General features: G+C 43.3%; 45 protein-coding genes and 1 rRNA gene (1 of these 46 only partly in view). 28 read left to right on the top strand and 18 right to left on the bottom strand.

Features of this window, described 5'->3' with window-relative positions; translation table 11 throughout:
• Window positions 1-226 precede the first annotated feature (226 nt).
• Window positions 227-342, top strand: a 5S ribosomal RNA gene (gene rrf, locus H571_RS0108585).
• Window positions 343-692: 350 nt separating this feature from the next.
• Here the strand turns inward: rrf and paaE are convergent.
• The 13 genes from paaE to paaF all read right to left on the bottom strand — a co-directional run bounded on the left by paaE (window position 693) and on the right by paaF (window position 13311).
• The gene (gene paaE, locus H571_RS0108580) at window positions 693-1769 is read right to left on the bottom strand and encodes a 1,2-phenylacetyl-CoA epoxidase subunit PaaE (protein ID WP_027848942.1); all 1077 of its coding nucleotides are present in this window, start codon (window positions 1767-1769) and stop codon (window positions 693-695) included.
• Between the two features lie 16 nt (window positions 1770-1785).
• Window positions 1786-2364, bottom strand: a complete 579-nt coding sequence (gene paaD / locus H571_RS0108575) for a 1,2-phenylacetyl-CoA epoxidase subunit PaaD (RefSeq protein ID WP_036217960.1) — start codon at window positions 2362-2364, stop codon at window positions 1786-1788.
• The gene (gene paaC / locus H571_RS0108570; RefSeq protein WP_036217959.1) at window positions 2348-3124 is read right to left on the bottom strand and encodes a 1,2-phenylacetyl-CoA epoxidase subunit PaaC; all 777 of its coding nucleotides are present in this window, start codon (window positions 3122-3124) and stop codon (window positions 2348-2350) included. Before paaC ends, paaD begins: the two co-directional genes overlap by 17 nt.
• A gap of 10 nt (window positions 3125-3134) precedes the next feature.
• Complete coding sequence (gene paaB, locus H571_RS0108565) at window positions 3135-3419, bottom strand: 1,2-phenylacetyl-CoA epoxidase subunit PaaB (RefSeq protein WP_036217957.1); 285 nt, start codon at window positions 3417-3419, stop codon at window positions 3135-3137.
• A 17-nt stretch (window positions 3420-3436) separates the two neighbouring features.
• Window positions 3437-4432, bottom strand: a complete 996-nt coding sequence (gene paaA, locus H571_RS0108560; protein WP_027848938.1) for a 1,2-phenylacetyl-CoA epoxidase subunit PaaA — start codon at window positions 4430-4432, stop codon at window positions 3437-3439.
• A 263-nt stretch (window positions 4433-4695) separates the two neighbouring features.
• Window positions 4696-5742 (bottom strand): 2Fe-2S iron-sulfur cluster-binding protein, encoded by a 1047-nt coding sequence (locus H571_RS0108555; RefSeq protein WP_027848937.1) that lies wholly within the window; start codon window positions 5740-5742, stop codon window positions 4696-4698.
• A 102-nt stretch (window positions 5743-5844) separates the two neighbouring features.
• Window positions 5845-6870 (bottom strand): hypothetical protein, encoded by a 1026-nt coding sequence (locus H571_RS0108550; RefSeq protein WP_027848936.1) that lies wholly within the window; start codon window positions 6868-6870, stop codon window positions 5845-5847.
• A gap of 195 nt (window positions 6871-7065) precedes the next feature.
• The gene (gene paaK, locus H571_RS0108545; RefSeq protein WP_027848935.1) at window positions 7066-8376 is read right to left on the bottom strand and encodes a phenylacetate--CoA ligase PaaK; all 1311 of its coding nucleotides are present in this window, start codon (window positions 8374-8376) and stop codon (window positions 7066-7068) included.
• A 79-nt stretch (window positions 8377-8455) separates the two neighbouring features.
• Window positions 8456-9691 (bottom strand): 3-oxoadipyl-CoA thiolase, encoded by a 1236-nt coding sequence (gene pcaF, locus H571_RS0108540; RefSeq protein WP_027848934.1) that lies wholly within the window; start codon window positions 9689-9691, stop codon window positions 8456-8458.
• 2 nt (window positions 9692-9693) lie between these two features.
• Entirely contained in the window at window positions 9694-10134 is a 441-nt protein-coding gene (gene paaI / locus H571_RS0108535) for a hydroxyphenylacetyl-CoA thioesterase PaaI (protein ID WP_027848933.1), read from the bottom strand.
• A gap of 41 nt (window positions 10135-10175) precedes the next feature.
• On the bottom strand, window positions 10176-11696 hold the full coding sequence (paaH, locus tag H571_RS0108530; protein ID WP_027848932.1) for a 3-hydroxyacyl-CoA dehydrogenase PaaH: 1521 nt from the start codon (window positions 11694-11696) through the stop codon (window positions 10176-10178).
• An 18-nt stretch (window positions 11697-11714) separates the two neighbouring features.
• A complete protein-coding gene (paaG, locus tag H571_RS0108525; RefSeq protein ID WP_027848931.1) occupies window positions 11715-12506 on the bottom strand; it encodes a 2-(1,2-epoxy-1,2-dihydrophenyl)acetyl-CoA isomerase PaaG in 792 nt (263 codons plus the stop codon).
• A 31-nt stretch (window positions 12507-12537) separates the two neighbouring features.
• A complete protein-coding gene (gene paaF / locus H571_RS0108520) occupies window positions 12538-13311 on the bottom strand; it encodes a 2,3-dehydroadipyl-CoA hydratase PaaF (protein WP_027848930.1) in 774 nt (257 codons plus the stop codon).
• Window positions 13312-13745: 434 nt separating this feature from the next.
• Here paaF and paaN point away from each other — a divergent pair, with 434 nt between their 5' ends.
• From paaN to H571_RS0108505, 3 genes are all read left to right on the top strand, one after another.
• Window positions 13746-15416, top strand: coding sequence for a phenylacetic acid degradation protein PaaN (gene paaN / locus H571_RS0108515; protein WP_027848929.1), 1671 nt, complete (start codon window positions 13746-13748; stop codon window positions 15414-15416).
• A 136-nt stretch (window positions 15417-15552) separates the two neighbouring features.
• Complete coding sequence (paaY, locus tag H571_RS0108510) at window positions 15553-16143, top strand: phenylacetic acid degradation protein PaaY (protein ID WP_027848928.1); 591 nt, start codon at window positions 15553-15555, stop codon at window positions 16141-16143.
• Between the two features lie 13 nt (window positions 16144-16156).
• Window positions 16157-16942, top strand: a complete 786-nt coding sequence (locus H571_RS0108505; protein ID WP_027848927.1) for an enoyl-CoA hydratase-related protein — start codon at window positions 16157-16159, stop codon at window positions 16940-16942.
• A 3-nt stretch (window positions 16943-16945) separates the two neighbouring features.
• Here the strand turns inward: H571_RS0108505 and H571_RS0108500 are convergent, their stop codons facing one another.
• Both H571_RS0108500 and H571_RS0108495 read right to left on the bottom strand, forming a co-directional pair.
• The gene (locus H571_RS0108500; RefSeq protein WP_027848926.1) at window positions 16946-17689 is read right to left on the bottom strand and encodes a UDP-2,3-diacylglucosamine diphosphatase; all 744 of its coding nucleotides are present in this window, start codon (window positions 17687-17689) and stop codon (window positions 16946-16948) included.
• Window positions 17690-17695: 6 nt separating this feature from the next.
• On the bottom strand, window positions 17696-18214 hold the full coding sequence (locus H571_RS0108495; protein WP_027848925.1) for a peptidylprolyl isomerase: 519 nt from the start codon (window positions 18212-18214) through the stop codon (window positions 17696-17698).
• 1145 nt (window positions 18215-19359) lie between these two features.
• Between H571_RS0108495 and ltrA the strand changes: the two genes are divergently transcribed.
• From ltrA to cysS, 3 genes are all read left to right on the top strand, one after another.
• A complete protein-coding gene (ltrA, locus tag H571_RS14750; RefSeq protein ID WP_051168248.1) occupies window positions 19360-21135 on the top strand; it encodes a group II intron reverse transcriptase/maturase in 1776 nt (591 codons plus the stop codon).
• Between the two features lie 128 nt (window positions 21136-21263).
• A complete protein-coding gene (locus H571_RS0108480) occupies window positions 21264-22949 on the top strand; it encodes a glutamine--tRNA ligase/YqeY domain fusion protein (protein WP_027848924.1) in 1686 nt (561 codons plus the stop codon).
• Between the two features lies 1 nt (window position 22950).
• Window positions 22951-24372, top strand: coding sequence for a cysteine--tRNA ligase (cysS, locus tag H571_RS0108475; RefSeq protein WP_027848923.1), 1422 nt, complete (start codon window positions 22951-22953; stop codon window positions 24370-24372).
• A gap of 67 nt (window positions 24373-24439) precedes the next feature.
• Here the strand turns inward: cysS and H571_RS0108470 are convergent, their stop codons facing one another.
• Window positions 24440-26167 carry a sigma-54-dependent Fis family transcriptional regulator gene (locus H571_RS0108470; protein ID WP_027848922.1) on the bottom strand — a complete coding sequence of 576 codons (1728 nt, stop codon included), beginning with the start codon at window positions 26165-26167 and terminating at the stop codon, window positions 24440-24442.
• A gap of 371 nt (window positions 26168-26538) precedes the next feature.
• Here H571_RS0108470 and H571_RS14745 point away from each other — a divergent pair, with 371 nt between their 5' ends.
• The 20 genes from H571_RS14745 to H571_RS0108370 all read left to right on the top strand — a co-directional run bounded on the left by H571_RS14745 (window position 26539) and on the right by H571_RS0108370 (window position 43484).
• Window positions 26539-26850 (top strand): phenol hydroxylase subunit, encoded by a 312-nt coding sequence (locus H571_RS14745; protein WP_084482769.1) that lies wholly within the window; start codon window positions 26539-26541, stop codon window positions 26848-26850.
• 28 nt (window positions 26851-26878) lie between these two features.
• Window positions 26879-27868 (top strand): aromatic/alkene monooxygenase hydroxylase subunit beta, encoded by a 990-nt coding sequence (locus H571_RS0108460; RefSeq protein WP_027848921.1) that lies wholly within the window; start codon window positions 26879-26881, stop codon window positions 27866-27868.
• Between the two features lie 9 nt (window positions 27869-27877).
• Window positions 27878-28147 carry an MmoB/DmpM family protein gene (locus H571_RS0108455; protein ID WP_245562336.1) on the top strand — a complete coding sequence of 90 codons (270 nt, stop codon included), beginning with the start codon at window positions 27878-27880 and terminating at the stop codon, window positions 28145-28147.
• A 30-nt stretch (window positions 28148-28177) separates the two neighbouring features.
• Window positions 28178-29686 carry an aromatic/alkene/methane monooxygenase hydroxylase/oxygenase subunit alpha gene (locus tag H571_RS0108450; protein WP_027848919.1) on the top strand — a complete coding sequence of 503 codons (1509 nt, stop codon included), beginning with the start codon at window positions 28178-28180 and terminating at the stop codon, window positions 29684-29686.
• A gap of 79 nt (window positions 29687-29765) precedes the next feature.
• A complete protein-coding gene (locus H571_RS0108445) occupies window positions 29766-30128 on the top strand; it encodes a phenol hydroxylase subunit P4 (RefSeq protein ID WP_027848918.1) in 363 nt (120 codons plus the stop codon).
• A 10-nt stretch (window positions 30129-30138) separates the two neighbouring features.
• A complete protein-coding gene (locus H571_RS0108440; RefSeq protein WP_027848917.1) occupies window positions 30139-31200 on the top strand; it encodes an NADH:ubiquinone reductase (Na(+)-transporting) subunit F in 1062 nt (353 codons plus the stop codon).
• 17 nt (window positions 31201-31217) lie between these two features.
• A complete protein-coding gene (locus tag H571_RS0108435; RefSeq protein ID WP_027848916.1) occupies window positions 31218-31544 on the top strand; it encodes a 2Fe-2S iron-sulfur cluster-binding protein in 327 nt (108 codons plus the stop codon).
• Between the two features lie 21 nt (window positions 31545-31565).
• Window positions 31566-32486: a catechol 2,3-dioxygenase gene (locus tag H571_RS0108430; RefSeq protein ID WP_027848915.1), complete on the top strand. Its 921-nt coding sequence runs from the start codon at window positions 31566-31568 to the stop codon at window positions 32484-32486.
• Between the two features lie 78 nt (window positions 32487-32564).
• The gene (locus H571_RS0108425; protein ID WP_027848914.1) at window positions 32565-34025 is read left to right on the top strand and encodes a 2-hydroxymuconic semialdehyde dehydrogenase; all 1461 of its coding nucleotides are present in this window, start codon (window positions 32565-32567) and stop codon (window positions 34023-34025) included.
• Window positions 34026-34057: 32 nt separating this feature from the next.
• Window positions 34058-34843 (top strand): 2-oxopent-4-enoate hydratase, encoded by a 786-nt coding sequence (dmpE, locus tag H571_RS0108420; RefSeq protein ID WP_027848913.1) that lies wholly within the window; start codon window positions 34058-34060, stop codon window positions 34841-34843.
• Between the two features lie 47 nt (window positions 34844-34890).
• Window positions 34891-35802 carry an acetaldehyde dehydrogenase (acetylating) gene (locus H571_RS0108415; protein WP_027848912.1) on the top strand — a complete coding sequence of 304 codons (912 nt, stop codon included), beginning with the start codon at window positions 34891-34893 and terminating at the stop codon, window positions 35800-35802.
• 10 nt (window positions 35803-35812) lie between these two features.
• Window positions 35813-36841, top strand: coding sequence for a 4-hydroxy-2-oxovalerate aldolase (gene dmpG, locus H571_RS0108410; RefSeq protein ID WP_027848911.1), 1029 nt, complete (start codon window positions 35813-35815; stop codon window positions 36839-36841).
• Window positions 36841-37641, top strand: a complete 801-nt coding sequence (gene dmpH, locus H571_RS0108405; protein ID WP_027848910.1) for a 2-oxo-3-hexenedioate decarboxylase — start codon at window positions 36841-36843, stop codon at window positions 37639-37641. Before dmpG ends, dmpH begins: the two co-directional genes overlap by 1 nt.
• A gap of 82 nt (window positions 37642-37723) precedes the next feature.
• Window positions 37724-38545 (top strand): SphA family protein, encoded by an 822-nt coding sequence (locus tag H571_RS0108400; protein ID WP_027848909.1) that lies wholly within the window; start codon window positions 37724-37726, stop codon window positions 38543-38545.
• A gap of 72 nt (window positions 38546-38617) precedes the next feature.
• Complete coding sequence (locus H571_RS0108395; RefSeq protein WP_027848908.1) at window positions 38618-38809, top strand: 2-hydroxymuconate tautomerase; 192 nt, start codon at window positions 38618-38620, stop codon at window positions 38807-38809.
• An 82-nt stretch (window positions 38810-38891) separates the two neighbouring features.
• Window positions 38892-40427, top strand: coding sequence for a methyl-accepting chemotaxis protein (locus H571_RS0108390; RefSeq protein ID WP_027848907.1), 1536 nt, complete (start codon window positions 38892-38894; stop codon window positions 40425-40427).
• Window positions 40428-40601: 174 nt separating this feature from the next.
• Complete coding sequence (locus tag H571_RS0108385) at window positions 40602-41177, top strand: antibiotic biosynthesis monooxygenase (RefSeq protein WP_027848906.1); 576 nt, start codon at window positions 40602-40604, stop codon at window positions 41175-41177.
• Window positions 41177-42556 (top strand): amidase, encoded by a 1380-nt coding sequence (locus H571_RS0108380; protein WP_027848905.1) that lies wholly within the window; start codon window positions 41177-41179, stop codon window positions 42554-42556. Before H571_RS0108385 ends, H571_RS0108380 begins: the two co-directional genes overlap by 1 nt.
• A 16-nt stretch (window positions 42557-42572) precedes the next feature.
• On the top strand, window positions 42573-42995 hold the full coding sequence (locus tag H571_RS0108375; RefSeq protein WP_027848904.1) for a GlcG/HbpS family heme-binding protein: 423 nt from the start codon (window positions 42573-42575) through the stop codon (window positions 42993-42995).
• A 93-nt stretch (window positions 42996-43088) separates the two neighbouring features.
• Window positions 43089-43484, top strand: coding sequence for a tautomerase family protein (locus tag H571_RS0108370; protein WP_027848903.1), 396 nt, complete (start codon window positions 43089-43091; stop codon window positions 43482-43484).
• Between the two features lie 98 nt (window positions 43485-43582).
• Here H571_RS0108370 and trmA read toward each other — a convergent pair whose 3' ends face one another.
• Window positions 43583-44698 (bottom strand): tRNA (uridine(54)-C5)-methyltransferase TrmA, encoded by a 1116-nt coding sequence (gene trmA, locus H571_RS0108365; RefSeq protein ID WP_027848902.1) that lies wholly within the window; start codon window positions 44696-44698, stop codon window positions 43583-43585.
• Between the two features lie 26 nt (window positions 44699-44724).
• The gene (murI, locus tag H571_RS0108360; protein ID WP_036217955.1) at window positions 44725-45594 is read right to left on the bottom strand and encodes a glutamate racemase; all 870 of its coding nucleotides are present in this window, start codon (window positions 45592-45594) and stop codon (window positions 44725-44727) included.
• Window positions 45595-45690: 96 nt separating this feature from the next.
• Between murI and H571_RS0108355 the strand changes: the two genes are divergently transcribed.
• Window positions 45691-46707: the 5' portion of a hypothetical protein gene (locus H571_RS0108355; protein ID WP_027848900.1), read on the top strand. Its footprint extends 342 nt past the window's final position; the window shows 1017 of its 1359 coding nt (coding positions 1-1017); its start codon is at window positions 45691-45693; the stop codon falls past the right edge of the window.

The following is a 46707-nucleotide window of genomic DNA, read 5'->3' as shown; positions in this document are numbered from 1 at the left end:
CCAAGTGGTTTTATGTGCGGTAACACAGCAACGAAAAAAACCGGATACGACGGTTAATGCACAGAATCAAGGCTGCTTAAACTAAGCAATCAATAGACACCCAGACAAAACACTTTTAAAACACTTGATCTTAAAAAGATCAAAACGAATGTTTGCCCCTTTTTGGATAAAAGCCCAGTAACAACGCAAATAAGCGTTAAAGAAAAGCTTTTAACCGCCAGTTAAGCCTGACGACCATAGCAAGTGGGAACCACCTGATACCTTGCCGAACTCAGAAGTGAAACCGCTCAGCGCCGATGATAGTGTGGGGTCTCCCCATGTGAAAGTAGGTCATCGTCAGGCACTTATAAAACAATCTCCCTGATCTAAGATCAGGGAGATTTTTTATTAGTTATAGATAAAGTTACTTGAACAGACCCATGTGACTCTTGTGTCTGGAACACAAGAGAATGCCCAAAGGGCAGCCCGTAGGGTGAGCACCAGGGAAGGTGCGAATAAAGTAGGTCATCGTCAGGCATTTATTACTAAACCCTCAGCCTATAGGCTGAGGGTTTTTTTATGCAAAAAAATTAAAGCCTAGATTTAATACCTAATGTTATTAGGCAAGATGAACAGTTTTATAGGTATTTAGAAAAGGAAAAAAATCCCCGCACTAGGCGGGGATAAACAAGGGAAAAAAATTAACTATTAGTTTACTGGTCGTAGTCTAAAACAACTTTATCGCTAACCGGGTAGCACTGACAAGATAGTACATAACCAGCTTCAAGCTCGTAGTCTTCAAGTGCGTAGTTAGAGTCCATGTCTACCTCACCCTCAACAACTTTGGCTCGGCAGGTAGAGCAAACACCTGCTTTACAAGAGTAAGGTAGGTCTGCGCCTATTTCGTTCCCTGCATCAAGTATGCTTTTAGTGTTACGAACCAGTTCAAATGCAAGTGAACGGCCTTCTGATATGACAGTAACTTCACTAACCAGCTTGTTATCAACTTTTGTTTCTGGTCTGTCTTGACGTGCTACAGAAGCACCACCTGCTGGCGTGAAAAGCTCATAGTGAATCTTAGACTTATCTAGGCCATGACTTTGCAGAGAATCACGTACAGTTTCAGTCATTTGTAGTGGACCACAAATAAATGCAGCAGTTAAATCAGCTGGTTTAACCCACTGCTCAAACAAGGCATCACATTTTTCGCTATCAATAATTCCGTTATACAGTTCTATATCTTGTTGCTCACGATTAAAAATAAATACTAAGTTTAAGCGCTGCATGTATTTATTTTTAAGATCGGATAGCTGTTCACGGAACATGGTGGAACTGGTTGAATAATTACCATAAAAGAGTGTGAATTTACTTTTAGGTTCTTGTTCTAAGGTGGTTTTAATAATTGAAAGAATAGGTGTTATACCACTACCTGCCGCAATAGCTAAATAATTACCTTCTTGCTTTGGGTCTAGCTGGGTAAAAAACTTACCTTGTGGTGGCATTACATCAATTACTTGACCCGCTTTAAGCTGCTCATTAGCAAAAGTTGAAAAAACCCCACCTGGTACTTTCTTTATAGCAACACGTAACTCACCGTCATTAACGCCTGTGCAAACAGAGTAAGAACGACGAACATCTTCCCCATCAATTAGCGTTCTTAGGGTTAGGTACTGCCCTTGTATAAAACGATAAGCATCTTTCAAGTTTTCTGGCAATTCAAATGCAAGCGATACTGCATCACGTGTTTCTGGTCTGACTTCTTTAATCGTCAGTGAATGGAATTGGCTCATAATAATCTCAATTTTGTTATATGCACTTGAAGTAATCGAAGGGTTCTAAACAGTCGGTGCAGCGATACAGCGCCTTACAGGCAGTAGAGCCAAACTCACTTACTTGTTCAGTATGATTGCTACCACAATGGGGGCAAGTAACTTGCTGATCATGCCCTAGTAGTGTCATCTTACTGACACTACCCTGAGGTGGCGCTATACCAAACTGACGAAGTTTTTCTCTACCTTCAGGAGTAATCCAATCTGTAGTCCAAGCAGGTGTTAGCACCCGCTTGATTTGTGGATCACGAATACCGCCTTGCATTAAGGCTGCTGCAATTAACTCTTCAATTAAATCAGTAGCAGGACAGCCAGAGTAGGTGGGTGTAACATCTACCACCAGCTGCTGGCCTTGCCAACTTAATTTTCTTATAACCCCTAGCTCTACAACACTTACAGCCGGTACTTCAGGGTCTTTCACTTCTTGCAATAATTGCCAAATTTGATCTTCACTTAAAGGCTTCCCGCACGCATTGGCTGGAACTAGATCACTGGCAATCATTGGGTTTTCAAGTGGAGCCGCTACCGGCTTAGATGTTTTACCAGGTTTTAGCATCCGGATAAGCTCTCTGTAAGAACTGCATTTCAGCTAGAATTAAGCCTAAGTGCTCTGTATGGATACCTTTTTTACTACCTAGGTGCATCCAAGCATTGTCATCTTGTAGGCTAAGCGTGGCTTCAGTTAATACTTCTTTAACCATGCCTTTCCAGTCTGCAGCTAGTTGTTCTGGATTAGGTGCTAAACCTTGTGCTGCTAGGTCTAGTTCAACCTGATCGTGTGTAATTAGCTCACCTGTAAAGCGCCAAAGGCTTTCTACCGCTTCTTCCATACGCTGATGGCTTTCTTCTGTGCCATCACCTAGGCGTTTAACCCAAGCAGAAGAGCGGCGTAGGTGATAAGTCACTTCTTTCAAAGCTTTAGCAGCTATGCCTGCAATACGCTCATCAGGCGCATTCACTAAAGATTGCAAAGTGAAGTAGTGCCATACATCAAAATAAAACTGGCGAACCATGGTTACAGCATAATCACCGTTAGGCTGTTCAGTTAATAACAGGTTGCGGTAATCGTGTGCATCACGACGAAAAGCTAGGGTATCTGCATCACGCTTTGCTTCATCTAAATCGGCTGCGTACTCATACCAGTTACGTGCTTGGCCAACTAGGTCTAGTGCGACATTCATTAGTGCCATTTCTTCTTCTACTGCGGGTGCTTTACCACAGAGTTCACAAAGGCGCTGACTAATAATTAGGTTTGAATCTGCAAGTCTTAGCAGGTATTCCTGCAAAGTCTGTTGTTGCGTTAGTGCTTGTGTCATAGGGTCCCCCTTACATCTGACCAACTTCGTCGGGCAGTTCATAGAAAGAAGCATGACGATAAACTTTGTCTTGCGATGGATCGAATAAAGGCTCTTTCTCATCAGGAGTAGAAGCAGTGATGTTGTTGGATGGAACAACCCAAATGCTTACACCTTCATTACGACGAGTATAAAGTTCACGTGCGTTTTCCATTGCCATTTCTTTATCCGCAGCGTGAACACTGCCAACGTGGCGATGGTTTAGACCGTGCTTACTGCGTACAAATACTTCGTAGAGTGGCCATTCTTCAGACATTTTTATTCTCCTAATAATTAAGCGGCGTCGCGCTGTTTTTGTTTTTGTTTCTCGGCATAGGCTTTAGCGGCCTGACGTACCCAAGTACCTTCATCAATTGCTTTTTTACGTGTTGCAATCCGTTCACGGTTACAAGGACCATTGCCTTTTAGTACTTCGTAAAATTCATTCCAATCAATTTCACCAAAGTCATAGTGGCCACGTTCTTCATTCCACTTAAGGTCTGGATCGGGTGCTGTACAGCCAAGGAATTCAAGCTGAGGAACGGTTTGGTCAATAAACATTTGGCGCAACTCATCATTACTCTTACGCTTAATTTTCCAAGCCATAGACTGTTGTGAGTTAGGTGAGTGTTCGTCTGAAGGACCAAACATCATTAGTGCAGGCCACCAAAGGCGGTTAATAGAATCTTGAACCATAGCCTTTTGTTCTTCAGTTCCTTCACGCATCATATCGAGAAGAATTTGATAGCCTTGGCGTTGGTGGAAGCTTTCTTCTTTACAAATACGCACCATAGCGCGTGAATAAGGGCCGTAAGAAGTACGCTGTAGAACAACCTGGTTTACGATAGCAGCGCCATCTACTAACCAGCCAACTGCACCCATATCGGACCAGTTTAGCGTTGGGTAGTTAAAAATACTGGAATACTTAGCTTTACCCTGGTGAAGCTTTTCAATTTCTTCATCGCGGCTGGCACCTAAGGTTTCCATAGCGCTGTACAGATAAAGACCATGACCGGCTTCATCTTGAATTTTTGCCATTAGCTGTAGCTTACGCTTTAGCGTTGGCGCACGCGTTACCCAGTTGCCTTCAGGTAACATGCCGACTACTTCAGAGTGAGCGTGCTGAGAAATTTGGCGAACCAAGGTTTTGCGATAAGCATCGGGCATCCAGTTTTTTGGCTCGATCTTAATTTCTGCATCAATCTTTTCTTGAAAGGCGCGTTCTTCAGGTGACATTTCTTCTAATGTCTTAACGCGTTTTACTCCAGTCTCAACGAGTTGTGCGTACATATAAGTGCCTCCAATGGGTCTTTATTGTTCTTTATCTATTGTTACCTTATGTAACCTAGATGATCTGGCTAAGAAGCTAGTGTTATTTTTATATGATACCTAAACTAATATCAAGTATTGATTTTGTGTATCGTGTTATTTTTTGACTATTTGTGCGTTAAAAGCCACTAAAAAAACTAAGCGATACACTGAATTTCTTGCAAAGTAAAATTCAGTGTATCGCTTTTTTAGAAGGTTAAATTCAAGTGTGTAAGCGGTATTAGCTAGCTAACCAGATGGCTTTTAGGTGCGATGGTTGGTTGGGCTTGATCAAAATACCCTTCAGTAAAAATACGCTCTTCTGGTGCGCCTAATTTTTTTACTGCTTCAATGCAGGCATCTACAAAACCTGGGCTTCCGGCAATAAAAATACTGTGCTCTGATAAATCTTTAAAAGTTTTTGGTAAAACATCAGGAAGTAAGCCGTTTAGGTAGTTAGGGTTGCTTTCATGGGTTAGGGTTGGTTTGTAGTTAAAGTTGCGGTGTTTTGCTTCCCAATAGCTCATTAAGCCTTTTTCGTATAAGTCTGCTTCTGTTCTTGCCGAAAGCATAAGGGTTACTGGCTTACGAAAATCACGCCTAAGTGCCGCTTCTGTCAGTGATAACAAAGGAGCAAGCCCAGAACCTGCAGCCAAGCAAAGTACGGGAGTATCTGTTGCTGGGTCTCCAATAAAGGTACCGTAAGGGCCATTTATTTTTAACATATCGCCCACTGCTAGTTCTTGGTGTACCCAGCTACTTGTTTTTCCATCCGGTACTTGAGTAATCTGTAGTAGCAGCTCACCATCTTGTCTTGGTGCATTAGCAATGGAGTAGCAGCGCTCAGGTGCTGTGTTAGGGTTGTCACCAAGGGTTATGTATTGCCCAGGCCAATAGCGCATTGCCTTGCCGATAGGGCGCATTCTTAATTGTTTAATTTTGGGTGTGCACTGGGTAATTTCAGTAATAATGTAACGCTGGTTTTCTTTGGGTGGAAAAAGCTTGGGTCTAGCGTCTTCTGTTCCCCATTCTATTACCAATTCTTCTGTTAAAGGTTTAGCCATACACATAAGCCCATAACCCTGCTTACGGTCATCTTGGCTAAGTGCCATGTCTAGTACCATGCCTTGATCAAACTGCCCGGAAACAACTTTTACTTTGCATTCACCACAGGCACCTGCACGGCAGTTGTTGGGTAGAGCATGACCTTTTTTTTCTAGTGCTGCTAAGACTGTATCACCGGGTGCACATTCAACTTCGCGTCCCGAGGGATGGAGGACAATTTTTTGCATACCTGCCTCTTATTTGAGGTTGTTTTTATAGTTAAAAAAGGGTGTGAGTTTAAAGCCACAACAGCTAGTTAGGGCTGTTGTGGCTTAGATGGATGGACTAAATTAGAAGACAGGAATAATTTCTGCCATATCTATATCAGTCACTTCTTGACCATCAATGCCCACTTCTGGAATGGCAGGGAAAGGGATATTGTAACGATCGAGTACGCCTTTTAAATTCAACATAGCATTGCGCCAGTTTTCTTTTTTAGCTTCATAGCTAGGTACACCAAAACCCGCATTACGTGCTATTTCTTCAGCCTCACGCTGGTTGCTAATAAAGTCGTCGGGTAGATCCCAGAACTCCATGGGTGGTTCAAACAAAACTGCTGATAGGAATAAATAACCAGCACGAATTTGCTTGGTTACTAGCGCACGTTCGTCGTCTTGCATGCCTGGGTAGTCACGCTCCATGAGTGCCATACAAATTGCCATGTGACGCCCTTCATCACGACCTATGTTTTTGAAGGCTTCTTTGAAAACTAACTCGCGGCTATTTTCGTGCATTTGTTTAAATATAGTGGCAGCAGCAATTTCACCCATTAAAAAAGAACTGAAAAGCACACCTAGGGAGTATTTAGGTACGGCTTTTTTGTAGCCATTCCAATAGCGACCACCATTGTAATAAAGCCATTTGGCATTTTTTTGAAGGCGTTTACCCAATTCAGTTTTAGGTTCGTAGGTTAAAGGGTCTGGGTGTTCTAAAAACTTAGTGATAGCAAGGCCACACATTTGTTCGTGGTTTTGCTCATCTCGGGTTACTGAAAAAAAGCAGCGGCGCACTGCATCTTCTTCATGCATTTCGTAGGTTTTAATAAAAGCTTCAGCAAATACTGGAGGTGCAGAAGCATCGAACACGGATAAGAGAGTCCACCAGTAGGCTATAGATTCACGCTCTTCCCAAGAGTAGGAGTCGACATCGAGTGTATCCCAAGGTAGGTGTTTAGGATCCCAGTTTTCGCGTTGTGCTGCATCCCAGACTTCTTCCATCTTTTCTGTTTGTGAATGCCAAGATAAGGGATAGATATTGGGCTGTTCTGTAGCAGGTGGGAATTCCATTGATTTAGCAAGCTGTTCATTTTTAGCCATTGTTTGCGACCTTTTGATTTTGTTTTTGTTGTTGGGTAATGACTTGCAAGTCGACTATAGTTATAAGTGATACATAAATCTTATTCAAGATCACTTATTGTGTGTCGCATTATCTCTTGACATAAATCAAAATAAAGCTGGATTTTAGGCATAAAAAACCCCACATGAAGTGGGGTTAGGAAAGGGTTTTTAATGTTATTTGCGCTTGTCAAATACTCGCGTTGCCTTGCCTTCAGAACGTGGCAGTAGGCCAGAATTGCAAACCTTAACACGGGTACTAATACCCACAACTGATTTAATATGATGCTGTAACTCCTTAGCAATTCTTTGGCAGGTTTCAGCATCAGATGCGTTAGCATCAGGTTTAAGCTCTACACGTATATCAACACAGTCTAAATTACCATCACGGTACACCACTATTTCATAATGGGGTGCTAGCGCTGCAATTTTTAAAATTTGCTCTTCTATCTGCGTTGGGAAGACGTTTACGCCACGAATAATTAACATGTCATCGCTGCGGCCGGTTATTTTGTCAATGCGGCGCATAGGGCGTGCTGTGCCAGGCAATAAACGTGTTAGGTCACGGGTACGGTAGCGAATAATGGGTAAAGCTTCTTTAGTAAGTGAAGTGAATACTAGCTCACCATACTCACCATCGGGTAATACTTCACCAGTATTGGGATCAATAATTTCTGGATAAAAATGGTCTTCCCAAATAGTAGGGCCATCTCTAGTTTCAGCACACTCCATACCTACACCTGGCCCCATAACTTCAGACAAACCATAAATATCTAATGCTTGAATACCAAGACGCTGTTCTAGCTCGGTACGCATGCTGTCTGTCCAAGGCTCTGCACCAAAGATACCTATACGCAGTGGTAGCTTGTGGGGGTCTATGCCTTGACGATCAAATTCATCAGCAATGTTTAGCATGTAAGAAGGCGTTACCATAATGATGTCAGGACCAAAATCATTAATCAGCTGAACCTGCTTTTCCGTTTGGCCACCCGACATAGGAATAACCGTACAGCCTAAGCGTTCAGCACCATAGTGAGCACCTAAACCACCCGTAAACAAACCGTAGCCGTAAGCAACGTGAACCTTGTCGCCAGCATGGCCGCCAGCAGCACGAATAGAGCGAGCGACTACATCGGCCCAAGTATTAATGTCGTTTTGCGTGTAACCAACAACAGTAGGTTGACCCGTTGTACCACTGGATGCATGAATACGAACGATATCTCGCATGGGTGTGGCAAACATGCCGTAGGGGTAGTTGTCACGTAGGTCAGCCTTGGTAGTAAAACCAACCTTAGACAAGTCTTCTAAACAGTTAATATCTAAAGGATGAATGCCTTTATCGGTAAAGGCTTTGCGATAAAAAGGAACGTTAGTATAGGCATGATTTAAGCTCCAGCGTAGGCGCTGTAGCTGGGTGTTTCTTAGCTCATCTAAACTGGCTGTTTCTAGTGGGTCTAAGGTGCCTAATTTTTGTAGGGGTAGGGTCATTTTTATTTCCTGATTTTTGTTGTTGGGCAGCTATTAACTGCCCTTAGCTCAAATTTTATTTTTATTTAATTAAGTGGGTTTAAACCCGCTCAATTATTAGTGCAATACCTTGACCAACACCAATACACATAGTGCAGAGGGCATAGCGACTAGATTTGCCTTCAGAGTGAAGTTTCTCAAGCTCATGTAGTGCTGTGGTAATTAAACGTGCCCCACTCATACCTAGTGGGTGACCTAGAGAAATTGCACCACCATTAGGGTTAACCTGAGGTGCATCATCAGGTAAGCCTAAATCACGCATTACCGCCAGTGCTTGTGCAGCAAAGGCTTCGTTTAGCTCAATAACGTCCATATCTTCAAGTTTTAAACCGGCAACTTCTAGCACTTTGCGGGTAGCAGGCGCTGGCCCAAACCCCATAATGCGTGGTTCGACACCAGCCGTTGCCATAGCAATAACTTTGGCACGAGGCTTTAAGCCAAACTGCTGAATGCCTTCAGAGCTGGCCATTAACAAAGCACAAGCACCATCGTTTACACCCGAAGCATTGCCTGGGGTAACGCTACCGCCTTCTCTAAAAGGTGTCGGTAGTTTAGCCAGGGCTTCTAGCGTAGTAGGGCGAGGGTGTTCATCGGTATCAACAACCAAGGCTTCTTGCTTGCGGCGTGGAACCAGAACAGGGGTGATTTCTTGCGCTAAACGGCCATTAGCTTGAGCTGCAGCAGTGCGTTCTTGACTGCGTAGCGCAAAGGCATCTTGGTCAGCACGAGAAATATTAAAATCTTCAGCCACGTTTTCTGCCGTTTCAGGCATGGAATCAACGCCATACTGCTTTTTCATTAAAGGGTTAATGAAACGCCAGCCAATGGTGGTATCAAACATTTCTGCTTGGCGGCTGAAGGCTGAATCTGCTTTACCCATTACAAAGGGTGCGCGTGACATAGATTCAACGCCACCGGCAATCATTAATTTGGCTTCGCCGGTGCGCAAGGCACGGGCTGCTGTACCGACGGCATCCATACCTGAGCCACACAGGCGGTTAATGGTGCCGCCAGGTACGTCTATGGGTAGGCCAGCTAAAAGTGCTGACATGCGAGCGACATCACGGTTGTCTTCACCAGCTTGGTTGGCGCAGCCATAAAGCACGTCATCAACCTTGCTCCAGTCTAAGTCTGGGTGACGTTCCATCAGGGCTTTCATAGGAATTGCACCTAGGTCATCGGCTCTGACCGAAGATAAAGCGCCGCCATAACGACCAACTGGGGTTCTTATCGCATCTATAATGTAAGCATCTTGTAATAAATTCGTTTGAGTCATTGTTATTCCTCTAGGCGGCGAACGCTACCGCGAACTTGATAGGATTTACCACGGAAGTAGGCAACCACCTGATCAGCTTGGTTAGTGATGGTGATGTCGTAGATACCGGTACGATTACCACGGGTAAGCTCTACGGCTGTGGCAGTTAATAAGTCACCTTCTTTGGCTGGTGAAACGTATTCAATGTTGCAGCCAGAACCCACTGTTGCCTTGTCGTAGGTGTTGCAGGAAAAAGCAAAAGCAGAGTCAGCCAGAGTAAAAAGATATCCACCATGGCAAGCGCCATGGCCTTGAATCATTCGGTTATCAACAGTCATGGTTAGCACTGCACGACCGGGTGCTACCGAGGCAATTTTCATACCTAGCTGTTGGCTAGCCTGATCGCGTGAAAACATGGCTTCAGCACAGGCTTCTGCTAATTGTTGCGGTGTTAAATCTGTCATAACGCTTCTCTTTTATTATTAGGTATTTTTATTGTTAGGTATTAAGCAGAAAAACTTTGTCCGTTAAAGGCATTACGGCGCAGTAATAACGAGGGACGGTAACGGTCTTCGCCATAACTAGCTTGTAAGTTAGTAAGCACTTGCCAAATAACGCCTTGGCCAAGACTGTCACTCCAGCTCAGTGGGCCTTGTGGGTAATTCACACCAGCACACATGGCAAGATCAACATCGGCGGCACTGGCAACACCTTGCAATACGGCATCGGCCGCTTCGTTAGCCAACATAGCCAAAGTACGCATCACCACTAGGCCGGGGGAATCGCTCAGTAAGCTAACGGCTAGTCCTGCTTTTTGTAAAAGCGCAGTGGCATCGTCGAGTGCTTGTGTAGAAGTTTGCGTTGCAGCTGTAATAGCCAAGCGGCTAGCCTGTTGGTAGTCCTTAGCTAAATCAAAAAGGATTAAGTCTTGTAAGCCATCAGTAACCACTCGCTCACTTGCCATACGGCCATCAGTTAAGGCTAGAGTTGCTTCACCAAAACGAATGACACCCGCACCGGCACGTTCAATTACGTTTAAGCCAGTTTGTTTAAAGTGTTCAACTAAACCACTGGCAGCACCCAGTTCACCTTCAATAATGACTGGTTGCTCAGTAATACTTTGTTTGGCTTGGGTTGCTGCTTCAGGGCGCTTGGCACCCTCAGCATAAGAATAAAAACCTTGGCCAGTTTTACGACCTAAGCGGCCAGCTTCTACTAAGGCTTTTTGAATAAGCGAAGGCTGAAAACGGAAATCACCGTAATAGGCAGAGAAAACCGACTCAGTCACGGCATAGTTAACGTCGTGGCCGATTAAGTCCATTAATTCAAAAGGACCCATACGGAAACCGCCTGCTTCACGCAATAAGGCATCTAGTGTGGCTGGGTCTGCCGCTTGCTCTTGCATTAAGCGTAGGCTTTCAGCATAGAAAGGACGCGCAACACGGTTAACAATAAAGCCCGGTGTAGACGTTGCAAAAACTGGCTTTTTGCCCCAAGCAGCAGCCGTGGCATGAACCACTTCAGCAAGCTTTTTGTCGGTTGCCAAGCCAAGAATGACTTCAACCAAAGCCATTAAGGGCGCAGGATTGAAAAAGTGCATACCTAATAAACGCTCTGGACGTTTTAGCTGAGCACCTAAAGAAGTAACAGATATAGAAGAAGTGTTGGTTGCTAGAATAACTTCTTCACTACAAATATTTTCAAGCTTGGCAAATAGCTGGCGCTTAATGTCTAGGTTTTCAATAATGGCTTCAATAACTAGGCCAGCGTCAGCAAGTTCTTCTAAGCTATCCACAGGCTGAATACGGCTTAGCAGGGCATCTAAATCGGCCTGCTGCATCTTGCCGCTATCAACACGTTTTTGCAGAACCTTAGCAATACCGGCTTTGCCTTTTTCAGCTGCACCGGCTTGTTGGTCTTGTAGATAAACAGTGTGTCCTGCTTGAGCTGCAACTTGGGCGATACCAGAACCCATAGCACCTGCACCAATGACGGCAATTTTTACAGAAAGTTTTAAAGCCTGCATACTTTTGTCCTTTAACACTTAGTGCCCCTTAAAACTGGGTTGGCGTTTTTCCATAAAAGCAGCCACGCCTTCACGGTAATCTTCAGTACGACCTGCTAAACGCTGTAAGTCACGTTCTAGGTCTAGCTGCTCATCAAAGGTGTTGTTGGTGCTGGCATTCATTGCGCGTTTAATTAAAGCTAAGCCTTTGGTGGGCTGAGTTGCTAAATGACGAGCTAGTTTCATGGTTTCTTCCATTAACTTTTCGTCATCTACACACTGCCAAATCATGCCCCAGCTTTCTGCTTGTTCAGCAGGAATTTTGTCACCTAATAAAGCCATACCTTTAGCACGCGCCATACCGGCTAAACGAGGAAGTGTCCAAGTGCCGCCAGAATCAGGAATAAGACCAATTTTACAGAAGGCTTGAATAAAGCTAGCAGAGCGGGCAGCAAGTGTAATATCACAAGCCAAAGCTATGTTGGCACCTGCACCAGCTGCTACACCATTGACTGCACAAATAACCGGTAGTGGTAGGTCGCGTAAAGTGCGTAGCATGGGGTTGTAGCGTTTTTCAATCGACTCACCTAAATCGGGTGCTTCGCTAGTAGCCGCTACATTGCGATCACCTAAATCTTGTCCGGCACAAAAGCCACGACCAGCGCCCGTAATAACTAGTGCACGCACACTGGCATCTTTACGAACTTGATTTAAGGCATCACGCATTTGCTGATGCATTTCAGCGTTAAAACTATTGAGGTTTGCTGGACGGTTAAGGGTTAAGAGTGCAACCCCTTCGTTAATTTCGAGAAGAATGCTTGGCTCAGACATAACTAAGTCCTGTAAGTAGAGGGTTAATAGGCTAACAACCCGTAAATTTAGGCCGACGTTTTTCTTGGAAAGCTTGCAAGCCTTCAGCACGATCAGCAGTACCTGCTAACACTGTAAAGGCATGGCGTTCGAATCTAAGACCCGTTGCCAAGTCAGTATCGCTTGCTTTATGAATGGCTTCTTTAGTTAGGCGAACAGCAAGGGGCGCTTTGCTGGCAATGGTTTCAGCAATTTGAATAGCACGCTCAACGGTTAGTTCTGTTGGGCAAATCTCACTGATTAAGCCTGCTTGTAAAGCACGTTGGGCAGAAATTTGTTCACCCGTTAAGGCTAGGTGCATGGCTAGGGCAGAACCAACAGCACGGGTTAAACGCTGTGTACCACCAGCACCAGGCATAATGCCTAGGTTAATTTCTGGTTGACCAAAGCGAGCATTTTCGCCTGCTATAAGAATGTCTGCGTGCATGGCAAGTTCACAGCCGCCACCCAAGGCAAAACCATTGATTGCAGCAATAATGGGTTTGGGAAAGCGTGCTAGGCGCTGCCAGTGAGCAACACGCGGGTCTTCAAGTATTCCAACCAGATCACGTGCTGCCATTTCATTGATGTCTGCACCAGCAGCAAAAGCACGTTCACTACCCGTAATAACAACGGCACGAGTAGCGGTGTCTGCTTCTGCAGTATCTAGCGCGGCGGATAATTCACCTAAGAGGGCAGTATTTAAAGCATTGAGAGCAGCAGGGCGGTTAAGTGTTATTAACAACACACCCTTATCTGGCCCTTGGATAATTAGATTATCAGGCATAAGCAACCCATGAATTGTTTATTATATATTTGACTGCTTAGGTTGTGCCGATCAGCGAGTGACCTAAATAGCAGTTACATCTTTTTGTCTTGTATTCTTGTGGCTAAGTTAGCTCGATGCATTGCTGAAATTAGTATATCCAAAAAATGACACTGATCAAGAACTTAATTCTTGTTTTGTGTATCGCTTTTAGGTGTTTTTTAGGGTTTCTTATAGTTAACTATTTGATTTTTAATATAAAATCTGTATTTTTTATTGTTGTTTAATTTGTTTTTGAGCAGTTTTTTTGCGGGTTATTAGTATAAATAAAGCTGATTGCTTTGCTTTGCTAGGTGGATGTGATACAAAAAGCGCGTCTTGTTTTAAATTGTTGTTGCTATGTTGGCACGCTGGATGAATGTTTTTTTATACTATTATTTCTTAGGAGACCTACCATGTCAGCAGTAACGCCTGCCACCCTGTTTGAACGTCATGAAACACTATTAAATCGTGCAGTAGAAGCCATTCATACCCGTGAATACTGGTCGCCCTACTCGGAAAACTTAAAGAAGTATCCAGAAGAGCTAGTTAAATCTGCGCCAGAAGACTTCAAGGCTTTGTGTAACCAGCACTTTGAGCTAGAAGGCCCAGCAAGCGTTAAAAAAATTACCGGTGAGCGTTCACCCTATGGATTAGATTTAGGCACTAGCTACGATCAGCCCGATATGGATCAGCTAGTTGACACCCTACATGCACTGATACCTCAGTGGCGTGATGTTGGCCCTAAAGGCCGTGTCGGTGTGTGTATGGAGATTCTCCAGCGCCTAAATGCTATGAGTCCTTTAATGGGCCATGCGGTCATGCACACCAGTGGTCAGGGTTTTATGATGGCCTTCCAAGCGGGTGCACCTCATGCCCAAGACCGTGCTTTAGAAGCGGTAGTTTATGGTTGGGATGCAATGAATGCTGTTCCGGCTTCTGCACGTTGGAACAAGCCACAAGGTAAGATGGATCCATTGGTGATGGATAAAAAATTCACCATCGTACCCCGTGGTGTTGCCATGGTTATTGGTTGCTCTACCTTCCCCACTTGGAACACCTACCCAGGTTTGTTTGCCAGCCTAGTTACCGGTAACCCCGTAATCGTTAAGCCCCACCCCGCAGCTATTTTGCCTGCTGCTTTAACTGTAAAAGTAGCCCAAGAAGTATTAAAAGAAGTAGGCCTAGACCCACAGATAGTTAGCTTGGCTGTTGACACGCTAGAAGAGCCAGTTGCTAAGGTTTTAGCCATGAACCCTAAAGTAAAAGTCATTGATTACACAGGTTCTAGCGTTTTTGGTAACTGGTTAGAGCAGAATGCACTGCACGCTAAAGTCTTTACCGAAAAAGCCGGTGTTAACTCGATTATTGTTGATAGCGTTAGCGACTTAAAAGCCGTGACTCGCAACCTAGCTTTCACGCTAAGTCTTTATTCCGGTCAAATGTGTACCACAACTCAGGCTATCTATGTTCCCAAAGGTGGAATTGATACACCCGAAGGTAAAGTAAGCTTTGATGAGTTTGCACAAGCCTTGGCAACAGCAACTAGCAAATTCTTAGGCGATAACGACCGTGCTTGCATGGTATTAGGTGCTATCCAGTCTGAAGCAACGGCTAAGCGTATTGATGAGTGTCGTAGCTTGGGTGAAATAGTGCTAGATAGCGAAAGCCGTACTCATGCACAATTTCCAGAAGCTCGTATACGCACACCGCTTATTCTGAAAGTAGATGGTAAAGATCAAGCTACCTATTCAGAAGAGCGCTTTGGTCCTATCTCTTTCCTAATTGCAACAGAAGACACTGCGGATTCTATGCGTTTAGCTAAAGCAGTACTTGAAGAGCAGGGTGCTATTACTCTAGGTGTTTACTCAACCTCTGAAGCTGTTTTAGAGCAAGCTGAAGAACTAGCAATGGATGTTAAAGTTGCGCTTTCTTGCAACCTAGATGGCGGCGTATTTGTTAACCAATCTGCTGCTTTCAGTGACTTCCACGCTACCGGTGGTAATCCTGCCGCTAATGCTTGTTTAAGTGATGCTGCCTTCCTAGTGAACCGCTTTGTTGTTGTACAAAGTCGTCGTCACGTCTAACTAGCCTTAGGTTAGTTGTCTTTGCTTTACTGTGACCTAAGCGTCAGTTTTATCGCTGACGCTTAGGTGCAGCTTAAGTTAGTCTGCTCTGTTAAGCAGCTTAGCTTAAACCAGTAAACTTCAAGGAAAATAAAAAATGCCCTGTTATAAAATTGAAGGTGTTGCCCCCGTTGTTCATCCAACCGCCTATGTTCACCCTACCGCAGTATTAATTGGTGATGTGCATATTGGCCCTAATTGTTATGTAGGCCCTACCGCTTGTTTACGCGGTGACTTTGGGCGAATAATTCTTAAAGAAGGCGCTAACGTACAAGATACCTGTGTAATGCATGCTTTTCCTGGCCTAGACGCAGTGGTCGAAAAAGACGGCCATATAGGTCACGGCGCTATTTTACATGGTTGCATAGTAGGTGAAGACTCACTGGTTGGTATGAATGCCGTGGTAATGGATGGCGCAAAAATCGCACCTCGCTCCATTGTTGCTGCTACCGCCTTTGTTAAAGCAGGTTTTACTTGTGAACCCGAATCATTAATTCTTGGTTCGCCCGCCAAAGTACACCGCAAATTAAGTGCTGAAGAAATTGCTTGGAAGCAAGAAGGTACAGGTGAATACCAGCGTTTAACAAGGCGTTGCCTAGCCACTTTAGAAGAGTGCGAACCTTTAACAGAAGTTGAACCAAATCGCCCTCAAGTAGATGCCGGTACCACCCAGCCCAAACAAAAGTAATGAGAATTAACCCATGGCTTATGAAAATATTTTAGTTGAAAAAAAAGGCGCAGTGGGTGTTATTACCCTGAATCGTCCTAAGGTTTATAACGCTTTATCTATGGCATTAATTGCAGAAATAGGTCAAGCAGTTAAAAGCTTTGAACAGGATGCAGAAATTGGCTGTTTATTAATTCAAGGCAGTGAAAAAGTGTTTGCCGCTGGCGCTGATATTTCTGAAATGGCTAATAAAGATTTTCCAGAGCTATTTGCCATGAACTTCCCTTATGTAGAAGGTGATGGTTGGCAGGTTTTGGAATCAAGACGTAAGCCTATGATAGCTGCTGTTTCAGGTATGGCTTTAGGCGGTGGTTGTGAGTTGGCTATGGCTTGTGATTTTATTCTAGCCAGTGATACCGCACGTTTTGGTCAGCCAGAAATTAAGCTAGCCACCATGCCAGGTGCAGGTGGTACGCAGCGTTTAACCCGTGCTATAGGCAAGGCTAAAGCCATGGAAATGTGCTTAACCGGTCGAATGATGGATGCTGAAGAAGCAGAAAGGAGTGGTTTGGTTAGTCGTATTTTGCCCGTTACAGAACTATTTAACGAAGCCTTAGCAACGGCTGAAGCCATCGCTGCTCAATCACGCCCTGTCACCTTATTAATACGTGATGCGGTAGATCAAGCCTACGAAACAACACTAGCCGCTGGTATGCGTTTTGAACGCCATGCTTTTCAAAGTAGTTTTGCTTTTGCAGACCGTAGCGAAGGTATGCAGGCTTTTGTTGAAAAGCGAGCACCGCATTTTAAGAATCGTTAAAAACTAAGAGTTATTAAAATTAAAAGAGCTAAGCTGGATATCCTCTTCTGTTAGGGTGATTTTCCAGCCCTCTTGGTCACTCCAATCGCCTAACACATAACGCTTAGCTGGCAACTTCTTATTATTCAATTCTATTTCTAAATCATGCACTGCTGGCCGGTGGGTATGACCATGAATAAGGCAGGTGGTTTGGTGTTTTTCCATTAACCTAACCACTTCTTGCTGAGTTACATCAACAATATAGCTGGCTTTTTTACTGGTTGATGATTTGCTTACTTGGCGTGCTTTATTGGCAATTTTTAGCCGTAACCTTAAAGGAAGATGCAACAAAAGGTATTTAATTAAGGGGTTGTGCAAAACACGCCGCATTCTTTGGTAACTAATATCTTGGGTACAAAGTAAATCACCGTGCATTAGCAAAATAGACTGGCCAAAGGGTGCAATAATGCTAGGGTCTTTTAGCAGAGTGCAGCCTGCTTGCTTGCAAAAACTCTCACCTAAAGCAAAGTCACGATTGCCGTGCATAATAAAAACGTAAGTACCGCTTTCAGCTAGCTCCTTAAGTGCTTGAGCTACACCTCTATGGAAGTCTGTCATAGCATCATCACCCACCCAGAGATTAAAAATATCCCCCAAGAGGTAAAGTGCTTTAGCTTGAGTGGCTTCAGTTTTTAAAAAATGCAAAAAAGCCCGGGTTAAAGCCGGGCGATTTTCTTGCAAATGCATATCTGAAACCAATAGCAGCATCTAAACTTATTCCGCTTCCACGAGCACTGCTGTTTCGATGACCACATTTTCAACGGGCACATCTTGGTGACCTTGTTTATTACCGGTTGCCACGCCTTTAATTTTTTCAACCACATCCATGCCTTCAACTACCGCACCAAATACAGCATAGCCCCAACCTTGAGTATTTTTACCTGAGTGGTTTAAAAAGTCGTTGTCCTTTACGTTAATAAAAAACTGCGCACTGGCTGAGTGAGGATCCATAGTACGCGCCATAGCAACACTGCCATTAACATTGCTTAGGCCGTTATCTGCTTCATTTTCTACTGGAGCTTGGGTTGGCTTTTGGTTGAAATCAGTATCAAAACCACCCCCCTGAACCATGAAGTTACTGATTACACGGTGAAAAATAGTGCCATTATAATGACCACTTTCTACATAACTAATAAAGTTAGCCACAGTCTTAGGGGCTTTTTCAGCATTCAATTCTAAAACAATATCGCCGAAATTAGTGGTCAGGCGAACCTGTGGATTGCTGTCAGACATAGTAAACTCCGTTAATTCAAAGGTGCACGCCTGTATAGGGCGGCTTGCATCCGCTATAATACTTTTCTTTAGTGCGACACGTCACGTTACGTGTCAACTGTTTGAAACCAAGTCAGTCCTTGTAAATCAAGGACTTAAAAACACCGCGAACAACGGTGCTGGGTCAAACAGCGGCGGGGAGCCGCAGTTCGATTCACGATAGGTTGTGTCAGATTTACTCTGATAATGACCCTTGGTGCTGTCCTGTTACAGCATCCTAACCTTAAAAATCGTGGAGACTTTAGACTTTTTTGTCATAAGTAACTCCTTTTTCATACCCGCAGGGTTGCATACCCTGCTGGGTATGCCATTCTCGGATGAGAAAGCAGTTCAACTGCTGTTTCTTGCCCGACGCGGAGCGCAAGCTCTGTTCCCTAATGCTTGGCCTTTCTCACAAGGAGAGGTATCAAGCCGTGTGTGTATCCACACGTTCACTAGGTCGACATGCAGCAGGGGCTAACCCGGTTGTGTGAAGCTCGACTGACAATGTTCTTCCCTTTATGGGTGCTGCTGATGGTAACACAGGCAGTATTGGGGGCAAATTGCCTGCTTTCAGAAGAGCTAGTGACTGAAACCCTATGGCTAACGCAAGTAAACTATCGTCAGAACCACCGTAAGTATTGACGGGCCTACGGCAATTATTGGCCTCAGCCAAAACAGGCAAAGCAGTGGGTTATCGTTGTTGAAGAAGACGATACGATACTACAAACGCTGTCGGTGGACAGGTAGAGCCTAAGGGGTGGAGTGGTGGGGTTCAGGGAACGTGGCAATCCCGATCACTGGCCTGAAATGCAGCTTACGCTGTGTGAAAGGCAGGCAACCCGCAAGGGGCGCTGATCAGTGTGGGGAATAGGAGGGTGCAAGAAGCAAAGGGCTGGCTGTAATGGCTGGCATATCGGTTGCAACATTACCGACGCAGGAAACTGCGGCTGACGTGCACTTGGTCTAGTACTGCGACGACACTGCTGATTTCAGCAGCCAGGGAGGCCACGGATAGAAGGTGGTCTTTCAAAATATACCAGCCCATAGGGGACGCTACTCGCCCCTATGGGTCGAGAACCATCCTCTTTTTGTGCTTGGTATTTACCCAGCTAACGGAGGACGGTATGAATACGGAATCTTTGATTTCGTCTGCGGCTCCGAACTGCGGAGCCACACACTGGCACGGTATTGACTGGGCTAGTGCAAGCCGAGCGGTTAGAAAAACGCAGTTGCGAATCGCAGAGGCAGCTAAAGCAGGTCGTTGGCGGCAAGTTAAACGCCTACAGCGCCTGCTTACCCACTCGTTTTATGGTCGTTGTCTGGCTGTAAAACGCGTAACCGAGAACCGGGGTCGCAAGACTCCGGGAATCGACGGTGAAACCTGGGGAACACCCAAGGCAAAATGGCACGCCATAAAACGCTTGTCGAAAATCAGGGGGTATCGACCCAAACCGCTTAGGCGCGTCTGGATACCGAAACCCGGCAAAAAGGAAAAACGCCCTTTGGGGATTCCGGTCATGCTTGATCGGGCAATGCAGGCACTCTTGCTGCTATCTCTGGAGCCAGTGGTAGAAACCACCAGTGATCCCAAGTCGTATGGTTTTCGACCGGATCGCTCAACTGCCGACGCAATGGTAGAACTCTTCCATTTGTTGGCTCCCAAGGTGGCTCCCGTCTGGATACTGGAGGGAGACATCAAGGGGTTTTTCGACAACATCAACCATGACTGGTTAAGCAGCCATGTTCCCATGAACAAGGAACTGCTCAGGAAGTGGTTGAAGGCTGGGGTCATTGACCGATCTCAGTACAGGGCAACCCATGCCGGGACGCCGCAGGGTGGAATCATCTCACCCTGTCTGGCAAACGCCACACTCAATGGTCTGGAAACTGGATTGCAGCATTATCTGGTGGAACGTCTGGGAGTGACAGGAGCCAAAAGGTCAAAAGTGAAAGTGGTGCGTTATGCCGATGACTTTGTAGTGCTGGCTGACTCGAAAGAGCTGCTGGAAGAGGTCGTCAAACCTTGGATTGAAGCCTTCCTCGCAGTCAGAGGAGTGGAATTATCTCAGGAAAAAACGCATATTACCGCAATCACCGATGGCTTTGACTTTCTGGGCTGGAATTTCAGAAAGTACGTGCCGAAGTCGCCTTACAGGCAAGCAAAACTGCTGATCAAACCCTCGAAGAAGAATGCGCAAGCCTTCTATCGGAAAGTGGCAAACATCATCAAAAACAGTGGAGCGATGACCCAAGAGGCACTGATTGCACAGCTCAACCCGGTACTCAAGGGCTGGTCACAGTACCATGCTCCTGTTGTGGCCAAGGAAACCTTCAGTAAGCTGGATCATTTGATTTTCTGGCGGATCAGAAGGTGGATCAAACGCAGGCACCCGAGAAAATCCGAAAAATGGATTAAGAAGAAATACTTCCATTCCATTAACGGCAATAATTGGGTGTTTGCTAAACCCTTTAGAAGCAGTGAGGGGGAGGTGTTTTACCAGCAGCTGTATCAGCTGGCAAGCACTCCCATCGTGCGCCACAAGCGTTTACCAACGGGGTATCACCCGTATGACGCGGCGCAGGAGGAGAAGTGGGAAGCCTTGAGGACTCAGCGAATGCAGCACAAGCTGAAATATCAAAAGGAACTGGTGTCGCTGTATCGCAGGCAAATGGGCAAGTGCGCCTACTGCGGACAGCCCATCACCAAGGAAACGGGCTGGCATGATCATCACGTCATTCGACGTGTAGACGGCGGCTCTAACACCTTGAAAAACAGGGCACTGCTTCACCCAAACTGTCATTCGCTGGTACACTCTCGCGGAATGAACCAGGTAATACTAAAATGGATGGATATTGCCACACAATTGAAGTCCAAAGCCAAAGCGGCCGGTCAGGGTTAAACCTGACTTAACTAGACTTGAGCCGTGTGCGAGGAAACCCGCAAGCACGGTTCTTAGGGGGGGATGGATCAGTAATGATCTGTCCCTACCCGCCGGTATTTTCACCAACCTGTTATAGAGCGAGCCTTATGAGTCAGCCCGAAATTATTGCTGCAACCAACTTTATTCGCAACATGATTATTCAGCAGCGTGAGGCGGGTCAACAGCAAAAAGTTATTACCCGCTTCCCACCAGAACCCAATGGTTTTCTACATATCGGCCATGCTAAAAGCATTTGTTTAAACTTTGGCATAGCAAAAGAGTTTGGTGGTGATTGCCATTTGCGTTTTGATGACACCAACCCAGAAAAAGAAAGCCAAGAATTTATTGATGCCATTAAAGAAGACGTTAATTGGCTGGGTTTTCAATGGACAGGTGAGGTGCGCTTTGCTTCCGACTACTTTGAGCAGCTTTATGACTGGGCAGTGCATTTAATAACTACTGGCAAAGCCTATGTTTGCGAACTTAACGCAGAACAAATGCGTGAATACCGTGGCACCTTAACTGAGCCAGGCACTAACAGCCCTTTTCGTGAACGCAGTATTGAAGAAAACCTAGCTGAGTTTAATAAAATGCGTGCCGGAGATTACCCAGACGGTGCCAAGGTGTTACGTGCCAAAATTGATATGGCCTCACCTAACATTAATTTGCGTGATCCCATTCTTTACCGCATACGTCATCAAGAACACCACCAAACGGGTAATAAATGGTGCATCTACCCTAGCTATGACTTTACGCATGGCCAGTCAGATGCACTAGAAGGCATTACCCATTCCCTTTGCACCTTGGAATTTGAAGACCACCGCCCTTTATATGAATGGTTTTTAGATAATCTACCTGTGCCTTGCAAGCCAGTACAAACAGAATTTGCACGCCTTAATATAAACTATACGGTGACTTCTAAGCGTAAGTTAAAGCTCTTGGTTGATGAAGGCGTAGTGAATGGCTGGGATGACCCACGTATGCCTACCATTTCAGGTTTACGCCGTCGAGGTTACACGCCCAAGTCTTTGCGTGACTTCTGCGACATGATCGGCGTTAACCGAGCCGGTGGTGTGGTAGATATAGGCATGTTGCACTTTGCCCTGCGTAGTGATTTAGAACATACAGCTAAACGCGCTATGGTAGTGCTTAACCCCATTAAAGTGGTTATCACTAACTGGGAAGAAGGCCGAGAAGAACTACTAACGTCACCTAGCCACCCAGCCAGAGAAGAGTTTGGCCAGCGCACCTTGCCTTTTACTAAAGAGCTCTACATAGATAGCGATGACTTTATGGAAGAACCACCTAAAAAATTCTTCCGCCTAGCGCCGGGCCAAGAAGTGCGCTTGCGTAATGCTTGGGTTATTCGTTGTGATGAAGTGATTAAAGACGAGCAAGGTAAAATACTTGAATTACGTTGTAGCTACGACCCAGAGACTTTAGGCAAAAACCCAGAAGGCCGTAAAGTGAAGGGAGTTATTCATTGGGTAAGCGCAACGCATGGCCTTCCAGCTGAAGTACGTTTATATGACAATTTATTCCAAGTTGAATCGCCTGACTCAGATAAAGATGTCGATTTCCTAGAGCATTTAAGCTCAGACTCACTCAGTGTTGTTGAAGCCATTTGTGAGCCTAGCCTAGCAACAGCACAAGCAGAAGATCGCTTCCAGTTTGAGCGAGTCGGTTATTTCTGTGCTGATCGTTACGACCACCAGCAGGGCACTAAGCTGGTATTTAATCGTACAGTCAGCCTTAAAGATTCTTGGGCCAAAATACAGAAAAAACAGGGTTGAAATGAATAGCTTACCGCAACTTAAAATTTACAATACCTTAACGCGCAAGAAAGAAGTTTTTACGCCAATAGAAGCTGGTAAAGTTAAAATGTACGTGTGCGGCATTACCGTTTATGACCTTTGTCACCTAGGTCATGCGCGAGTCATGGTCGCTTTTGACATGATTACCCGCTACCTGCGCACCCGTGGTTATGAAGTAAATTATGTGCGTAACATTACCGATATAGATGACAAAATTCTTAAACGCGCTGATGAAAACCAAGAAACCATTGGTGAGCTGACCGAGCGCATGATTAAAGCCATGCACGAAGATGAAGCTAGGTTAGGTGTAGTGCGCCCAGATAGCGAACCGCGTGCTACGGCTTATATCACTGAAATTATTAACCTAATTCAAACGCTAGAAGAAAAAGGCTATGCCTATGCCGCTAGTAATGGTGATGTTTATTACCGGGTACGCAAGTTTGAAAATTACGGCCAGCTAACCAACCGCAAACTGGATGAATTGCAATCGGGCGCAAGGGTTGAGGTGGATAGCTTTAAAGAAGACCCACTTGATTTTGTACTTTGGAAAGCCGCCAAACCCACTGAAGTTAGTTGGTCTTCACCTTGGGGCGAAGGTCGGCCCGGTTGGCATATAGAGTGTTCGGCTATGTCGACCTGCTGCTTGGGTAATACCTTTGATATTCATGGCGGCGGCCCAGATTTACCCTTTCCACACCACGAAAATGAAATAGCCCAAAGCGAAGCAGCAACAGGCCAGAAGTACGTGAACACTTGGATGCATGCAGGCGCAGTACGTGTGGATCAAGAAAAAATGTCTAAGTCCTTAGATAACTTTTTTACCATTCGCGATGTGCTAGAAAAACACGATGCCGAAGTGATTCGTTATTTGTTACTCGCCAGCCATTACCGTTCAGCTATTAATTATGCTGAAAGCGCTTTGCATGATGCCCGTAAAAACCTAGAGCGTTTTTACACAGCTTTACAAAAGGTTAAGCCAGTGGAAGATGCCGCACTAGTAGCTAGTGCTGGTGAATGGCGCAGCCAGTTCTTTGCTGCTATGGATGATGACTTTAATACCCCAGAAGCCTTTGCTGTTTTATTTGATTTAGCGCGTAGCTTAAACCGTGCAGGCGAACAAGATGATCAACCCTTGGCCGAAGCTTTAGCTTTTGAATTGCGTGATTTAGGTGGAATTTTGGGAATGCTACAGCAAAACGCTGATGATTTTCTGAAAGGAAAAGCACTCAGCACAAAGCACAGTATTAACCCAGATGTGATAGAAACCCTAATAGAAAAGCGCCTAATGGCCAAGCAAGATAGAAACTTTGCAGAAGCTGATCGTATTAGAGAAGAGTTAGAAGCTCAGGGTATTCTGCTAAAAGATACCAAAGATGGTACTAGCTGGACTAAAGCTAGCTAGGTTTGTGTTAGTAAGTATTAACTAGCCTAATGAGTTATTGTTAGGCTAGTTAATGACAAGCTAGTCATTAGCTATTGAACTTACTTTCTTCTTTCGTTTCCTCTATTCGCTTCAAGCGATATGCAAAAGCTGCACGACTTAACCCCAGCATTCTGGCTGCAACAGATACTTTACCTTCAGAGTTAAGCATTGCTTTTTCAATTAGTATTTTCTCAAGCTCATTAATACTAATTTCGTTATAAAGAACCTGTTCAGCAAGCGTATTCTTTAGGTAACTTTTGCTGTCGACCGTTTCAATTTGTCCGGATTGTTGATTAATTTTACGGATGTCACCTACAGCAACATCTAAAGATGAATGGCTTGTATTGAAAAGCGTTAGTTCAGTAATCGAGTTTTGATCATCCGTTAGAATGATGCCGCGTTCAATAGTATTTTCTAGTTCACGGATATTTCCAGGCCAGTTGTAACTGTGTAATGCCTCAACAGCTAAATCTGTAAACCCTAGAGTAGTTTTCTTATATTGTTTTTCATAGCGTTTACGGAAGTGTTCCGCTAAGAGAATAATATCATTTTTGCGCTCTCTTAAAGGCGGAATAATAACAGTGTAAGCATTAATACGATAAAAAAGATCTTGCCTAAATCGACCATCCTTCACAGCATTAGCTAAGTCTTCATTAGTAGCAGCAACAACTCTTACATCAATCTTTCGTGTTTGATTGTCACCTACTCGCTCTATTTCACCTTCTTGTAAAGTACGTAGTAAAGCTGCTTGAGCGCGAGCACTTAGCTCAATAATTTCATCTAAGAAAATAGTGCCACCATTAGCGCGTTCAAAACGGCCTTTACGAGACTGGGTTGCTCCTGTATAAGCTCCCTTCTCAACACCAAAAAGTTCCGACTCTATTAGTTCAGGTGGAATAGCTGCACAGTTAACTGCAACAAAAGGTTTGTCATTACGTTGGCTCATACTATGAACACGTCGGGCAAGCACCTCTTTACCAGTTCCTGTTTCACCTAATAACAGCATAGTAACTTCAGAGTTGGCACCCTTGTCAATCATGGCCAATGCACTGGTAAAAGGCGGTGCTTCACCTAGTGCACGGTACATATTTTCAGGGTTATAAGCTAAAGTTTGTTCTAAATCAGCAAGACGAGATTGTAGTTCATATAACTCATCAATTAAGGGTGCCTCTCTGAATAGTAGGCTAAACTCTTCGTGATCAGGCCATTCGCTTGCTAGCTTACCAACGATACGACACTGTCGGTCACCCTGACCACAACACTCAACTTCCCTAAACTGAATGTCCATACCAGCAAAGTGGCTTGAATAAGCACATGCATAGCCAAGAAGAATCCAACAAGCTGGCTCATTTAGTTGGCCTAGGGTAGTTCTACAAATTTCTACTTCGAAAGAATCTACCCATTCAAATTCAGCATAAAAATGTTTTTTCTCTAGGTCACACTCAAGTACGAGAGGTATGGCTTTAACCATCCCACGTAAATTATGCAACATTGGGCCAACTAAAAATGCTTGGTCAGGATCAGAGTTTTCTTCAATATTAAGGGCTAGCTCAGCATCTTTTAACCCAGAAAAATAGCCCAAACGCATAAAGAATCCCTTGCCTCTTTCTTGACCAAGGGTTGTTATGATTTCTTTTCGAAAGCTAGATAAAGCGCCTAAGCTCATCAAAACTGAACGCTGCTCAGCTAGCCAGATTTTGCCATCTTCAGGGTTGAATTTTAGCTTGTTTAAAAGTTGCTCGAAGCTTGGTAATTGCAATTTTTGTTTAGACACTTTCGTACCCAATTATTTGTAGTTGCTATAGGTTTGATCATTAAAAGACTATTCGCTTAAGGGTTTATTTCTCACAGTATACCCCTATTTAATTATAATTTTTTCTACTCTTTTTTTTTTAAAATTTTTAGCTGCGTTGCAGCAAAGTGATCAAAAGATAAACTTGAGTATTTGGGTTTATCTTTTGATCAAATTTTTAGCTAATTAATTTAATCTTGCTAGTCAGCAAAAAGTTCACAATGTTGTTTCTATTTAATAAATCTATTTAAAATCAATAAGTTAAGTTGTTTTCTATTGTTTTGGCATACTGATTGCATTGATTGGCTTGTAGATTAATGGCAAATCCAAAAATAAAAACTAGGGGATCTAGTATGTCACATTTACAAGCCGTTCATAGGCAGGCTCTTGCACCTAGCTATGGTTTACCAAGTCTTACCAAGTATATACGAGTACGCAGTAAGCCTGATGCTCGCTTTGTAGAGTTTGACTTTGCGATAGGGGAGCCTTCCTTATTTGTAGAGTTAATAATGCCACCCGCTGTTTTCAATGCTTTTTGCACTAATAATGCTGTCGTTCACATGACTGATGAACAAATGGCTAGCGTTGATGCAGAGCTAAACAAATGGCGGTATGGCGACGAGGACACCTTGATGTCCAACAACCGCAATCGATCCACTGAATAAAAATAAAACTACTGATGGGTATGAGTTGATGACAATTGAAATAAAAACGGCAACATTGCAGCCTATTCGTAATACCTTTGCCAATATAGAACGGCGCTTTGGTGATAAGCCTGCATCACGTTACCAAGAAGCAACCTATGACTTACAGGGTGAAGCAAACTTCCACTATCGTCCCTTGTGGCAGCCACAGTACGAATTAAACGATAAAAGTCGTACTAAAATTAAAATGAATGATTGGTATGATCTTAAAGATCCACGCCAATTTTATTACGGAACTTACGTTCAGCAGCGAGCTAAACACCAAGAAGCCACTGAGACTAACTACAGCTTTTTTGAAAAACGTGGTTTAGCTGAGCATTTGTCTGAAGAAGTTAAATCTTACCTACTTACTTACCTTATTCCTTTACGTCATGTGGAACATACGGCGAATCTCAATAATATGTATGGCTGTGCCTTTGGATATGGTACGGCTATCACTCAAGCTCTGCTTTATAACGCTATGGATCGACTCGGTAATGCTCAGTACTTATCAAGAATTGGTCTACTTTTAGATGGCAATAGTGCTGAATCACTGACTACTGCAAAGCAGGAGTGGCTGAAAAACCCTGTTTGGCAACCTATGCGTGCACTATGTGAGGAAATGACGACAGTTGAAGACTGGTTTGAAGTATTTATTGCCCAAGACCTAGTTGTAGATACCCTGATATTTAATCTCTTTTATAGCCAGCTAGATGAAAAGCTTGCATCTATGGGAGCTAGAGATATAGCGCTATTAACTGAGTTTATGCAGGTATGGAATAAAGACTCTAGTCGTTGGTTAGACAGTGTTTTAAAAACGGTTGCCAGTGAGTCAGAGGATAATAGTGCCTTACTTGGGGAGTGGGTTCAGCGCTGGCGTAAAAAAACATTAGAAGCTTTAAAGCCTGTTGTAGCCTCTATGCTTGATAACAGTGATGCATTAAGTATTGCAGATGCATCACTAGAAGAGCGTCTAACTAAAATTGGTATTACTTACTAAGGAGTCATCATGTCTAAGGTTTATTTGGCTTTACAAGATAACGATGATTCTCGCTATATCGTTGAAGCAATAATTGAAGATAACCAAGAAGCAACAGTTATAAATCAGCCAGCCATGATTCGTATTGAAAGCACAGGGGAGCTAGTTGTGCGTCGATCCACTGTAGAAGAAAAAATTGGGCGTGATTGGGATGTACAAGAGTTGCATCTAAGCCTAATTACTTTGGGTGGTAACGTTGATGAAGATGAAGATCAACTGCGCCTTAGCTGGAATGTTTAAGCCAAACACAATAATAAGAAGGTAAATACAATGGTTGCCAAAAAACTTAATTTGAAAGACAAGTACCGTGCTCTAACCCGCGATTTAGACTGGGATTACGATTATTCTGATCGAAAAAAAGCTTTTCCCTATGAGGAGTTTGAAGGGATAAAAATTACTGATTGGTCAAAGTGGGAAGACCCTTTTCGTTTAACTATGGATGCTTATTGGAAGTACCAAGCTGAAAAGGAAAAGAAGCTTTATGCAATTTTTGATGCCTTTTCACAAAATAATGGTCACTTAAATGTTACAGATGCACGTTATGTAAACGCAATTAAAGTGTTTTTAACGGGTGTTTCACCACTTGAGTATCAAGCCTTCCAAGGTTATGCCCATGTGGGTCGCCAATTTGGCGGTGCTGGTGCGCGTGTTGCTTGCCAAATGCAGTCTATTGATGAGTTACGCCATGTACAAACCCAAGTTCATGCTATGAGCCATTACAACAAGTTCTTTGATGGCTTCCAAGACTGGACACATATGCATGATCGTGTTTGGTACTTGTCTGTACCTAAGTCTTTTTTTGACGATGCACGTTCAGCCGGTCCTTTCGAGTTCTTAATAGCTATCAGCTTTAGCTTTGAATACGTTTTAACCAATCTTTTATTTGTGCCCTTTATGTCAGGTGCTGCACACAATGGTGATATGGCAACTTGTACTTTTGGTTTCTCTGCTCAGTCAGATGAAGCACGTCATATGACCTTAGGCTTAGAGATTATTAAATTCCTATTAGAACAGCATGAAGACAATGTTCCCATTGTACAAAAGTGGATAGATAAGTGGTTTTGGCGTGGTACACGCTTGCTAGCAATTGTAGCCATGATGATGGACTACATGCTGCCTAACAAGGTGATGTCTTGGAAAGAAGCTTGGGAAGTTTATTTTGAAGATGCAGGTGGCGCACTTTTCAAAGACCTAGCTCGTTACGGTATTCGTATGCCTAAGTTTGTTGAAACCACTGCTAAAGAAAAAGAGCACATTTCTCACCAGGCTTGGTGGATTTTCTACACCCATGGTCATGCTGCTGGTTTCCACACTTGGATTCCAAGTGATGAAGAGCTGGATTGGTTAAGTGAAAAATACCCAGATACTTTTGATAAGTATTACCGCCCTCGTTGGGAGCTAGCTAAGGAAATGGAAGCACGTGGCGAACGCTTCTATACCAAAGCTTTGCCTCAGCTATGTACTACTTGTCAGATTCCTATGGGTTTTACTGAGATGGATAACCCAACACAGATTGCATACCGTTCTAGTGACTATGAAGGTGAAAAATATCACTTCTGTTCAGATGGCTGTAAACACATTTTTGATCAGGAACCAGAAAAATACGTTCAGTCTTGGTTGCCTGTACATCAGATTTATCAAGGTAATTGTGGTGGAGCAAATGTAGAGGAAGTATTGCGTGACTATTACAAGATGAATCTTGGTGAAGACAATATGGATTTTAAAGGCTCATCTGATGAGAAGCGTTGGAATGAATGGAAAAGAAAAGGGGTTGCTTAATTTTTATCTTATAACCTGAACAATAACAAAAGCCACTAGTCAACTTTAGCCTAGTGGTATTAAAACAGGAATTAATACTATGTCAGTCGTCGCTATAACACCCGATTATAAATTTGAAGCAAAAGACCGCTTTGAAAACTTTCACGGTAATCAAATCGTTTATGTTGGTTGGGATCACCACTTAATGTTTTGTTCTGCCTTTGCTTATCCAGTGCCACCAGCAACAACTTTTAAAGAGTTGCGTGATGGAGTAATGCAAGAAGCTTTTGAAATGCACCCCGAGTACAGCAAGGTTAATTGGGAAACTGCAACTTGGTTACTAGATAACAAACCTTTTGAGCCTCAATTAGATAAAAGTCTGCAAGAGCAAGGTATTGGGCATAAGTCATTATTAAGGTTTCAGACACCTGAGCTTAAAGGCTATAAAAACGCAGGCGTTTGAGGAGAAGATTATGTCCTACCAGGTAACAGTTGAACCAACAGGTGATGTTGTTGAAGTAGAAGAAGGGCAAACCCTGCTAGATGCTGCTTTAAGGCAAGGTGTTTGGTTGCCTTTTGCTTGCGGACATGGAACCTGCGGCACTTGCAAAGTTCAGGTGTTAGAAGGGGATGTAGATATTGGGGCAGCTTCACCCTTTGCACTAATGGATATGGAGCGTGAAGAGGGTGTTGTTTTAGCTTGCTGTGCTTTACCAGAGTCAGATTTAGTCATTGAGGCTGACATCGATGTTGACCCAGACTTTGCTGGTTATCAAATTGAAGACTATCAAGCAAAAGTGGTAGCTATAGAAGACCTCTCACCAAGCATTAAAGGAGTTCGCCTTGAGTTGGATCGCCCTATGCAATTTCAGGCTGGGCAGTATGTGAACCTTAACTTGCCAAACATCGAAGGCAGCCGTGCTTTTTCAATCGCTAATTCACCCACTAATGCTGGTTACGTTGATTTGCACGTGCGTTTAGTACCTGAAGGAAAAGGAACTAGCTGGATTCACCAGTCAATGCAAGAAGGTGATGAATTAAAGGTTTCAGGCCCTTACGGACAATTCTTTGTTCGTAAGACTGATGACAAGGATGTCATCTTTATTGCTGGTGGCTCTGGCTTATCAAGTCCACTTTCAATGATTACAGAGCTTTTAGAAGCGGGTGATACAAGGCAGATCTACCTTTTTCAAGGCGCTAGAAACCTAGTTGAGTTATATAAAAAAGCTGAACTTGAGGTCTTAGCTAATCAATACAGTAACTTTCATTACATCCCAGCCTTAAATGAACCTTTAGAAACTGATAACTGGCAAGGGTTTAAGGGCTTTGTACATGAAGCTGCTAAAAACTATTTTGATGGACGCTTAGCAGGCCATAAAGCTTATTTGTGTGGTCCGCCACCCATGATTGATGCAGCAATTACGATGCTTATGCAAGGACGTGTATTTGAAGCAGATATTCACATGGAGAAATTTTTAACTGCTGCTGATGGTGCAACGGCTGACTCAAGGTCTGCATTATTTAAGCGTATTTAGTGCATTGGAAGGTACTTATGGCTAATCAAAACACTTGCCAAATAGCTGTTACTAACCGCCAACAGGTGTTCAAGGTACCTAAAGGTGAACTGCTATTGATGGCAATGGAAAAAGTGAATCAACACGCCATTAGAGTGGGGTGTCGAGGCGGCGGATGTGGACTTTGCAAAGTCAAAGTTCTGCAGGGTGATTACCAGACTAAGCGAATGAGTAAAGCCCATATTAGTGAAGAAGAAGCAGCTTTGGGTTTTGCTTTGGCTTGTCGGCTAACACCTTTAAGTGATCTAGAGCTTGAATCAGATCACTTCCAATTAAAAAAGCAGCAAATACAACAAGCAATATAAAAACAAAAAGAGGAAGTCCTAATGAGAAAAGGTGTAATGCGTCCCGGCCACGTACAAATCCGTGTTTTAGATTTGGATGAAGCCGTTAAACACTACGTTGAGCTAATCGGTTTAATTGAAACCGGTCGTGATAATCAAGGTCGTGTTTATCTAAAAGGCTGGACAGAAGTTGATAAATACTCAGTGATTCTTCGAGAAGCAGATGAGCCAGGCATGGATTTTATGGGCTTTAAGTGTGTTGATGAAGCCACTTTAGATACCCTTGCAGCTGATGTGCGTGAATTGGGTATTGAAGTAAAAGAAATCCCTGCTGGTGATCTACCAGACTGTGGGCGTCGTATGCAGTTTGTTGCACCGACTGGTCATACGTTTGAACTTTATGCCACTAAAGAGCAAACCGGTAAATGGGGGATCAGTGATGTTAACCCAGAAGCCTGGCCACGCGGTTTAAAAGGCATGAAAGCAACACGTTTTGATCACTGCCTACTTTACGGTGACGATTTAGAAGGCAACTTAAAGTTATTTGAAACTCTGGGTTTTGGCTTAGCTGAACAAGTACTAGACCCTGAAGGCAATAAAGCTGCCTTGTTCTTAACCGCCTCTATGAAAGAGCACGATATTGCCTTTATTAAGCATGAAGAAAAGAACAAGTTCCACCATGCTTCTTTCTACCTAGATACTTGGGAAGACGTATTGCGTGCTGCTGATTTAATTACCATGACCAACACCTCTTTGGATATTGGACCCACCCGTCATGGTTTAACTCATGGACAAACTATTTACTTCTTTGACCCTTCAGGTAACCGTAGTGAAGTGTTCTGTGGTGGTAGCTACTTCTATCCAGATCACAAAACCATTACATGGAAAGTTGAAGAATTAGGTAAAGCAATTTTCTATCACACCCGTGAACTGAATGAGCGTTTTTTAACGGCTTTAACCTAGTAAAACCCGTGGTATCAACCTTAATGGTTGATACCACATTTATTTAACGACTGGATAAGATTAGTAAGAGAAAAATTTATGAAAGAATTTAAGCACTTTATCAATGGTCAGTACGTGGTATCAGCCAGTGGTAAAACCTTCGAAAACCGTAGTCCGGTCGACAACAGCCTACTCGGTAAAACGTATGAAGCCGGTCGTGAAGAAGTCAATGCTGCAGTACAAGCAGCTAAAGCGGCACTAAAAGGTCCTTGGGGTAAACTCACCCAGGTTGAACGAACTAAACTGCTTAATAAAGTAGCCGATCGCATTAATGAGCGATTTGAAGAATTTCTAGTAGCTGAGTGCCTTGATACAGGTAAACCTCGCTCGATTGCAGCACATATAGACATTCCACGTGGTGCAGCCAACTTTAAAGCCTTTACTGAAACCGTTGCTAACCTACCCACCGAAGGTTTTCGCATGGACACCCCAGACGGTAAAGGTGCAATGAACTTTGGCCACCGCACACCCAAGGGCGTTATTGCTGTTATTGCTCCTTGGAATCTACCCCTATTACTAATGACCTGGAAAGTAGGCCCTGCCTTGGCTTGCGGCAACACCGTGGTTGTTAAACCTTCTGAAGAAACCCCTATGACCACCACTCTTTTGGGTGAAGTGATGAATGAGTGCGGTGTTCCGCCGGGTGTATTTAACGTTGTTCACGGGTTTGGTCCTGATTCAGCAGGTGAATTTTTAACCACTCACCCAGATGTAGACGCCATAACTTTTACAGGTGAAACCCGTACAGGCGAAGCCATTATGAAAGCGGCGGCAGTAGGTTTGCGAAATATATCACTAGAGTGCGGTGGTAAAAACCCAGGTATTGTTTTTGCTGATTGCGATATTGAAAAAGCCGTTGAAGGCACTATGCGTTCTGCTTTTGTTAACTGTGGACAAGTTTGTCTTGGTACTGAACGCGTTTATGTCGAGCGCTCAATTTTTGATAAGTTTTTAGCAAGAATGAAAGAAGAAGTTGCTAAGTTAAAGCTTGGCCGTCCAGAAGATGAAACTGCTAATTTTGGTCCTTTAGTCAGTCAAGAGCATCGCGCTAAGGTTAAATACTACTATGACCTAGCCGTTGAAGAAGGTGCCAAAGTTGAAATTGGGGGTGGTATTCCTGATATGGGCACTGAGCTTAATGGCGGTGCCTGGATTGAACCTACCATTTGGACTGGTCTAGCCGACGATGCACGGGTAATGCGTGAAGAAATCTTTGGCCCTTGCTGCCATATTCGCCCTTTTGATAGTGAAGAAGAAGTTGTTGCACTGGCTAACGACACCGATTACGGCTTAGCCGCAGCTATTTGGACAGAAAACTCAGCACGTGCTATTCGTGTTGCTGAACAAATGGAAGCAGGTATTGTTTGGGTTAACTCCTGGTTCCTTCGTGATTTACGCACTTCTTTTGGTGGTGCTAAGCAGTCAGGTATTGGCCGTGAAGGTGGCGTGCATGGTATGGAGTTTTATACCGAAATGAAAAACATCTGCATCAAGCTTTAATTGAATACAGTCAAACTATAAGTGAGAAATCAATGAATAAAGAGCTTATTCAAAGCTGTGGTGATGAGTTGTATCAAGCCATGGTTGAACGTAAAACGCTTCGCCCTTTAACCGAGCGTTATCCTAATATTACGCTTGAAAATGCTTACCAAATTTCTTTGCGTATGTTGGAGCGTCGCCTAGCTTCAGGTGAGCACATTATCGGTAAAAAAATTGGTTTAACGTCCAAAGCCGTACAAACCATGCTTGGGGTTGGTCAGCCTGACTTTGGCTACCTAACCAACAAAATGGCCTTTAGCCAAGGCGAAGAAATGCCTATTTCAAGCCAACTTATGCAGCCTAAGGCTGAAGGCGAAATTGCCTTTATTTTGAAAAAAGACCTGATAGGCCCCGGTGTTACTAATGCCGATGTGTTAGCGGCCACTGACTGTGTAATGCCTTGCTTTGAAGTGGTGGATTCACGCATTGAAGATTGGAAAATAAAAATTCAAGACACAGTGGCAGATAATGCTTCCTGCGGTTTATTTATTTTAGGTGATCAAGCCGTTAGCCCAACAAAAGTCGACCTAGCGACTTGCGGTATGGTAGTTGAAAAAAATGGTTCGATTATTAGTACTGGCGCAGGCGCAGCGGCGTTAGGCAGTCCAGTTAACTGTGTTGCTTGGTTGGCTAATACCTTAGGCCAGTTTGGAATTCCGCTGAAAGCGGGCGAAGTGATTCTTTCGGGTTCACTCGTACCTTTAGTAGCAGTTAAAGCCGGTGACCACATGAGCCTAAGTATTGGCGGTATGGGTAACGCTTCGGTACGTTTTGTTTAAGCACCATTTTTTAAGCCTCACTTCACCTAATAAAAGCAGGCATTAATATGAGTAAAAAACTTAAAGCCCTCATCATCGGTCCCGGCAATATCGGCACCGACCTGTTGATGAAAATGCAACGCTCTGAATGGATAGAACCCGTTTGGATGGTGGGGATTGATCCCACCTCTGAAGGTTTAAAACGTGCTGAAGCCATGGGTATTAAAACCTGTGCAACCGGTGTGGATGGTGTTTTACCTCACATCCTAGAAGACGATATTCGTATTGCCTTTGATGCCACTTCAGCCTACGTTCATGCTGAAAATAGCCGTAAACTGAATGAGTTAGGCGTCATTATGATCGACCTAACACCGGCTGCGATTGGCCCTTTTTGTGTGCCGCCTGTTAATTTGGTTGAACAAACCAAAAACCTTGCCATGAACGTCAATATGGTCACTTGCGGTGGACAGGCAACCATTCCTATGGTGGCCGCTATTTCTCGTGTGCAACCTGTCGAATACGGTGAAATTGTTGCCACTGTTTCTTCACGCTCTGTTGGCCCGGGTACACGCGTTAATATTGATGAATTCACTCGTACTACCGCCAGCGGTGTTGAACAAGTAGGCGGTGCCAAAAAAGGTAAGGCAATCATTATTATTAATCCCGCTGAGCCACCTTTAATGATGCGCGATACCGTGCACTGCTTAACCGAAACTACACCCGACCAAGCGGCCATTACTGAATCCATTCATGCCATGGTTAAAGAAGTGCAACGCTATGTGCCCGGTTATCAGCTAGTGAATGGTCCAGTGTTTGATGGCAATCGTGTGTCTTGCTTTATGCAGGTGGAAGGCTTGGGTGATTTTCTACCCAAGTACGCCGGTAATCTCGACATAATGACCGCAGCAGCACTGCGTACCGCAGAAATGTTTGCTGAAGAAGCGGCCAATCAGTCCATCACATTACCCGCTCGCGGCTAGGAGAAACCCAATGAATTTACAAGGTAAAAAAGTCACGCTGCACGACATGAGCCTACGTGATGGTATGCACGCTAAGCGTCACCAAATCTCACTAGAAGAAATGGTCAATATAGCAACCGGCTTAGACCAAGCGGGTATGCCGATGATTGAAGTGACCCACGGTGATGGCCTAGGTGGTGCTTCTGTTAACTACGGTTTCCCTGCACACAGTGATGAAGCGTACCTAAAAGCCGTTGTGCCAAAAATGAAGCAAGCCAAGATTTCAGCCCTATTATTGCCGGGTATTGGAACGGTTGATCATTTGAACATGGCCAAAGACTGTGGTGTAACCAGTATTCGTGTGGCCACCCACTGCACCGAAGCCGATGTTAGCCAACAGCACATTATGCATGCCGCTAAAATGGGCATGGATACCGTAGGTTTTTTGATGATGGCACACATGGTTAGCCCAGAAAAAATACTGGAGCAAGCCAAGCTCATGGTTGAGTACGGTGCTAACTGCATTTATGCCACCGACTCAGCGGGTTATATGCTGCCGGATGATGTCACCGCTCGCATAGGTCTGCTGCGTAAAGAATTGCCAAAAAACATCGAAATAGGTTTTCATGGGCACCACAACCTTGGCATGGGCATTGCCAACTCATTGGCTGCCATAGAAGCAGGAGCTAGCCGCATTGATGGTTCAGTTGCAGGTTTAGGTGCCGGTGCGGGTAATACACCGCTAGAAGTTTTCTGTGCCGTGCTTGATCGCATGGGCGTAACAACGGGTGTTGATCTATTCAAAATCATGGACGTTGCTGAAGACCTAGTTGTTCCTATGATGGATCACCCCGTTCGAGTAGACCGTAACGCACTGACACTAGGCTATGCTGGTGTTTATTCCTCTTTCCTCTTATTCGCAAAGCGTGCCGAAGAAAAATACGGCATCTCAGCCCGTGACCTTTTAGTTGAACTAGGTCGTCGCGGTACTGTGGGTGGACAAGAAGACATGATTGAAGACCTGGCACTGACCATGGCAAAAGAACAAGGGTTAATCTAATGGAAAATACAAACAAACTGACTAAAGCACAAATTGATGAGCTCGCCACCTACTGTGAAGACGCAGAGCTTAACTGCCAAGAAATTATCAAGGTGACCGATAAATACCCCGATATGACTTACCGTGATGCTTTTGATGTGCAGTGGGAAGTACGTCGCCGTAAAGTGGCACGGGGCCATAAAATTGTCGGCATGAAAATGGGTCTCACCTCTTGGGAAAAAATGGCCCAAATGGGTGTTGAACAACCTTGTTATGGCTACCTAGCTGACTACTTTAGCGTGCCTGAAGGCGGTGAAATTAAAATGGATGAGTTGATTCATCCAAAAATTGAAGCCGAAATTGCTTTTGTAACCAAGGCGCCCCTCAAAGGCCCAGGTGTGCATATCGGTGATGTATTAAGAGCCACTGATTTTATTATTCCAGCGGTTGAAGTGATTGATTCACGCTACAAAGACTTTAAGTTTGATTTAAGAAGCGTGATTGCCGACAACTCCAGTTCCAGCCGTTTTATTACCGGTGGACGCATGGCACGCCTAGAAGATGTGGATGTTCAAAATCTAGGTGTGGTGATGGAAATTAATGGTGAAATTGTTGCTACGGGTGCTGGTGCTGCCGTACTTGGTCACCCTGCTGCTTCGGTTGCGATGCTTGCCAACATGATGGGCGAGCGTGGTGAAGAAATTCCGGCAGGCACTTTTATTATGACGGGTGGTATTACAGCAGCGGTTACGGTTAACCGAGGTGATTCAATTAATATTCGTTACCAAGACTTAGGCAGTATTACTGCCAAGTTTGTTTAAGAAAAGTGTTGGTTCAAGAAAGTAGAACAAGGATGTTCTTATAAATAAAAATATAAACAATAACAAGAAAGAAAGGTAGATCATGAAAATAAAGCTAAATCAACTCGCTGTATTAACAGTAATTACATCCTCTTTATCACTTCCAGCTTTAGCTGGTCACTATGTACCCGGTATAGAAGGTGTAAAAGCTAGTTCTGTGCCACCTCCAGGAGTTTATTACAAGGGCTACTATGTAAACTATGAAGCAGATAAGTTTGATGGTGGCGGACCCGATAAAGTAACAGTTAACGCTCTAGCACATCGTTTAATTTGGGTTACTCCACAAAAGTTTTTAGGTGGTGATTTAACCCTAGAAGCTATCTTGCCAATGGTTAATGAAAAAGTTAAAGCGGGTGGTGCAACTGTTAAAAGTGAATCAGGCTTAGGTGATTTATATTTAGGTAGTGTTATTGGCTGGCACGGTGAGCAATGGGATGCAGTAGGTGGCATAGGCTATTGGGCTGAAACCGGTGATAAAGATAAAGTGGGTCAAGGTCATGATGGCATTATGCTGACCTTTGGTGGTACCTATAAGCTAAACCAAGCAGGTGATATTACTTTAAGTGGTTTAGGTCGTTATGAAATTAATGGCGATAAGAGTGGTGGGGTAACTGTTGAAGATAACCTAACCCTTGAATGGGGTTTAGGTAAGGCTTACGGCACTTTAGATGTAGGTGTTATTGGTTACTTTACTAGAGAAATGTCTGGTTCAAATAAAGAAGAGCGCAATGCGTTGGGTATGTCAGTAGGTAAGTTTTGGCCAAACATTATGCTAGGTGCAGATGTTGCAGCCTATAAAGAGCTCTCTAGCTCTAATGGTCCTGAAGGCCGCGTGATCCGTGCTTCTCTAACCAAAGTATTCTAATAGCTAAGCCTAGCTGGCTAATGCTAGCTAGGCTTTTTTCATGCATTTTAATAGTCAAAATAGAGGTACAGCATGCCCATAGCGCAAATTTATATTATGGAAGGCCGTAGCAATGAAAAAAAAGAAAAGTTAATTGAAAAAATTACTGATGCAATGGTTGAAGCCCTAGATGCACCCCGTGATGTAGTCAGAGTAATAATTACTGAAATGCCCAAGCAACACTTTGGTATAGGTGGTAGTTCAGCAAAAAAATTAGGTCGCTAACCTTATTCAGTATTAAAACAATTATAAAAGTAGTTTTATCTGTGCTTTAGCATAGTGAATTGATAACCAAGTAGGTACAAAAATGCAAAAGGGTGAGTTAAATAAGTATATATTACTCATGAACCCCAAGGGTGATGTTATTTACACCTGTCGCCATACTAGGGATAAGTTCGCTTTAGATAAAGACTCTTTAAAAGGCCTTAATCTGCGCAACTTTAAACACCAAAGTATGCCAGATGGACCAATTAACGATCTTTTTGGAGTTGTAGGTAAAGGTAAGCCATGGTTAGGAGTTATACAGCTTCAGGCTGGGTCAGACGAATTATGGGTTAGTTGTTATGTGTTACCAGTTATTGAACAAGGCCAAGTGGCAGAACTGCATTGCATTATGCAAGAAGCTGATAATGCAACACTTAACCGTGCTAGACAAATTTATGGGTTAAGAAAACAAGGTAAAATGCCTTTACGTTTAAGGCTACCAATTAAATCTACTTGGCAAAGGTTATACCTAGTTTCTTTGCTAGCTATTACACCTATTTTTACAGCAGCTGCTTTAGCAGAGAATAACTGGGTTGTAGGTATTAGCTTTGTTGTTAGCCTTGTACTTTTATTCTTTGCACAACATCTAGTTATGCAACCTTTTAATAGGTTGGTTAATACCAGTAAATCTATAGTACATCACCCTATTAAACAAATAATTTATACTGATACTGTAGATGATATAGGTCAGCTGTATATGGCAATTTCTATGCAGCAAGAACAAACGAGCTCTTTAACCTATAGGCTACAAAACACCTCGGATTTAATCTTTAAACGAGCCAATAAAACTGTAGCAAGCATGGAGCAACTAGTTCAGGCACTAGATCAACAAACTAGTGGTTTAGATCAGCTGTCCAATTCAAGTGCCAGCTTACAAGAAAACGCCCAAGTAATGAGTGCTGAAACCACTTCCAGTAAAATAGCTGTAGAAGCCGCCCTAGCGCAAATTGAGCTAGGTCAAACCACTCTAAAAGATGCAATAGAAGGCAACCACCTATTAGCCGAAAAAATTCAACAAAACCGCAGTTACTTTTTAGAGTTAGAAGCTAGTAGTAACAAAATTGGCGATGTTCTAGTGGTAATTCAAAATGTTGCTGAGCAAACTAACCTGCTAGCTCTCAATGCAGCTATAGAAGCTGCCAGAGCAGGTGATGCGGGTCGTGGTTTTGCTGTAGTAGCAGATGAAGTACGCTCCTTGGCAGCTGAAACCCAAAAATCAGCTGTTAGTATTCAAACAATGATAGAAAGTTTACAAAACGCTACCGAACAAATTTTAAACACCTTAGAAAAAGAGCAAGAAATATCAGACGCAAGTGTTAAACAAATAGATGCCGCTGGTGAAGCCTTTAATAGTATTTTACAAAACGTCGATTTGCTTGTAGCTAGAGTAGATGCCTTAGAGGAAGGCAACAGGCAACAAACTCAAGTTGCAGAAACTGTTGACATGCAAGTGGCTGCTTTTATTGAAGCTAACCAAAAAACCTCTAATGAAGCCAAAGCTGCAGATAAACTTAACCAAGAAGTTGCCCGTATGGCTAATAGCCAAAATTTACTTCTTTCAGGTCTAGCGCAGGCTTAATTACACCTATAATTACTATCAACTTATTAATTAGATATAGTTTTCTTTTAGCTTTAAGCCTCCCGTCCTTTATCGGGTGCTCACTTAACTACGCATGACCATTACGGAGTTTCATCCTACCTATTTACTTGCTGGAACCTTGGCTTCATAGGTATCTTATTTTAGAGGAAAAAAATGCAAGAATACTTACCAGATAATGCAGTCACAGTTGTAGTCTCACGCCGCGTTAAAAAAGGCTGTGAAGAAGAGTTTGAGCAGTTAAGTACAGCTATGTCAGTTGCCGCAAAAAAATTTGCAGGGCACCTAGGTAGCACTATGTTCAGGCCAGCTTCACCTGATGACCCTGAGTACAGGATTGTATTTAAGTTTGCTAGCCAAAAAGATTTAGAAGTTTGGCAAGCATCTGAAGTACGTAAACAGCACTTAGAAAACTTTGAAGGTTTGCTTATAGAACCAGCTAAAACAGAGGTTTTATCTGGGATGGTAACTTGGTTTACCCTACCAGCACGCAACCCCATAAAGCCACCCCCACGTTACAAAATGACCTTTGTTAGCTGGTTAGCTCTTTATCCCAGCGTAACCCTAATTTTTTTACTGTTTGGTGAGCTATTAGAGCCAGTGCCTCTAATTCTAAGAACTTTAATAATAACTGCAGTTTTAATGCTATTAATGACCTACGTGCTTATGCCAAGGTTTACTCGTTGGTTTGCCTTCTGGCTTTACCCCAAGGCAGAAAGGGATCAGCGTTAATGACTATACTTAACACTCCATTGCCTCAGTTAGCACTGGCCTTAAGAAGCGGTAAAATAACTATCACACAAATTATTGAGGCAAGTCTTGCTAGCTATACTGCAAGCGAACATCAGCTAAATGCCTATAAAACTTGGGCAGGTACTAACGCTTTAGAAGTAGCTCAGCATTTAGACAGCTTAATTAAACAAGGTTATGATTTTGGCCCACTGATGGGTATCCCCATATCCGTTAAAGATATGTTTGCAGTCCCTAACCTGCCAACCTTTGCAGGTTCAGCTTTAGACTTAGGTTCAGCTTGGCAACAGCCTGGCAAATTAATTCAAGCACTGTTACATCAAGCAGCTATCATTACAGGCAAAACACATACTGTAGAATTTGCTTTAGGTGGGTTAGGTGTAAACAACCATTGGGGAACTCCACAAAACCCTTGGTCAAAAGATCAAGCCAGAGTTCCTGGTGGTTCAAGTGCAGGTGCAGGAGTATCTTTATGCCAAGGTTCAGCATTATTAGCTTTGGGTACAGATACCGCTGGTAGTGTGCGTATTCCAGCAGCGATGACAGGTACGGTAGGATTAAAAACTACAGTTGGACGCTGGCCAACAGACCAAATAGTTCCTCTTTCTACTTCTTTAGATACTCCAGGTGTTCTTGCCAAAAATGTTACCGACCTAGCCTATGGCTACGCAGCTATAGAAAGCCAACTTAGTGGACAAGAAGTTAAAATACCTAGCCTTGCTAGCTGTAAAGGTTTACGTATTGGGTTAGTAGAAAACTTTTTTTGGGAGGGAGCAAACAATGCAGTAACTCAAGAAGTGCGTCGCGCAGCCAGCCAGTTAGAAGCAGCAGGTGCAGAGCTAATTTCTCTGCAAGTGCCTATGTGTGATGAGGTTTTTGCTTGCTTTCAAGCAGGTGGTTTAAGCGTGGCTGAGCTTGCTGCCTTTTTAACCAATAATCTACCAACTAGCTACGCTAAACTAGACCCTGTAGTACGCACAAGACTAGAAGATGGCGCTGCAATAAGTGTAAGTGAATATTTACAGCGCAAAGATCTATTAGCACAAGCCAGTTTAGTTGCTGCCCAAACTTTCGAGCAGGTAGATGTATGGTTACATCCCACCTTGCCAATAACAGCACCTAGCATGGCAGAAATAGAGCAGCTAGAAGATTATCGTCGTTTAAATATGATTGCGCTGCGTAATCCTTCTATAGCTAACCTCATGGGTTTGTGTGCTTTAAGTTTGCCGGTAGGTGTAGATGAGCAAGGCCTACCTATAGCAATGCAGCTTACTGCAGGCGCACAACAAGAAGTTAAACTCTTAGCCCTAGCTCAAGTTATAGAGCAGCAGTTGGGTTATTTCTCTGACTTAACCAATTAATTTATTAGGATCAAGCATGCCACAATTAATAGAACGCCAAGAATTAGCTTGGCAAGCAGCCTTAACTGCAGCCAAAGCAGCAATGTCCAAAGCCGACGAATTAAAAATAAAAATTCATGTAGCAGTAGTCGATGCAGCAGGGCTAGAGCTAGTGTACTTACGCCATAATGGCGCTTTTTTACATTCAGCCCAAATCGCTCGCGATAAAGCCTACACTTCAGCTAGCTTTGGAATGCCTACTGGAAAATGGTCCGAAATTTTAGAAGACAACCCAGCTTTAAAGCTAGGCTTTCCACATCAAGAACGCTTTATAGTGTTCGGAGGTGGTCTACCTATAAAGCATCAAGACATGCTTTTAGGGGGTATTGGAGTTTCTGGTGGTTCAGCCGAACAAGATGAAGTTTGTGCTCTAGCAGGGTTAGATACAATTAATATTTAGTTAACAACAAGCTATTAAATAACTTAATGAATTGTAATTCAGGTTTAAATCTGAGGATTATTTTCTTGTTTTTTATATAAGAAGGAAAATTTAATGCCAAGTACTTTAATAGAGGTTCGTCAAAATTATTCACCCGAAATTGAAATAGGTATCATAGATGCGGTTCATTCTGCACTTTGTGAGGTATTTAAGATAAAACCAACTGATAAAAATATACGTTTGCTAGTACATGAACCACACAGGTTTGCCTGCCCAACTAATTATGAGCAACCAGAAACCTATACCCATATAAGCATTGACTGCTTTGCAGGACGAACTATCCAAACTAAAAGGTTATTGTATAAATCAATAGTAAAAAAATTGTCTCACTATGGTATACCTGCAAAAAACATTAAAATTTTGCTGCGTGAAATTACTACAGAAAACTGGGGTATTAGAGGTGGCCAAGCTGCATGTGATGTTGAGCTTGGCTTTGATATTAACATTTAGATGTTTTTAAGTATCTTAAATAGAGTTTTTTTAAATAATGCTCAGCACTTACACTTATCTAATGAATGAGAGTGCTGGAAAAATAATTATTTTATATTTTATTTATGGACCAAATAAACCCCACACTCTGCATGGTGGGTGTAGGGGAATTGGTCAAAAAAAGCTAAACGTTCAATATTATGAGTCAAAGTCAGCGTTTTTAAGTTATCGGCAAGCGTTATTGGATTGCAGGAAATATAAATTATCCGCTCATAGTTTTGTACTTGCTCTAGGGTGGCTTTATCTAGCCCTGCTCTGGGTGGGTCTACCAATACAGTTGAAAAGTCATACGCTTGCAAATTGAATTTGCTGGCTTCTTTTGAATCAGGCTCATTTAATGCTTTAGAAAAATCTTCTGCTGCCATGCGTTCAATGCGTACATTCTCAATTTTGTTTGCTTGAATGTTATACTGTCCTGCTGCAACTGAAGTGCGGCTAATTTCTGTACCCAGTAATTGCCTAAAGTTATTGGCTAAGGCTAGGGTAAAGTTACCATTGCCGCAGTAGAGTTCGACAAGGTCACGTTTTTCTTCTCCAGCTTGGGGCCTTGAAACATCCTGCGCCCATTCCAACATACTTTGGCAAATCCACGGGTTAGGTTGGGTAAAACTGCCTTCTACTTGCTTATAAACGAGTGGCTGCCCGTTCACCTGTAAAGTTTCAACAACATAGTCTTGTACTAGTACGCGTTTTTGTTTTCTAGCACGGCCAATAATCATAATGCCCAGTTGTTCTTGTAACTGCCTAGCAGCAACCTCCCAATCATCTTCTAACTGGCGGTGGTAAATTAAGCTGAGCAATACCTGACCAGTTAAGGTGGTTAAAAATTCAACCTGAAACAGTCGATGGCGTAGCAGCGGTACATCGCGTATCGCATCCATTAGTAGAGGCATTAAGCGGTTAATTTCTTCTCCTGCCACAGGGTATTGATCCATACGAACTAGGGTACGGTCTTTTTTAGGGTCTTCACCTATTTCAAACATGGCATAAAAGAGGTCGTCGCCTTCATGCCAAATACGAAACTCGGTACGCAGACGGTAGTGGCTAGCAGGTGAGGCAAATACTTCTAGCTTGGGTGGATTAAATTCAGCAAAAATTTGGTCTAGGTGTTCTGCTTTTTCGGCAAGAAGCTGTGAGTAGATAGTAGGGTTAACCTGAGGCAAACTGGAAGACATGGTGTAATTTAATCTCGTAAAAAGAATTAGCTAACAGGTTCTTTTAAATCAAAACCGGTTAGTTGTTTAATTTGGCTAAAACCAAAGAGTTGTAAAGATTGCGGCAGTTGGCTATCGGTTGCTAAAGGTGCGGTTAACCAGCAGTTAGGAATAAAGTGGGTTGGGCAAGACGGGTTTGAATAACCCGCATCATTAAGTAGCTGTACAACACGACGAGCGATAGCTGCACCTGAATCTATCCACTGCCAAGGTGGCGCACCAGTTTGTTCTGCAACTCTTGCCAAGTGTGGCTGAAGTAATGGAAAATGTGTACAGCCTAGAATAACAGTGTCTAAGCGAGGTTCTGCTAATAAGGGCGCTAGTATTTCTAGCAAATCTTGATCAGCAATCTTACCACCTGCTAAGTAAATTTCTGCTAATTCAACTAGCCGATTACTGCCAACTTTAATGATTTCGCAATCAGCCGCAAATTCGTTAATTAGTTTTTCAGTGTAGGGTCGATTAACTGTACCACACGTTGCTAAAAGGCCAATTTGTCCACTACGCGTGATGAGTGCTGCAGGCTTAATGGCTGGAACCACGCCAACAACAGGTAGCCTACAGCTATTGCGTAGTTCAGGCAGGGTTAAGGTACTAGCGGTATTACAGGCTAAAACAATTAAACTAGGTTGAACTTCACTTATTAAACTACCAACTACTGACAGAACTCTTTCTTTAAGCCAAGCTTCAGTTTTTTGGCCATAAGGAAAGGCAGCATTATCGCAAGCATAAACTAAAGGTAGGCTAGGCATACGCTCTCTGAGTGCTTGTACAACGGATAACCCACCAACGCCTGAGTCAAAGACTAGAATTGGACCAGTGAGTTGTGTTGGTGGTGTAGCTGCTAGATCAACCAAGGTATTGCCTGTTTTAAATTAAACAAACGGTCATTTTACGCCTTGCAGTGACCTTTCAGCAAATCGGAATATTTATCTTTTTTTATTGGTGGAAGCATGTTTTCGCAAAAGAATAAATCTGAGTATGTTTTAGAGTTTACAAGAACATTACCTAAATCTAAAAAAACGGTTGTTAGCCTTTACCTTTTTCCACCAGGGGAAGCGGAACACCTACCTGAACTTTTAGATCGTACTGAATGGAATGCTCGTCCAATAGATTTTCGTTACCGTGTTTTAGGTATTCCTGAAGATAAAAAACAGCATACTGAGCAATCCGTTTCTTTATTGTCGCCCCATTATGAAACCTTGCGTAGTACTTGGTTAGCCAGCTTTCAGCGTTCATTAGAAAAAGTGCAGTATCAAATACAGCAGGCTGGGCTGGGTGAGCAGCATGTCAGTCGTTTAATACTTTTGCTTAGAAGTTTTGCTAAGCGTATTCGTACGAATGTTTCTAGCGAACCTAGGCAAAGCCGTTATCAGCGTCAGTTAGATGTGTATTTTTCTTGGTTAGCAGAACAAAGTTTACTGGGCATAATTAAAAATGAAGCCTGGGCAGATTTACCTGAAACAGCCCAAGCGGAGTTAATGAGTTATTACCATGAAGAAATTGACTACCGAAAAGCCCAAGGTTACTTAAAGGAACTCGATAGTCGTTCAGCACGTATTTTTTATCGTATGCAGTTGTATCGGCGATTCTTAGATAGGTTTATTTTGTTAAAGCCCGATGTGATAGAGCTAGGCAATATAGCACGCCGCAGCGTTAAAGCTTTTATTACCACGCTTATCATGAGTGCCTTTACTATTTTTATTTTTTACTACCGAGATTCAGACTATTCGCTAAGTATAGGTCTTATTCTCACCGTTGCTTTAGTTTACGCACTGCGCGACCTATTGCGTGATGACCTAGTCAAAGTGCTAACTGATTATATTAGAAAAGATAAAGCCTTATGGAAGTTAAGGTATCGGAAAAGCAAAAAAGCCCCTTTGCTGTTTCAACAGTTTTTGTGGCGTTCAATTATTAGTTTTGAGCAGCTACCCGAGAGGGTGAAAAAGAATAGTGGTAAGTGGTTTTTT

It is taken from the genome of Marinospirillum minutulum DSM 6287, assembly GCF_000422325.1.
In the GTDB taxonomy this organism is placed as follows: domain Bacteria; phylum Pseudomonadota; class Gammaproteobacteria; order Pseudomonadales; family Halomonadaceae; genus Marinospirillum; species Marinospirillum minutulum.
Note: the sequence above shows the minus strand (reverse complement) of the source record. Positions and strands in the feature narration are given on the sequence as shown.

Bases quoted from the DNA above. Each gene is read 5' to 3' on its own strand.
- paaE (WP_027848942.1), bottom strand. From the start codon at position 1,769: ATGAGCCAATTCCATTCACTGACGATTAAAGAAGTCAGACCAGAAACA.
- paaD (WP_036217960.1), bottom strand. From the start codon at position 2,364: ATGCTAAAACCTGGTAAAACATCTAAGCCGGTAGCGGCTCCACTTGAA.
- paaC (WP_036217959.1), bottom strand. From the start codon at position 3,124: ATGACACAAGCACTAACGCAACAACAGACTTTGCAGGAATACCTGCTA.
- paaB (WP_036217957.1), bottom strand. From the start codon at position 3,419: ATGTCTGAAGAATGGCCACTCTACGAAGTATTTGTACGCAGTAAGCAC.
- paaA (WP_027848938.1), bottom strand. From the start codon at position 4,432: ATGTACGCACAACTCGTTGAGACTGGAGTAAAACGCGTTAAGACATTA.
- H571_RS0108555 (WP_027848937.1), bottom strand. From the start codon at position 5,742: ATGCAAAAAATTGTCCTCCATCCCTCGGGACGCGAAGTTGAATGTGCA.
- H571_RS0108550 (WP_027848936.1), bottom strand. From the start codon at position 6,870: ATGGCTAAAAATGAACAGCTTGCTAAATCAATGGAATTCCCACCTGCT.
- paaK (WP_027848935.1), bottom strand. From the start codon at position 8,376: ATGACCCTACCCCTACAAAAATTAGGCACCTTAGACCCACTAGAAACA.
- pcaF (WP_027848934.1), bottom strand. From the start codon at position 9,691: ATGACTCAAACGAATTTATTACAAGATGCTTACATTATAGATGCGATA.
- paaI (WP_027848933.1), bottom strand. From the start codon at position 10,134: ATGACAGATTTAACACCGCAACAATTAGCAGAAGCCTGTGCTGAAGCC.
- paaH (WP_027848932.1), bottom strand. From the start codon at position 11,696: ATGCAGGCTTTAAAACTTTCTGTAAAAATTGCCGTCATTGGTGCAGGT.
- paaG (WP_027848931.1), bottom strand. From the start codon at position 12,506: ATGTCTGAGCCAAGCATTCTTCTCGAAATTAACGAAGGGGTTGCACTC.
- paaF (WP_027848930.1), bottom strand. From the start codon at position 13,311: ATGCCTGATAATCTAATTATCCAAGGGCCAGATAAGGGTGTGTTGTTA.
- paaN (WP_027848929.1), top strand. From the start codon at position 13,746: ATGTCAGCAGTAACGCCTGCCACCCTGTTTGAACGTCATGAAACACTA.
- paaY (WP_027848928.1), top strand. From the start codon at position 15,553: ATGCCCTGTTATAAAATTGAAGGTGTTGCCCCCGTTGTTCATCCAACC.
- H571_RS0108505 (WP_027848927.1), top strand. From the start codon at position 16,157: ATGGCTTATGAAAATATTTTAGTTGAAAAAAAAGGCGCAGTGGGTGTT.
- H571_RS0108500 (WP_027848926.1), bottom strand. From the start codon at position 17,689: ATGCTGCTATTGGTTTCAGATATGCATTTGCAAGAAAATCGCCCGGCT.
- H571_RS0108495 (WP_027848925.1), bottom strand. From the start codon at position 18,214: ATGTCTGACAGCAATCCACAGGTTCGCCTGACCACTAATTTCGGCGAT.
- ltrA (WP_051168248.1), top strand. From the start codon at position 19,360: ATGAATACGGAATCTTTGATTTCGTCTGCGGCTCCGAACTGCGGAGCC.
- H571_RS0108480 (WP_027848924.1), top strand. From the start codon at position 21,264: ATGAGTCAGCCCGAAATTATTGCTGCAACCAACTTTATTCGCAACATG.
- cysS (WP_027848923.1), top strand. From the start codon at position 22,951: ATGAATAGCTTACCGCAACTTAAAATTTACAATACCTTAACGCGCAAG.
- H571_RS14745 (WP_084482769.1), top strand. From the start codon at position 26,539: ATGTCACATTTACAAGCCGTTCATAGGCAGGCTCTTGCACCTAGCTAT.
- H571_RS0108460 (WP_027848921.1), top strand. From the start codon at position 26,879: ATGACAATTGAAATAAAAACGGCAACATTGCAGCCTATTCGTAATACC.
- H571_RS0108455 (WP_245562336.1), top strand. From the start codon at position 27,878: ATGTCTAAGGTTTATTTGGCTTTACAAGATAACGATGATTCTCGCTAT.
- H571_RS0108450 (WP_027848919.1), top strand. From the start codon at position 28,178: ATGGTTGCCAAAAAACTTAATTTGAAAGACAAGTACCGTGCTCTAACC.
- H571_RS0108445 (WP_027848918.1), top strand. From the start codon at position 29,766: ATGTCAGTCGTCGCTATAACACCCGATTATAAATTTGAAGCAAAAGAC.
- H571_RS0108440 (WP_027848917.1), top strand. From the start codon at position 30,139: ATGTCCTACCAGGTAACAGTTGAACCAACAGGTGATGTTGTTGAAGTA.
- H571_RS0108435 (WP_027848916.1), top strand. From the start codon at position 31,218: ATGGCTAATCAAAACACTTGCCAAATAGCTGTTACTAACCGCCAACAG.
- H571_RS0108430 (WP_027848915.1), top strand. From the start codon at position 31,566: ATGAGAAAAGGTGTAATGCGTCCCGGCCACGTACAAATCCGTGTTTTA.
- H571_RS0108425 (WP_027848914.1), top strand. From the start codon at position 32,565: ATGAAAGAATTTAAGCACTTTATCAATGGTCAGTACGTGGTATCAGCC.
- dmpE (WP_027848913.1), top strand. From the start codon at position 34,058: ATGAATAAAGAGCTTATTCAAAGCTGTGGTGATGAGTTGTATCAAGCC.
- H571_RS0108415 (WP_027848912.1), top strand. From the start codon at position 34,891: ATGAGTAAAAAACTTAAAGCCCTCATCATCGGTCCCGGCAATATCGGC.
- dmpG (WP_027848911.1), top strand. From the start codon at position 35,813: ATGAATTTACAAGGTAAAAAAGTCACGCTGCACGACATGAGCCTACGT.
- dmpH (WP_027848910.1), top strand. From the start codon at position 36,841: ATGGAAAATACAAACAAACTGACTAAAGCACAAATTGATGAGCTCGCC.
- H571_RS0108400 (WP_027848909.1), top strand. From the start codon at position 37,724: ATGAAAATAAAGCTAAATCAACTCGCTGTATTAACAGTAATTACATCC.
- H571_RS0108395 (WP_027848908.1), top strand. From the start codon at position 38,618: ATGCCCATAGCGCAAATTTATATTATGGAAGGCCGTAGCAATGAAAAA.
- H571_RS0108390 (WP_027848907.1), top strand. From the start codon at position 38,892: ATGCAAAAGGGTGAGTTAAATAAGTATATATTACTCATGAACCCCAAG.
- H571_RS0108385 (WP_027848906.1), top strand. From the start codon at position 40,602: ATGCAAGAATACTTACCAGATAATGCAGTCACAGTTGTAGTCTCACGC.
- H571_RS0108380 (WP_027848905.1), top strand. From the start codon at position 41,177: ATGACTATACTTAACACTCCATTGCCTCAGTTAGCACTGGCCTTAAGA.
- H571_RS0108375 (WP_027848904.1), top strand. From the start codon at position 42,573: ATGCCACAATTAATAGAACGCCAAGAATTAGCTTGGCAAGCAGCCTTA.
- H571_RS0108370 (WP_027848903.1), top strand. From the start codon at position 43,089: ATGCCAAGTACTTTAATAGAGGTTCGTCAAAATTATTCACCCGAAATT.
- trmA (WP_027848902.1), bottom strand. From the start codon at position 44,698: ATGTCTTCCAGTTTGCCTCAGGTTAACCCTACTATCTACTCACAGCTT.